This is a genomic window from Floricoccus penangensis (genome assembly GCF_001832885.1).
Lineage (GTDB): Bacteria > Bacillota > Bacilli > Lactobacillales > Streptococcaceae > Floricoccus > Floricoccus penangensis.
The window spans coordinates 173,014-230,277 of the sequence record NZ_MKIQ01000028.1 but is presented as its reverse complement, the minus strand read 5'-3'; the positions used below and the strand labels follow the sequence as shown (position 1 = coordinate 230,277).

66 protein-coding genes (2 of these 66 cut by a window edge) are annotated in these 57,264 nt (G+C 32.4%); 47 read left to right on the top strand and 19 right to left on the bottom strand.

Going from position 1 to position 57,264, the window contains the following annotated elements; translation table 11 throughout:
- The 4 genes from serB to BG262_RS07730 all read left to right on the top strand — a co-directional run.
- Positions 1-636, top strand: the 3' portion of a protein-coding gene (gene serB / locus BG262_RS07745) for a phosphoserine phosphatase SerB (protein WP_070788320.1). Its footprint begins 12 nt before the window's first position; only the last 636 of its 648 coding nucleotides appear in the window; its start codon lies beyond the left edge, outside the window; its stop codon occupies positions 634-636.
- A 92-nt stretch (positions 637-728) separates the two neighbouring features.
- Positions 729-1,991 (top strand): CinA family nicotinamide mononucleotide deamidase-related protein, encoded by a 1,263-nt coding sequence (locus tag BG262_RS07740; RefSeq protein ID WP_070788319.1) that lies wholly within the window; start codon positions 729-731, stop codon positions 1,989-1,991.
- A gap of 84 nt (positions 1,992-2,075) precedes the next feature.
- A complete protein-coding gene (locus tag BG262_RS07735; protein ID WP_070788318.1) occupies positions 2,076-2,540 on the top strand; it encodes a MarR family winged helix-turn-helix transcriptional regulator in 465 nt (154 codons plus the stop codon).
- A 110-nt stretch (positions 2,541-2,650) separates the two neighbouring features.
- Positions 2,651-3,862, top strand: coding sequence for an MFS transporter (locus BG262_RS07730; RefSeq protein ID WP_070788317.1), 1,212 nt, complete (start codon positions 2,651-2,653; stop codon positions 3,860-3,862).
- Between the two features lie 52 nt (positions 3,863-3,914).
- On the opposite strand, the gene BG262_RS07725 is transcribed toward BG262_RS07730, so the two are convergent.
- Positions 3,915-4,781, bottom strand: a complete 867-nt coding sequence (locus BG262_RS07725; protein WP_070788316.1) for a helix-turn-helix domain-containing protein — start codon at positions 4,779-4,781, stop codon at positions 3,915-3,917.
- A gap of 134 nt (positions 4,782-4,915) precedes the next feature.
- Between BG262_RS07725 and BG262_RS07720 the strand changes: the two genes are divergently transcribed.
- Positions 4,916-6,136 (top strand): MFS transporter, encoded by a 1,221-nt coding sequence (locus BG262_RS07720; RefSeq protein WP_070788315.1) that lies wholly within the window; start codon positions 4,916-4,918, stop codon positions 6,134-6,136.
- Between the two features lie 51 nt (positions 6,137-6,187).
- Here the strand turns inward: BG262_RS07720 and BG262_RS07715 are convergent, their stop codons facing one another.
- Positions 6,188-7,060 (bottom strand): helix-turn-helix domain-containing protein, encoded by an 873-nt coding sequence (locus BG262_RS07715; protein ID WP_070788314.1) that lies wholly within the window; start codon positions 7,058-7,060, stop codon positions 6,188-6,190.
- 94 nt (positions 7,061-7,154) lie between these two features.
- On the opposite strand from BG262_RS07715, the gene BG262_RS07710 reads away from it, so the two are divergent.
- The 4 genes from BG262_RS07710 (at position 7,155) to BG262_RS07695 (ending at position 12,774) form a co-directional block, all read left to right on the top strand.
- On the top strand, positions 7,155-7,889 hold the full coding sequence (locus tag BG262_RS07710; protein WP_070788313.1) for a class I SAM-dependent methyltransferase: 735 nt from the start codon (positions 7,155-7,157) through the stop codon (positions 7,887-7,889).
- Between the two features lie 99 nt (positions 7,890-7,988).
- Positions 7,989-9,197 (top strand): ATP-grasp domain-containing protein, encoded by a 1,209-nt coding sequence (locus tag BG262_RS07705; protein WP_070788312.1) that lies wholly within the window; start codon positions 7,989-7,991, stop codon positions 9,195-9,197.
- Positions 9,198-9,449: 252 nt separating this feature from the next.
- Entirely contained in the window at positions 9,450-11,057 is a 1,608-nt protein-coding gene (locus BG262_RS07700) for an ATP-binding cassette domain-containing protein (protein WP_158006660.1), read from the top strand.
- Position 11,058: 1 nt separating this feature from the next.
- A complete protein-coding gene (locus tag BG262_RS07695) occupies positions 11,059-12,774 on the top strand; it encodes an ATP-binding cassette domain-containing protein (RefSeq protein WP_158006659.1) in 1,716 nt (571 codons plus the stop codon).
- 69 nt (positions 12,775-12,843) lie between these two features.
- Here the strand turns inward: BG262_RS07695 and BG262_RS07690 are convergent, their stop codons facing one another.
- Positions 12,844-13,296 (bottom strand): hypothetical protein, encoded by a 453-nt coding sequence (locus BG262_RS07690; protein ID WP_070788309.1) that lies wholly within the window; start codon positions 13,294-13,296, stop codon positions 12,844-12,846.
- 366 nt (positions 13,297-13,662) lie between these two features.
- On the opposite strand from BG262_RS07690, the gene BG262_RS07685 reads away from it, so the two are divergent.
- The 5 genes from BG262_RS07685 (at position 13,663) to tpiA (ending at position 18,080) form a co-directional block, all read left to right on the top strand.
- Positions 13,663-13,902 carry a biotin/lipoyl-containing protein gene (locus BG262_RS07685; protein WP_070788308.1) on the top strand — a complete coding sequence of 80 codons (240 nt, stop codon included), beginning with the start codon at positions 13,663-13,665 and terminating at the stop codon, positions 13,900-13,902.
- Positions 13,902-14,768, top strand: coding sequence for a lipoyl synthase (lipA, locus tag BG262_RS07680; protein ID WP_070788307.1), 867 nt, complete (start codon positions 13,902-13,904; stop codon positions 14,766-14,768). Before BG262_RS07685 ends, lipA begins: the two co-directional genes overlap by 1 nt.
- Entirely contained in the window at positions 14,746-15,732 is a 987-nt protein-coding gene (gene lplA / locus BG262_RS07675; RefSeq protein ID WP_070788306.1) for a lipoate--protein ligase, read from the top strand. Before lipA ends, lplA begins: the two co-directional genes overlap by 23 nt.
- 128 nt (positions 15,733-15,860) lie before the next feature.
- On the top strand, positions 15,861-16,682 hold the full coding sequence (locus BG262_RS07670; protein WP_070788305.1) for a putative RNA methyltransferase: 822 nt from the start codon (positions 15,861-15,863) through the stop codon (positions 16,680-16,682).
- A gap of 639 nt (positions 16,683-17,321) precedes the next feature.
- A complete protein-coding gene (tpiA, locus tag BG262_RS07665; protein WP_070788304.1) occupies positions 17,322-18,080 on the top strand; it encodes a triose-phosphate isomerase in 759 nt (252 codons plus the stop codon).
- Between the two features lie 118 nt (positions 18,081-18,198).
- On the opposite strand, the gene BG262_RS07660 is transcribed toward tpiA, so the two are convergent.
- On the bottom strand, positions 18,199-18,489 hold the full coding sequence (locus tag BG262_RS07660; protein ID WP_070788303.1) for a DUF3270 family protein: 291 nt from the start codon (positions 18,487-18,489) through the stop codon (positions 18,199-18,201).
- Positions 18,490-18,759: 270 nt separating this feature from the next.
- On the opposite strand from BG262_RS07660, the gene BG262_RS07655 reads away from it, so the two are divergent.
- The 12 genes from BG262_RS07655 to BG262_RS07600 all read left to right on the top strand — a co-directional run bounded on the left by BG262_RS07655 (position 18,760) and on the right by BG262_RS07600 (position 28,835).
- Complete coding sequence (locus tag BG262_RS07655) at positions 18,760-19,680, top strand: peptidase U32 family protein (RefSeq protein ID WP_070788302.1); 921 nt, start codon at positions 18,760-18,762, stop codon at positions 19,678-19,680.
- A 295-nt stretch (positions 19,681-19,975) separates the two neighbouring features.
- Positions 19,976-21,268: a peptidase U32 family protein gene (locus tag BG262_RS07650; protein WP_070788301.1), complete on the top strand. Its 1,293-nt coding sequence runs from the start codon at positions 19,976-19,978 to the stop codon at positions 21,266-21,268.
- Positions 21,269-21,391: 123 nt separating this feature from the next.
- Entirely contained in the window at positions 21,392-21,739 is a 348-nt protein-coding gene (locus BG262_RS07645) for a GIY-YIG nuclease family protein (protein ID WP_070788300.1), read from the top strand.
- Between the two features lie 7 nt (positions 21,740-21,746).
- Positions 21,747-22,346, top strand: coding sequence for a helix-turn-helix domain-containing protein (locus BG262_RS07640; RefSeq protein ID WP_070788299.1), 600 nt, complete (start codon positions 21,747-21,749; stop codon positions 22,344-22,346).
- Positions 22,347-22,452: 106 nt separating this feature from the next.
- Positions 22,453-23,217: a class I SAM-dependent methyltransferase gene (locus tag BG262_RS07635; RefSeq protein ID WP_070788298.1), complete on the top strand. Its 765-nt coding sequence runs from the start codon at positions 22,453-22,455 to the stop codon at positions 23,215-23,217.
- Complete coding sequence (locus tag BG262_RS07630) at positions 23,218-23,829, top strand: HAD-IA family hydrolase (protein ID WP_070788297.1); 612 nt, start codon at positions 23,218-23,220, stop codon at positions 23,827-23,829.
- Between the two features lie 283 nt (positions 23,830-24,112).
- Positions 24,113-25,471, top strand: a complete 1,359-nt coding sequence (locus BG262_RS07625; protein WP_070788296.1) for an AMP-binding protein — start codon at positions 24,113-24,115, stop codon at positions 25,469-25,471.
- A gap of 27 nt (positions 25,472-25,498) precedes the next feature.
- Positions 25,499-26,653 carry a thiolase family protein gene (locus BG262_RS07620; protein ID WP_070788295.1) on the top strand — a complete coding sequence of 385 codons (1,155 nt, stop codon included), beginning with the start codon at positions 25,499-25,501 and terminating at the stop codon, positions 26,651-26,653.
- Positions 26,646-26,987, top strand: coding sequence for a hypothetical protein (locus BG262_RS07615; RefSeq protein ID WP_070788294.1), 342 nt, complete (start codon positions 26,646-26,648; stop codon positions 26,985-26,987). The genes BG262_RS07620 and BG262_RS07615 overlap by 8 nt, the downstream gene beginning before the upstream one ends.
- Complete coding sequence (locus tag BG262_RS07610; RefSeq protein ID WP_070788293.1) at positions 26,980-27,264, top strand: hotdog family protein; 285 nt, start codon at positions 26,980-26,982, stop codon at positions 27,262-27,264. Before BG262_RS07615 ends, BG262_RS07610 begins: the two co-directional genes overlap by 8 nt.
- Positions 27,257-28,033, top strand: a complete 777-nt coding sequence (locus BG262_RS07605) for an SDR family NAD(P)-dependent oxidoreductase (RefSeq protein ID WP_070788292.1) — start codon at positions 27,257-27,259, stop codon at positions 28,031-28,033. Before BG262_RS07610 ends, BG262_RS07605 begins: the two co-directional genes overlap by 8 nt.
- Positions 28,014-28,835 carry an NAD(P)H-dependent flavin oxidoreductase gene (locus BG262_RS07600; protein WP_070788291.1) on the top strand — a complete coding sequence of 274 codons (822 nt, stop codon included), beginning with the start codon at positions 28,014-28,016 and terminating at the stop codon, positions 28,833-28,835. The genes BG262_RS07605 and BG262_RS07600 overlap by 20 nt, the downstream gene beginning before the upstream one ends.
- Positions 28,836-29,098: 263 nt before the next feature.
- Here the strand turns inward: BG262_RS07600 and BG262_RS11005 are convergent, their stop codons facing one another.
- From BG262_RS11005 to BG262_RS07575, 6 genes are all read right to left on the bottom strand, one after another.
- Entirely contained in the window at positions 29,099-29,461 is a 363-nt protein-coding gene (locus BG262_RS11005; protein ID WP_338061287.1) for an RpiB/LacA/LacB family sugar-phosphate isomerase, read from the bottom strand.
- The gene (locus BG262_RS11000; RefSeq protein ID WP_338061286.1) at positions 29,428-29,685 is read right to left on the bottom strand and encodes an RpiB/LacA/LacB family sugar-phosphate isomerase; all 258 of its coding nucleotides are present in this window, start codon (positions 29,683-29,685) and stop codon (positions 29,428-29,430) included. Before BG262_RS11000 ends, BG262_RS11005 begins: the two co-directional genes overlap by 34 nt.
- The gene (locus BG262_RS07590) at positions 29,682-30,911 is read right to left on the bottom strand and encodes an SNIPE associated domain-containing protein (protein WP_070788290.1); all 1,230 of its coding nucleotides are present in this window, start codon (positions 30,909-30,911) and stop codon (positions 29,682-29,684) included. The genes BG262_RS11000 and BG262_RS07590 overlap by 4 nt, the downstream gene beginning before the upstream one ends.
- A 12-nt stretch (positions 30,912-30,923) precedes the next feature.
- Entirely contained in the window at positions 30,924-32,003 is a 1,080-nt protein-coding gene (locus BG262_RS07585; RefSeq protein WP_070788289.1) for a S66 family peptidase, read from the bottom strand.
- A 79-nt stretch (positions 32,004-32,082) separates the two neighbouring features.
- Positions 32,083-32,781 (bottom strand): LrgB family protein, encoded by a 699-nt coding sequence (locus tag BG262_RS07580; RefSeq protein ID WP_083312950.1) that lies wholly within the window; start codon positions 32,779-32,781, stop codon positions 32,083-32,085.
- Positions 32,777-33,169, bottom strand: coding sequence for a CidA/LrgA family protein (locus tag BG262_RS07575; RefSeq protein WP_070788287.1), 393 nt, complete (start codon positions 33,167-33,169; stop codon positions 32,777-32,779). The genes BG262_RS07580 and BG262_RS07575 overlap by 5 nt, the downstream gene beginning before the upstream one ends.
- A 257-nt stretch (positions 33,170-33,426) precedes the next feature.
- Here BG262_RS07575 and pgtP point away from each other — a divergent pair, with 257 nt between their 5' ends.
- Positions 33,427-34,776 (top strand): phosphoglycerate transporter protein PgtP, encoded by a 1,350-nt coding sequence (gene pgtP, locus BG262_RS07570; RefSeq protein ID WP_070788286.1) that lies wholly within the window; start codon positions 33,427-33,429, stop codon positions 34,774-34,776.
- A 65-nt stretch (positions 34,777-34,841) separates the two neighbouring features.
- Here pgtP and BG262_RS07565 read toward each other — a convergent pair whose 3' ends face one another.
- The 6 genes from BG262_RS07565 to pepA form a co-directional block, all read right to left on the bottom strand.
- A complete protein-coding gene (locus BG262_RS07565; RefSeq protein WP_070788285.1) occupies positions 34,842-35,783 on the bottom strand; it encodes a S41 family peptidase in 942 nt (313 codons plus the stop codon).
- Positions 35,784-35,951: 168 nt separating this feature from the next.
- Positions 35,952-36,671, bottom strand: a complete 720-nt coding sequence (locus BG262_RS07560; protein WP_070788284.1) for a LytR/AlgR family response regulator transcription factor — start codon at positions 36,669-36,671, stop codon at positions 35,952-35,954.
- A complete protein-coding gene (locus BG262_RS07555; RefSeq protein ID WP_070788283.1) occupies positions 36,664-37,986 on the bottom strand; it encodes a GHKL domain-containing protein in 1,323 nt (440 codons plus the stop codon). The genes BG262_RS07560 and BG262_RS07555 overlap by 8 nt, the downstream gene beginning before the upstream one ends.
- A 334-nt stretch (positions 37,987-38,320) precedes the next feature.
- A complete protein-coding gene (gene proC, locus BG262_RS07550; RefSeq protein ID WP_070788282.1) occupies positions 38,321-39,100 on the bottom strand; it encodes a pyrroline-5-carboxylate reductase in 780 nt (259 codons plus the stop codon).
- Positions 39,097-39,225: a hypothetical protein gene (locus BG262_RS10970; protein WP_267887000.1), complete on the bottom strand. Its 129-nt coding sequence runs from the start codon at positions 39,223-39,225 to the stop codon at positions 39,097-39,099. Before BG262_RS10970 ends, proC begins: the two co-directional genes overlap by 4 nt.
- Positions 39,226-39,468: 243 nt before the next feature.
- Positions 39,469-40,539, bottom strand: a complete 1,071-nt coding sequence (gene pepA / locus BG262_RS07545) for a glutamyl aminopeptidase (protein ID WP_070788281.1) — start codon at positions 40,537-40,539, stop codon at positions 39,469-39,471.
- Between the two features lie 212 nt (positions 40,540-40,751).
- On the opposite strand from pepA, the gene BG262_RS07540 reads away from it, so the two are divergent.
- The 8 genes from BG262_RS07540 to nrdH all read left to right on the top strand — a co-directional run bounded on the left by BG262_RS07540 (position 40,752) and on the right by nrdH (position 46,289).
- Positions 40,752-41,048: a hypothetical protein gene (locus BG262_RS07540; protein WP_070788280.1), complete on the top strand. Its 297-nt coding sequence runs from the start codon at positions 40,752-40,754 to the stop codon at positions 41,046-41,048.
- The gene (locus BG262_RS07535) at positions 41,045-41,359 is read left to right on the top strand and encodes a thioredoxin family protein (protein ID WP_070788279.1); all 315 of its coding nucleotides are present in this window, start codon (positions 41,045-41,047) and stop codon (positions 41,357-41,359) included. Before BG262_RS07540 ends, BG262_RS07535 begins: the two co-directional genes overlap by 4 nt.
- A gap of 39 nt (positions 41,360-41,398) precedes the next feature.
- A complete protein-coding gene (gene ytpR / locus BG262_RS07530; protein WP_371827965.1) occupies positions 41,399-41,983 on the top strand; it encodes a YtpR family tRNA-binding protein in 585 nt (194 codons plus the stop codon).
- A gap of 147 nt (positions 41,984-42,130) precedes the next feature.
- A complete protein-coding gene (locus BG262_RS07525; RefSeq protein ID WP_070788277.1) occupies positions 42,131-42,520 on the top strand; it encodes a single-stranded DNA-binding protein in 390 nt (129 codons plus the stop codon).
- Between the two features lie 98 nt (positions 42,521-42,618).
- Positions 42,619-43,287, top strand: a complete 669-nt coding sequence (locus BG262_RS07520; protein WP_070788276.1) for an HAD family hydrolase — start codon at positions 42,619-42,621, stop codon at positions 43,285-43,287.
- Positions 43,288-43,797: 510 nt separating this feature from the next.
- Positions 43,798-44,082, top strand: a complete 285-nt coding sequence (groES, locus tag BG262_RS07515) for a co-chaperone GroES (RefSeq protein ID WP_070788275.1) — start codon at positions 43,798-43,800, stop codon at positions 44,080-44,082.
- A 55-nt stretch (positions 44,083-44,137) separates the two neighbouring features.
- Positions 44,138-45,766: a chaperonin GroEL gene (gene groL / locus BG262_RS07510; protein ID WP_070788274.1), complete on the top strand. Its 1,629-nt coding sequence runs from the start codon at positions 44,138-44,140 to the stop codon at positions 45,764-45,766.
- A gap of 304 nt (positions 45,767-46,070) precedes the next feature.
- Positions 46,071-46,289: a glutaredoxin-like protein NrdH gene (gene nrdH / locus BG262_RS07505; protein ID WP_070788273.1), complete on the top strand. Its 219-nt coding sequence runs from the start codon at positions 46,071-46,073 to the stop codon at positions 46,287-46,289.
- 79 nt (positions 46,290-46,368) lie between these two features.
- Here nrdH and BG262_RS07500 read toward each other — a convergent pair whose 3' ends face one another.
- Positions 46,369-46,758 carry a M78 family metallopeptidase domain-containing protein gene (locus tag BG262_RS07500; protein WP_070788272.1) on the bottom strand — a complete coding sequence of 130 codons (390 nt, stop codon included), beginning with the start codon at positions 46,756-46,758 and terminating at the stop codon, positions 46,369-46,371.
- Positions 46,759-46,832: 74 nt separating this feature from the next.
- On the bottom strand, positions 46,833-47,177 hold the full coding sequence (locus tag BG262_RS07495) for a helix-turn-helix domain-containing protein (RefSeq protein ID WP_070788271.1): 345 nt from the start codon (positions 47,175-47,177) through the stop codon (positions 46,833-46,835).
- A 232-nt stretch (positions 47,178-47,409) separates the two neighbouring features.
- Here BG262_RS07495 and BG262_RS07490 point away from each other — a divergent pair, with 232 nt between their 5' ends.
- The 5 genes from BG262_RS07490 to BG262_RS07470 all read left to right on the top strand — a co-directional run bounded on the left by BG262_RS07490 (position 47,410) and on the right by BG262_RS07470 (position 49,856).
- Positions 47,410-47,715: a hypothetical protein gene (locus BG262_RS07490; protein ID WP_070788270.1), complete on the top strand. Its 306-nt coding sequence runs from the start codon at positions 47,410-47,412 to the stop codon at positions 47,713-47,715.
- A 46-nt stretch (positions 47,716-47,761) separates the two neighbouring features.
- Positions 47,762-48,001, top strand: coding sequence for a hypothetical protein (locus tag BG262_RS07485; protein WP_070788269.1), 240 nt, complete (start codon positions 47,762-47,764; stop codon positions 47,999-48,001).
- A gap of 24 nt (positions 48,002-48,025) precedes the next feature.
- Positions 48,026-48,463, top strand: coding sequence for an ArpU family phage packaging/lysis transcriptional regulator (locus tag BG262_RS07480; protein ID WP_070788268.1), 438 nt, complete (start codon positions 48,026-48,028; stop codon positions 48,461-48,463).
- Between the two features lie 176 nt (positions 48,464-48,639).
- On the top strand, positions 48,640-49,104 hold the full coding sequence (locus BG262_RS07475; protein WP_070788267.1) for a phage holin family protein: 465 nt from the start codon (positions 48,640-48,642) through the stop codon (positions 49,102-49,104).
- A gap of 11 nt (positions 49,105-49,115) precedes the next feature.
- The gene (locus tag BG262_RS07470) at positions 49,116-49,856 is read left to right on the top strand and encodes a peptidoglycan amidohydrolase family protein (protein WP_070788266.1); all 741 of its coding nucleotides are present in this window, start codon (positions 49,116-49,118) and stop codon (positions 49,854-49,856) included.
- A 59-nt stretch (positions 49,857-49,915) separates the two neighbouring features.
- Here the strand turns inward: BG262_RS07470 and BG262_RS07465 are convergent, their stop codons facing one another.
- Complete coding sequence (locus BG262_RS07465; RefSeq protein WP_070788265.1) at positions 49,916-50,497, bottom strand: TetR/AcrR family transcriptional regulator; 582 nt, start codon at positions 50,495-50,497, stop codon at positions 49,916-49,918.
- Between the two features lie 119 nt (positions 50,498-50,616).
- Between BG262_RS07465 and BG262_RS07460 the strand changes: the two genes are divergently transcribed.
- The 7 genes from BG262_RS07460 to BG262_RS07430 all read left to right on the top strand — a co-directional run.
- Positions 50,617-51,843 (top strand): aminopeptidase, encoded by a 1,227-nt coding sequence (locus BG262_RS07460; protein WP_371827964.1) that lies wholly within the window; start codon positions 50,617-50,619, stop codon positions 51,841-51,843.
- On the top strand, positions 51,840-52,727 hold the full coding sequence (locus tag BG262_RS07455) for an aldose 1-epimerase family protein (RefSeq protein ID WP_070788263.1): 888 nt from the start codon (positions 51,840-51,842) through the stop codon (positions 52,725-52,727). Before BG262_RS07460 ends, BG262_RS07455 begins: the two co-directional genes overlap by 4 nt.
- 158 nt (positions 52,728-52,885) lie before the next feature.
- Positions 52,886-54,124, top strand: a complete 1,239-nt coding sequence (locus tag BG262_RS07450; RefSeq protein WP_070788262.1) for an ammonium transporter — start codon at positions 52,886-52,888, stop codon at positions 54,122-54,124.
- 18 nt (positions 54,125-54,142) lie between these two features.
- Positions 54,143-54,526 (top strand): P-II family nitrogen regulator, encoded by a 384-nt coding sequence (locus BG262_RS07445; RefSeq protein ID WP_070788261.1) that lies wholly within the window; start codon positions 54,143-54,145, stop codon positions 54,524-54,526.
- 143 nt (positions 54,527-54,669) lie between these two features.
- Positions 54,670-56,028 (top strand): UDP-N-acetylmuramoyl-L-alanine--D-glutamate ligase, encoded by a 1,359-nt coding sequence (gene murD / locus BG262_RS07440; protein ID WP_070788260.1) that lies wholly within the window; start codon positions 54,670-54,672, stop codon positions 56,026-56,028.
- The gene (gene murG, locus BG262_RS07435; RefSeq protein WP_070788259.1) at positions 56,025-57,116 is read left to right on the top strand and encodes an undecaprenyldiphospho-muramoylpentapeptide beta-N-acetylglucosaminyltransferase; all 1,092 of its coding nucleotides are present in this window, start codon (positions 56,025-56,027) and stop codon (positions 57,114-57,116) included. Before murD ends, murG begins: the two co-directional genes overlap by 4 nt.
- Before the next feature lie 5 nt (positions 57,117-57,121).
- Positions 57,122-57,264, top strand: partial view of a cell division protein FtsQ/DivIB gene (locus BG262_RS07430; RefSeq protein WP_070788258.1) — the 5' end (the start) only. The gene runs 859 nt beyond the window's last position; the window shows 143 of its 1,002 coding nt (coding positions 1-143); the start codon lies at positions 57,122-57,124; the stop codon falls past the right edge of the window.

Genomic DNA, 57,264 nt, shown 5'->3' with positions numbered 1-57,264 from the left:
GTAACAGGATTGTTAGTAATGGATGTTGATTCAACCCTCATTCAGGAAGAAGTAATTGATCTTTTGGGTGAAGAAGCTGGAATCGGGGAACAGGTTGCTCAAATCACTGAAAAAGCCATGCGAGGAGAAATCGACTTTGAAGGTGCTTTGCGTGAAAGGGTTTCTCTATTAAATGGACTTCCAACAACAGTATTTGATAAGGTACTTGCTCGTGTTCATTTCACACCTGGGGCTGAGAAGCTTATTCATGACCTTAAAGAAAAAGGTTTTAAGATAGGAGTTGTTTCAGGCGGATTTCATGAAATTGTTGATATTTTAGCTGAACAAGTTGGCTTAGATTATGTTCAAGCTAATCGTCTGGAAGTTGAAAATGGTATTTTAACCGGACAAGTAGTAGGTGAAATCGTCACAAAAGACGTCAAAAAAAATAACCTTCTTAAATGGGCTAAGGAAAATGGTTTAGGTATTGAAAATACGGTGGCTATGGGGGATGGTGCAAACGACCTGCCTATGATTGAAGCTGCTGGTGTTGGTATTGCTTTTAACGCTAAGCCAATTGTTCGTGAGCAGGCTTCATATCAGATTAACGAACCTGACTTATATAAGGCTATGGATATTATTGAAGATAAGATGTAGGCGCGGAGAAATCTGCGCTTTTTCCTTTAAACCTTACAAATCATATCTTAAATGGTAGAATGAAATTAAGAAACTGATAGGGGGGATTGAAAATGATTGCTGAAATCATATCTGTGGGGACAGAACTACTTTTAGGTCAAATTGTGGATACTAACAGAACTTTTGTAGCTAAAAAAATAACCGAAAAAGGAATTGAAACATACTATCAATCAATCGTTGGAGATAATCTTGAGCGTTTGGAGGAAGCTTTGACTCTTGCTGATACTAGAGCAGATTTAATCATATTGATTGGTGGACTTGGACCGACTAAAGATGATTTAACCAAACAAGCAACTGCCCAACATCTAGGAGTAGGACTAGCTACTGATGATGAGGCGCTAGATAAAGTAGTTAAATGGCATCAAAATTCGGGCGTTCCTATGGCAAAAAATAATAGGCTTCAAGCTCAATACCTTGAAGGAGGGCATCCTATTGAAAATGACGTTGGATTTGCGGTAGGGTCTTTTTATGAAGATGATGATGAGACACATGCCGATTATCTACTTTTACCTGGTCCTCCTTGGGAGCTTGAGCCAATGTTTGATAAGTATGTTCAGCCTTTTTTAAATAAGTCATATTTTGAAAATCAGATAATAACATCAAGAGTTTTGCGTTATTACGGTATCGGTGAGTCCCGTCTTTCAACGATACTTGATGATTTAATTGAAAATCAAACAAACCCAACTATTGCTACGTATATTAAGAGGCTAGAACCGACAATTCGTATAACAGCAAACGGAACTGATCAGGAAGAAGTTGATAGTCTTCTTGATGAGGGGGAAGAAAAAATCAACGCTTTGGTTGGAGATTATTTTTATGGTTATGGTGATAACTATAGTCTTGAAGAAGCAGTCTATGATTTACTAAGAGATAGAGGTTTGACACTTTGTTCAGTCGAACTTGGAACTAATGAACTTTTTAAGAAAAAAATTTCAAATGTAGATAGGTACAATAAAATTTATCTAGAACTCTTTGAAGGATTTATGGCTGATGTGGCAGTTTACGAGTCAGTTGATAAGGTTAGTGATGAAAATAAAAAAAGAGAAGTTGCTGAGACTCTAGCAGACCTAACAAGAAAATTAAGTGGTGCAGATATTTGTGTATTTGTATTCGGAAGCGATGGAGACGTTGAGGATATTCATAAATATCAAAAAGAGCCATTTCAACTTGCATTTTCAAGAAAAGGTCAAGAAACAGTGGTTTACTCAAGAATATATGCAAAAGATCATCTAGATAATCAGGAAAGAGCAGTTTATGACATGTTTGACATAATAAGACGGCAAGTCACAGGGCTTGGAGAATTAGAGAGAAGATAAAAAGCGGAAATATCCGTTTTTTTATTGAAAAGGAAACAAAAAGGCTATACAATATATATAAAGAATAAAAGGTGGTGAGTCATTTTGGACAAAAAAGAAGAAGCATCGAGAAAAATTCGTCAAGTTTTTAATAAAATGGCAATGTTAAATGCATCAATAATGGCTTCAGAGCTCAGCGAGTATACCCCTTCTGAAGTGCATGTGATTGAGTTTATTGGAGAAAATAATCAAGCAAATGTTACTAAACTAGCTCAAGGATTGTACATGACCAAAGGTGCTATTAGTAAAATATCTAAAAAACTGATTGCCAAAGGTGCAATTGAAACTGTAAAGAAGGCTGATAACAAAAAAGAAGTATACTTTCTACTAACCGATAAGGGACAAAAAGTTTTTGATACTCATAAATCACTACATGACTCCTTTGAAAAAAGAGATGAAAAAGTATATGAAGATGTAACTGATCAAGAGTATGAAAGAATTATTGAATTTATGGATAAATATAGTGAGCATCTAGATAAAGAAATCGAGAAGTCAGGGTTTGAAATGTAGTTAATTCTGCATTTTTCTTTTATAGTCATTATTGTTGACAAGGAAACTAAAAAAGAATATTATATAGTTGTTTCTTAGGAAACAATAATGATAAAGGACTTATAATAATCATGAATACAAATAACAATTCACAAATCAACAAACACTCACTGGCCTTTGGACTCATATCAGTTTTTCTAATTGGTATCAGTTTCAGTATTGTCATGCCAGTTATTCCCTTTTTAGTAGCCCCTTATGTTTCGTCAGCATCAAGTCAAGCTCTAATAGTTACACTTCTTACCTCAATTTATGCGGTATGCACATTCTTTTCAGGTCCTATTCTTGGGGCTATGAGTGATAGATATGGTAGAAGACCAATTCTACTCATCAGTTTACTTGGAGCTTCACTTGGCTTCTTTATCTTTGGACTTGGTGGAGCTTTGTGGGTTCTGTTTCTAGGGCGAATTATCGAAGGAATTACAGGTGGTAGTATAGGTACAATATTTGCCTATTTTGCTGATATAACTCCCGCTGAAGAACGTACAAAATACTTTGGCTGGGTAAGTGCAATCGTGGGCGTTGGGACAATATTAGGTCCAACTCTCGGTGGTCTAATCTCAGCTCAATTCGGTAACTCAGCACCGATGTTCTTCGGTTCTCTACTAGCACTTCTGAATGCTATATATGGATATTTCTATATGCCAGAAAGTCTTAAACCTGAAAATAGAAGTGGACAAATATCTATTAGTCAATTCAATCCAATCAGCCAATTAAAATATATATTCTCAATCTCTACAATTCAAAGATTACTGTTAGCAGCAACATTACTTTGGATTTCAAGTGCTTCAATTCAAGCCGTATTCTCACAATTTTCTATTGATACATTTAACTGGAATCCAGCGCTTATCGGACTAATGTTTTCAATTATGGGCTTGCAAGATATTATCTCACAAAGTATTATTATGCCTCAGATGTTAAAATTTATGTCAGACAAACAAATTGCAAGTACTGGTATTATTGCTGAAGTCATTGGATATACATTAATGGCAATTTCCATTATTACAGCAATTCCTGCAATACTTGTAGTTGGAGTCTTTATATATGGCTTTGGTGACTCAGTATTTGGTCCATCATTTAATGGTCTACTTTCCAAATCAGTTGGAGCAAATGAGCAAGGACGAGTACAGGGTGGAGTTCAATCTATTCAGTCTCTAACAAGAATTTTTGGACCACTAATCGCAGGACAAATCTATATCCTACTAGGTCACTCTGCACCAGCAATCATGGGAGCAGTGCTACTTTTCATCGCTTTTATTGTAATCTTACTTGGAAGAAATGAATAATATATATTTAAAAGCTTCCAATTTCGATATTGGAAGCTTTTTATGTTAATTTTCAACTATTTGTTTTTTCTTTATAATAATTTATTTCATCCTTCATTTCTTTTAAAAAGTCATCTTCACCTGCAATTTCAAGTAATGTTAATCCATCAATAATAAGTTTTTGTTCATTTTTACAAATTCCCAATCGGATGTAGGCATATGACAAGAAATAGTAATTTTTAATTTGTTTTGCCACCTCAGCAGCTAATTCAGCAAAGTGAATGGCTTGCTCAACAAAATTATTCTGCATATAAATTGTTGAAAGATTAATGAAGATACACATTTTTAAAAAATGAATAGCACCTTTATTATATTTCTCATATTTTTTGATACTTTCCAATATAGGCTTATCAATTTCTTTTAGGGTTTCAATCGGAAGTTTAAATATCAATATATTAATAAACATCAAGTCAGTATAATACCATGTGTCCATAGCCTTAAGCTTGTCCCATAGTTCTGAAATTGAGTCTCTGAAATCATCAGTAACTTCAAATTTTCCTTTAGCTATTTCCATCAAAGATATGAGGACTTGCCTTGATTCTTTGATTGCAATATCGTCTTCATTTTTCAAGTATTCATCACACTGCTCAATCAGTGGAACTATCCTTTTAGTTTCGGCACTACTTAGAACAGCTTTATATTTTAAAAGAATATCCATTCTTTTATTTTCGCCATTCTTATTACATAGGAATTCGAATTCTTCAAAAGTCATACTTATTTGTCTTAGTAAAAATTCCATAGTTGGATAAGATGGTACAAGTTTATTATTCTCAAATTTTGAAATGGTAGTTCGTGAGAGTGTTTTACCGCAAATATCTTTTTGTGATAAGTTTTTAGATTTTCTTATTTCCTTGTATACTGACCCAATATCCCAACGCATAGAATCTCCTTTTTATGTAGTTTTGTAAATAGTTTATTAGACCTGTTCGATGCAGAAAGGTGACTAGTGTGTACAAAATTCTCAAATTAATTTTTTCTATTGTACCATATAAACAATCGAAAGGAGAATGTTTTATGAATAAAATAGAAAAAAAGAATACTCTAGCAATTTCGGCAGGCAAGGTCATTTCAAGATTTGGAAATATTGTTTTTGATTATTCAAATGTCACTTATCTGGCAAGTAAGAGTAATGGTAGCCTTGCATTTGTTGGAATTTATCAGGCATCAGAAAGTGTTATAAGCATTATTTTTAACTTATTTGGCGGTGTTATTGCAGATAGGTTTAACAGGAAGAAAATAATAATTATTACTGACTTTTTAAGTGGAATACTTTGTTTATTACTTTCCTTTTTTGTAAGTCAAGCTAAGTACTTATTATATTTGATTGTTTTAGCTAATGTTGTTTTAGCAATATTTGATTGTCTATCTGGACCCTCATATAAATCAATTGTCAAAGAAGTTATCGAAAAAGATAATATTCAAAAATTTAATTCTGTACTTGAAACTTCATCAAGGATAACCCAGGTATTAGGACCACTTATCGCTGTTTTTATTTATAAACAAGCTGGGATGAGAGGGGCTCTTCTTGTTGATGGTGCAAGCTTTATTTTATCGGGGTTGATTACAACTGCAGTAATTCCAATTGTTGAAGTTACTATTGTTGAAAAGAAAAAATTTTCTCTATCCAATCTTGTAAGTGATATCAAGGAAGGATTCATCTATGTATATTCGAAGAAAAAAATCTTTTATTTAATTGCTCTATCCTCTCTTTGCAACTTCCTCTTTGCAGGCTATAATTTGATTATTCCTTTCACTAACAAAATGTTTAGTGCATCAAATGTTAACGTATATGGAACTATCCTAACAGCAGAAGCCGTGGGTGGAATTGCTGGTGCCTTATTAAGCAGTTTCTTTAATAAAAAGCTTAGTGAGAAAAAGATAATCGGTTTTATTACTGCAAATGGTTTGTTACTAGCTTTATTAGGAATAGTGTTTAAATATTTTCAGAGCATCCCAGTTATTTTTATCATAGTTGCAATATTCTCCTTCTGTTTATCAAATTTTAATATTCAATTTTTCTCAAAAATACAATCAGAGGTTGATACAGAATATTTAGGAAGAGTTTTTTCAATAATATTTACAGTTGCAGTTTTATTTATGCCCATTGGAAGCTTAGTTTTCTCAGCATTCTTGAAGGCTAACAATCCAAATAATTTTATTTTTCTTGGGATTGTAATGATAATTATAAGCATAATCTTTATCTTTTTAATTGATAGATTATCATCTGAAAAGTAAATAAATTCCTATATAAAAAAACTCTCACTTTGTGGTGGGAGTTTTAATATATTATGAAATTGGAGTAATTTTATCACTATAGTATTCAACTTCATCAAGCATTTCCTTCAATAAGTCGGGTTCTTCTGTAAGCTCAGCAAGATTAATTCCTTTTTCTATCATCTTTTTATTTCCTTGACATAGACCCAATCTAACCCAAGAGTATGATAAGTAATAATAATTTTTAAGTTTTTTTGCGTAATCTAAGCCAAGATTAGTAATTTCAATACATTCTTTAATCATATTGTTTTGTAAATAAAGAGTAGACATATTTAGAAAAAGGCAGACTCGCAAAATGTTTAAACTATTATTATTATAATTTTTGTATTTATCTGCGCTCTCTAATATCGGCTTAATGATTTCGGGAAGAGTAGATATAGGAATGCGATGAATTATTGAGTTGATAATAAATAAATCATTATAATACCATGTATCCATTGATTTTAAATCATCCCATATCTCTGAAACGAATTCTTTAGATTGGTCAGAGATACTATTATTGTTCAAGGAAATATTTAGGTATGATGTAAGGATGCGATGATAGTTTTTAATTACTAAATCATCCTCCGTCTTTAGTAATTCTTCACATTTAAACATTAATGTCTTTAACTTATCAATTTCACAACTACTATTTATCGTTTTAAACTCATTAAAAATCTCTTGCCGTTTATCTTTTCCATCCTTATTACATAGAAAATTAAACTCCTGGAAACTGACATTCACCTGCCTTAGTAGAAACTCCATTGTTTGATATGATGGTACAAGCTTATTATTTTCAAATTTTGATAAAGTGGTTCTTGAAATTGTCTTTCCGCAAATCTCTTCTTGAGATAGATTTTTGGATTTTCTTATATCTTTATAAACTGAACCAATATCCCAGCGCATATTTTCTCCTTGAAGTGTGATTAGTGTGTACAAAAAAAATTAATTTTTTTTTTTTATTGTATCATAAAAAAAGAAAGAAAAGAGGAGTGAATAAATGACAATTAATGTGGAAGCGTACTATAAAAATATGACAGAAATGCCTTGGGGAAAATTGTTTTATCAACTTTTATTTGAACAAATTGATAAGAATATACCTTCAGGAGCAAAAGTCTTAGACTTTGGGAGTGGACTTGGATTTACAGCTAAGCATCTTGCTAAAAATCATGAAGTTACTGCATATGAACCAAACTCTCAGATGATATCTTATTCAGTTAATGAAGGAAATTTTCGCCAACTAACAGGTGACTTAGATGGATTTATTGATGTCATGAAAGAAGAAAAGCAAAAGTTTGATTTTATTGTAATCCACAATGTACTTGAATATGTAAGCGACAAAAAAGGAATTCTTTCATTATTAGTGAATCTTTTGAATACTGGTGGAAAGATTTCTATTGTTAAACATAATCCCACAGGAGCAATCTTATCTCAAGCAGTCTTACAGGATAATCCCAAAGAAGCACTGAATCTACTTAATGGTGAAGAAAAGAAATCAGAAAATTTTGGCACCATTAATGAATACGAAAATCATTTTCTGGAAGATATTCTAGGTGGAGCAGGCCTTAAACAAAAAGAACTTTATGGAATTAGGATTTTTTACGGACTGTCAGCGAATACAGAAGTTAAATTTACAGATGAATGGTATGATAACATGTTAGAATTAGAAAGAAAAACATATGAAAACTCAGATTTTGTAAATATCGCATTTTTCCATCATTTAATTTTTAAGTAATAAATTATGTGACTAAAGTGTACAAAAAACTTTCAAATCTCTCCATCAATGTATGATAAATATGAAAATAAAAATATATTGTTTTAAGAGGAGAGAAATATGAAGGTTTTGATTTTATCACAGATGAGTGCAGACTATATTAAGATAGATGAATGGGGCTTAGATAAAATGGAACATGAGTTTCAAATAATTGTTCCAGAACGTGTAGAAGAATCTTATAAAGATTTAGGGGAGAATATTTCAATTCATGTCATAGATTCATGGTCTGAAAATAGTATTATGTTAAAGTCAATGCTTATAATGGAGAATACTCCCTGTCAGAGAATGTTTGCTATTGATGAGTTTGATATTGACGTAGCTGCAAATCTTCGCAAATACTTTTCAATTGAAGGTCAAAATATAGATAGTGCCACATTTTTCAGAAATAAATTAGTAATGAATAAAATTGTAAGAGAAAATGGATTTAAAGCACCTATCACAAAATCACTTGGAAGTATATTAGATATTTTTAGCTTTGGAAAGAAGAATGGATATCCATTAATCATTAAACCAATTGATGGAGCAGGAACCATGGAAACATACAAAATCGATAGAGAAGATGAAATTAGAAAGTATGGTCATATTGATTTCCACGCTGGAAAATTTATAATTCAGAATTTTATTCAAGGCGATTTGTATCATATTGATGGCTTTATTGCTAACAATGAATTACGCTATGTTAAACCATCGAGATATCTATATCCAACCTTGGCTCATTTGGATAATAAATCTACAGCAAGTATCCAACTTGATGGGGAAGATGAAGTGATATTTAGTGACTATATGAAGGAACTAATAGAGAAGATTCCAGTACCAAAAGATTGTTTACTTCATTTAGAAGTCTTCTTTGATGGAGAAGATATTTATTTCTTAGAAATAGCTTCTCGCTTAGGCGGTGGAGGAGTACATGATATAGTCAGAGATGAGTATGGTATTGACCCTGTTAGAGCAAGTCTTTTAGCAGAGATAGGTGACTATGATGAAATTCCAGTCTTTGAAAAGAATAATAGCTCTCATTATGGTTTCATTCTTGTAAATTCTGGAATCGGTAAACTTGTTAGCCTACCTGATAATATGGAACTTATAAGTCAAAAGTTTGATGTCATTGATACAAAGATGTTTGCAAAAATTGGTCGTGAATATAAAAAACACGAAAGTAGTGTTCAAGCAATCTGTAGAATAACTTTAAAAGGTGAGACCGAAGAAGAGATACTGTCAGGCCTTGATTACGTGGATAGGTTTGTAAGACATAATACTTTGATTGTTTAATTGCTTTAATATATTTAAAAACTTTACTATTTGAGTGAAGTTTTTATTAATTTTAATATTTATTTTTAAAATAATAATCTTTAATGATATAATATATATAACATTCCGGAGGATATTATGAAAAAGAGAATCAAAGATTTTTTTAAGCAGAATATTTGTATCCTGCTTATTTTTTATCTGGCATTCATTTTGGCTTATTTTCTCGATAGTTACTCTTTTGGGTATATACTATCGCTTTTAGAAGAAAAAAATATGAATTTCACTAAATTTGCAGGCATTATTTTATTATTCTATGCAATCATTTTTATTTGTAAATTTATGTCAGATATTTTGGGGCAGAAAATAGTCTATCTTGCCTTTAAAAGTCGTATGGAACAAGTACAGTCACTAGTCGATAAAACTTATAAAAGTAAATATCAATATTTTGAAGACAATAACTTCATGTCAACAATTAATAGAGCTATAGATTTCTTTGGTGGCGACAACATTGGTTATCAAGGCGTAATTATTGATATGGTCTATCTCTTTCCTTATTTATTTTTAATCATAATAGGTGGGGTTGCAATCGGGAAAAATAATATTTTTATTGTACTTTTGACATTGATACTTACAGGCTTGAGCTTTCCCATCAAGCAAAAATTGAATGATTTTGATATTGATACTGATCTTGATAGTGGTCAAATCGGTGAGAAATTAGAATACTTTCAGGAAATAACAACAGATAACTCATATGGAAAAGATATTAGAACATTTGGACTTAAACCAATAATTTTAGAGAGATATGAAGAGTTAACAAAAGCAGCAAAAGATATTATTAATCGTCGTACAAATTTAGCGACAGTCCTTGCAATTTTATCTCTTCTAATTGAAGTATTAAATGATGGATTAGTTCTTTATATTCTTTATCCAAGTCGAAATGAGCTATCTCTTGCTTTAATTTTCCTGATTTTTAGTATGTATATTTTACTTAAAACAATGTTTAAAAAAGTTCTGGAAACACTAGCTGATCTCAATAAAAATGCAAAACTTTTTACAGATTATGATGCTACGCTTGATAATAGTGGTCAAGAATACAATGATAGCCAAATGGTTAATAATTTAGAGGATTTTGATATTGAGTTTAAAAATGTTTCATTCGTATATCCTGGAAGCGAAGATATTGTTCTGGATAATCTGAATTTCAATATAAATTCTCAGGATAAACTTGGTATTATCGGGGAAAATGGGGCAGGGAAGACTACCTTAATAAAACTTTTAATTGGGCTTTTTGACCCTAGCGAAGGCAAAATTTTGATTAATAATAAGCCGACTACTGCAGATCAAAGACTGGAATATTTTTCATCAGTTTTCCAAAATTCTTTACTCTTTGCAGGAAGTATTGGAGATAATCTATTTTTTAATGAAGATAATCTTGCTTCAGATAAAGTGGAGTATGCTAGAAGTTATTTTGCAGAAAATACTCTTAAGAAAGATGGTCAGCTAATTGATTTAGCAACTAATATTGGGCAGGATTTCTACGATGATGCCTTTAAACCATCAGGTGGTCAGGAGCAATTGCTTTTAATTCTACGCGCTCTGGTTCAAGATGTGAGAATGCTTGTTTTGGATGAACCGACATCTGCACTTGATCCTTCAAAGGAGATAGAGTTTTATGAGAGAATTGAGAAGGAGAGTAAAGAACGTGGATTCATTGTAATCTCGCATCGACTTGCCGTTTCAAATATTGTTGATAAGGTGATTGTCATAAAGGACCATAAGATTGAAGATATTGGCGGTCATAATGAACTTATTAAAAGGTCTGACTACTACCGTCATTTACGAGATTTAGCAAGTAGTATGTATGAAAGTGAGGCTAAATAAATTGAAAAATATTAAAACAAGTTTGAAACTTTTGGCCCATTCATATAAGGCAGATAAGACTTTTCTATTTGCACTCCTACTTGAAATAATTTTGAGTATTTTTGAAACCTTAGTCATTCTAGATTTAGTAGGAAAGATGACACTTGTCTTACAAAATAAACTAGAGATTAATAAGCTTATAATTTTATTGGTTGTTCTAGTTTTGATTAAATTAGTAAAAACCTTGATAAATTCAAAAATGCAGCAATTTCGCCATGCTTATATCATGAATTTAGAAAAGATGCTTCTTGATAAATCAATGTCAGTAAGTTTCAGTCAACTAGAGAGTCCAAGTTTTTATATCTTGCAAGAACAAGCAGAATTTTCTCTCAGAAATCAATATTGCCTTGAAAATTTACTTGAAGCCATAACAAATGGTATTGAAAATCTTGTAGTAATTATTACAACAATTGCTGTAATTACCAGTATGTCTCCGCTTCTTGGTATCGTACTTCTAGTTTGCTCATTTTTAAATTTTTATATTAAAATAAAATTTGCTCAAAAAGATGATAAATTTTATGAAGAACTAGCCCCAATAAATAGACGTTTTTGGTACTATGAGATGTTTCCTTTTGATAAAAATAAAATGTTGGATATAAAAGTAAACCATATAGAAGAATTTATGTCAGCTTCATTTAAAAAAATTCGTAAGCAGTTTAACATTAAATTTAAGGACTTTTATCAAAGGCAAGGAGTAGGAATTGCAATCTCTGATTTCATTGCTAATTTTTCAGTTATGCTTATTGTCTTATTTTCTGCAAGGAACTTCTTTGCAGGGAAAATAGACCTTGCTATTTTTAATATATCAATTGCAAGTATCATAAAATTTTCGTCAGCCATCAATGGGATTACAGAGAGTATTGTTGACTTTTGGCGTTACTCACAATATGCAAGCCCAATACTTGAATTTTTAGATATTGAAGCAGTCGAGGAGGAAGCAAGTTCAGTTTCAGAAGAATCTTTAATCGCTAAAGATTTGTCCTTTGGTTACAAAAATCATAAGATTTTAAAGGGGATTAATTTCGAAGTTGATGATAAGAAGTTAATTGTTGTCATTGGAGAAAATGGAGCAGGAAAATCAACACTTATTAAACTGATATCAGGATTGTACCAGCCTGAAATAGGTCAATTATCCTATAAGAAATTAAAAATGTATGGATCCAAATTTAAAAATATTTCGAGTGTCTATCAAGATTTTACTCTTATTAATGATTTATCAATAAAGCAAAATATAGCTTGCAGTTTGAATGAAATTGATGACGAGCGTATTGAATCTGACATTAATAAGTTGAATTGGAATACAACTTTTGATATTAATGATAGTCTGGGAAAAGAGCTTGATGATGATTATGTTGAATTATCAGGAGGACAGGCTCAACAAGTAGCAGTACTTAGAGCATTGTATCAAGACCGTGATATTCTAATTTTAGATGAACCAGCAGCAGCTCTTGATATAGAAAAAGAAAAAGGACTTTATGATTCCATTGCAAGACTAAGAGGTCAAAAAATCATTTTTTTAATTTCACATCGATTAAGTGCGGCTACTAAAGCTGATGAAGTTTGGTTTATGAAAGATGGGCGAATACAAGCACGTGGAACTCATGAACAGGTCATGAAAGAATCAGAGGATTACAATCATTTATATTCAATTCAGGCTTCACGTTATCAAAATATTTAAAAGAAAAGAAAAGAACATGACTGAAAATCATGTTCTTTTTACATCTCTTTCCTGTTATAAGAGATTTTATTAATTTTTTTCTAAAGATTTAACTGCATTTCCAGCCACTTGTGGTGGGATAGAAGCAGTCATTGGTGCCAATCCTTTAATTACAAATTTAACTTTTTGGCCATCCTTATAGTCTTCAATTTTAAAGTCATCAGGTAGTTGGCTCTTCTCAAGATTGAGGACAACTCCATTATTCTTCATCACTGGTAGAATATCGTTTGGATCGTCAGTAGAATCAACATCTTTTAGCAAGAAGCGGTATGATTTATCAACAGTTTCATTTTGGCTCACATCCCCGTCAATAACTGCAGTGAAAGTACCTTCTGACTCGTTAGTTGACTCTTGAGTAGTCGTACTAGTATTAGTATTTGTTTCAATTGGTTTGTCATTACTCTTCTTACTTGTACAAGCAGCTAGGCTAATGCCAGCTAGAGTTGTTAGTAGAAGAATCGGAATAATTTTCTTTACTTTCATTTTGTTACCCTCCGTGAGTATTTTGTTAACTTTATTTTAATTGAAAATTTATTAGGGGGCAATAGGTACAAAGCCCTATATGATTAAATATTTTTACGTCAATAAATAATTAGTACAGTAGAATTTGTTATTATAGTTTGTATAAAAAAGTATTTTTCTTTTAAAGACTGTAACTCTATGCACCACAATAATGACAAAGATGTTTTACATTTCAAAGGAAACATTAATTTGTTACTGAATAGTAAAAATTATATAGAACAGATAGAGGCAAATCTCTAGACTTTTTTATTTGAAAACGCTTAAATAGAATTATATTTAGAATTAAACTAATATTGATTTATTATATATTGAGAAAGAGGTCAGTAAATGATTAAAGAAGTTCTTTTCCCTAAGCTTAGTGCAAAAACTAATGATGGTGTAATCGTTAAATGGAATAAAAAAGTTGGTCAAGAAGTTGAACTTGACGAAGTATTATACGAAGTTGAAACAGAGAAAACTATTATTGAAGTTGAATCACCTCTTGCTGGAGTTTTGAAAGAAATCAAAGCTGAAGAAGGCGATACTGTAAAGGTTGACCAAGTAATTGCTGAAATGGAGGTTGATTAATGGTTGAAAAACCTCGTGTAAGGTTTAATTACGAAAAAACAACTAAAATGAACGACCTTATGCAAGGTCTACAGTTAAATACAGTATGTGAGGAAGCAACTTGTCCTAACCTGGGCGAATGTTTCTCGAGTGGAACTGCAACTTTTATGATTCTTGGTAAAAACTGTTCTCGTAACTGTCGTTTTTGTGATGTAAACTTTGGTGGTATGGAACTTGTTAATCCACATGAACCAATGAATGTTGCTGTAGCAAGTAGTCAATTACAGTTAAATCATGTGGTAGTTACAAGTGTAGCGCGTGATGATTTACCTGATGGAGGGGCATTCCAATTTGCTCAAACAATTAAGGCTATCAAAGAAGTTAGTCCAAATACAACAGTAGAAGTTTTGATTCCTGACTTTATGGGTAACAAGGAAAGTCTTGATGCGGTAATTGCTGCAGGTCCTGAAATTATCAATCATAATTTAGAAACTGTGGAAAGACTAAGTCCAAAAATTCGTCATCGTGCAACTTATAAACGCTCTCTTGAAGTATTGACTTATATCAAGGAACAAGCACCTGAAATCTTTACAAAAACTGGTATCATGCTAGGTATCGGGGAACAAGATGATGAAGTTGAACAAATGATGGAAGATGCATTGGCTGCAGGTGTTGATTTCTTAACAATCGGTCAATATCTACAACCATCCGAAAAACATTATCCTATTGAAGAATACGTATCAATGAGAAAATTTGGTATCTATCGTAGACTAGGAATGAAAAAAGGATTTAAGTTTGTTGCAAGTTCACCAGCTGTAAGAAGTTCATATAAGGCACTTGAAGCTTATCAAAGAGGAGTTTTAAATGATATTCATACAGTCGGATGAGCAAAGTGCAGCATATTACTTCGCTTTAGAAGAATATTTGATGCAGGAAAAATGTTTCGATGAAACAGTATTTATGTTATGGCGTACAAAACCTACAACAATGCTTGGCAATTACCAAAATGTATACCAAGAAATAAATTTACCAGCGGTAAAAGAAGATGGTGTAGCAGTAGTTCGTCGTAATACTGGTGGTGGAACAATCTATACCGACTTAGATGGTTTCCAATTTTCATTTATTAAACGTGTACCTAAGAGAGAAATTGACTTTGCTGGCTACATGGATCCAATTATCGAAGTACTTGGTAAAATGGGTGTAGAAGTAAAGTATAGTAGTAGAAATGATTTAACTATTGATGGCTTAAAGGTTTCTGGAAATGCTCAAACCTATAAGAATGGCTACACATTACATCACGGTTCACTTCTTTATGATATGGATTTCTCAAAAATGGCACGTTATTTGAATCCGCCAAAATATAAATTAGAGTCAAAAGGTATTACTTCAGTTCGTGAAAGGACAACAAATATCATTGAAAAGTTGCCTGAAAGACTAACAATTGAAGAATTTTATGACAAGTTTGTAGATATTCTTCTTCAAGGAAGTGCTAATTTATATACATTAACTGAAGAAGACGAAAAGAAAATTCAATTAATAATTGATAATAAGTTTTCTACATGGGAATGGAACTTTGGCGAAAATCCCCCATATTCAATTTCTAAAACAATGCGTTTCAAGGGTGGATTTATTACAATCAACTTAAACGTTGAAAATGAAACAATTAAAGACTGTAAAATAAATGGTGATTTTTTCTCTGCTAATGATGTTGACCAGTTAGAAAATGCTTTAGTTGGTCAACCACTAATTCCAGAGATTATCAAAGAAAAATTAGATCAAGTTTATATGTCACAAGATGAAGCCATCCATGATATTAGTGCTCAGGACATTGTAGATTGTATTTTTTCTTAGAAAAAGATTTTGTAAGCAATGCTAGCATTTACAAAAAATATTATATAGTATAAAATTCATATAGGGAGTCGGGTTTTGGCCTGATTTCCTATTTATTTTGAATGTATGCAGTAGATTGAGGAAATATAATGCTGAAAAAAATCGATAAATCCTATAATTTTTTAGAAAAAAACGTAGATAAGTTAGCCTGTCCCCTTTGTCAGTCATCGTTTGACCTATCAAGATACTCACTTAGGTGTCAAAAAGGTCATCAGTTTGATATCAATAAAAAGGGATTTGTTAACTTTTTAAATCATAAAGTTGTGGAAAACTATACCAAGGAAATGTTTGAACCTCGGGGTCGAATGATTAGAGCTAGGATGTACGAAGGAGTCCTTGAATATATTAAGAAAAATCTTCTAGGAAAAACCTTGCTTGATGTTGGATGTGGGGAAGGATCACACCTTTCATTACTTAATTTTGATGGTGAAAATTTTGCCTTTGATATTGCGCGTGATGGAATAAATTTGGCAACAAATCAAGATATTGAAGCTTTTTGGGCAGTTGCTGATTTGACAAAACTTCCATATGCAAATTCATCTATGGATAATATCCTCAACATTTTTACTCCAAGTAATTATGATGAATTCAGACGTGTTCTATCAGAAAATGGTCAAGTTATAAAAGTTGTTCCTGACAAATATTACTTACAAGAATTACGTAAGGCTTATAATCTTCCTCTAGATTATGATAATTCAAAAGTAATAGCTAAGTTCAAGGAAGAATTTCCTAAAGCTACAGAAGAAGAAATTTACTATGAATTTCAAATTCCTGAAGAACTGAGAAATGACTTTTTAAAAATGAGCCCTTTAGAGTGGCAAGTAGATGATGAGTTGTTAGCTGAGGTTAAAAATAATCCGCCGAAAACCGCAACTGTAAATGTGAAGATTTTAATAGGTAGTTATAAATGATAAAAAACATCTTTGAAAGGTGTTTTTTAATTTTGGCGAAGTTTGTGTCACAAATATCTGTGTCACGATTTTTATTGTCTATTTTTTATTGTCTATTTAATGTAAGGGTTACAATTAAAGCAAAGAAATTATTTAAAAATTAATTTATATGAGTATCCTTTTCATGAAAAAAGAACAGATTTCATTCAGTCTCTAGCGACTAATGTTATAAGTGCATTGATGGAAATATCGTAACAGATAAAAAAGAAGGCAAGGAAAGTGATTGCAAATTGCTTTATAAAAAAACATTCAGTTCCAGAAATGAAAATAGCTCTCCTCCATGCTGTAAGGGATATATTACGTACAGATTTTGAAATATTTAATCTAGAAACAAGAGTTGAGCTTTTGGGCATGGAGAAAATCATACTTTATAACCTTTTATGAACTTTTAAAATAATAAATTAGTATTTAAAATTTCAATGCGAATTAATAGATTTATTTCGTTTAATAAATAACACAAATTATCAATGTTTTGTAAGCGGTATATTGTAATTTATGTTAGTCTAATCAAATTATTTGTGATAAAATGTTCATGTAGAGATTCTTAGTTAAAATTTTTACTTTAACTAAGAGCTTAAAAAAATAAAAAGAGGTATAAACATGTCACGTAAACCAATTATTGCTGGTAACTGGAAGATGAATAAAACTTTATTAGAAGCTCAAGAATTTGTTGATGCTGTTAAAGATAATATTCCTTCAAGTGAATTAGTAGACACTGTTATTGGTGCTCCAGCACTATTTTTAGCTCCTATGGCTTACTCTAGTCGTGGAACTGATCTTAAACTTTCTGCTCAAAATTCATTCTGGGAAAATTCTGGTGCTTTCACTGGTGAAAATTCTCCAGCTGCAATTGCTGATCTTGGAGTTCAATACATTATTATCGGTCACAGCGAACGTCGTGAATACTTCCACGAAACTGACGAAGATATTAATAAAAAAGCAAAAGCAATCATTGCTAATGGATTAACACCAATCTTATGTTGTGGTGAAACTCTTGAAACTTTTGAAGCTGGTAAAACTGCTGAATGGGTTGAAGGACAAATTACTGCTGGACTTAAAGATCTTACTCCAGAACAAGTTTCTAACTTAGTAATTGCATACGAACCAATCTGGGCAATCGGAACTGGTAAATCAGCAACTTCTGAAATTGCTGATGAAACTTGTGGCGTTGTTCGTGCTACAGTTGAAAAACTTTATGGCTCAGAAGTAGCTGATAAAGTGCGTATTCAATATGGTGGTTCAGTTAAACCTGAAAACGTTGATGAATACATGAGCAAAGAAAACATTGATGGAGCTTTAGTTGGTGGAGCATCACTAGAAGCAGAATCATTCCTAGCACTGTTGAACTTTGTAAAATAATCTCATAAATATATACGAAAAAACTGGTAGAGTCTATCTATCAGTTTTTTATTCTAGTATTTTGAACGTTATTGAAGGCAAATAAAAAAGTTTCACCTATAAACGGAAAAACTTTTTGTCATTCATTGTCATGTTTATTGTAGTTAAATAACCTACGCCCTATTTCAAAAACAGAGTAAGTAATAATGAAAGATACTAACACCGATGCAAAAGTCGGCAAAATCATCATGAAAAGATAATTTAAAATAACTAAAGTAATAGAAAAAAATGACATTTTAGCGAAAAAAATGACTTCCTTCAATCTTGCATCCATGTATTTAGCGTGATCCTCTTTAGGAATAAATTCTCTTGTTAGAGGACGTTCTTCTTCTTGATTGTAATAATAGTTGTCGTCCTTGTGTGCTTGCATTACTAATAGTGCCCTTCTTTTAGTGATTTAAGCATAACATAAAAAAAAAGAATTGGATATTAAAAACTAATTTACAATTATTACAATAATGTTTCCCAGGGAATAAAGTACAGTGTAGAGCACAGATATAATGCTTGAAATGTAGTTTCAGAAAGTTTTCGCAAATGTAACATTTGTAATATTAGATGTGAAAAAATACACTATATTTTTAAAAAAACTTTTTTATATAATCTTGATTCATGATATAATTAAGGTTTGGGAGACTATATAATGATAAAAATAACGGCAACTGCTGAGAGCATCGAGCAGGCAAAAAAATTATTAGATGCAGGGGTAGATACCCTCTACATTGGGGAAGGTACTTATGGCCTTCGTCTGCCTCACAATTTTACATGGGAAGAGATTAGAGAAATTACTAATCTTGCGCATGAGGCTGGAAAGACTGTTACAGTTGCAGTCAACGCCTTAATGCATCCTGAGAAAATGAAAAACATTAAAGAATATCTTGATTTTTTACAAGATATTCAAGTTGACAAGTTAACTGTGGGTGACACTGGTGTGATATTTGTATTGAAGAGAGATGGATATAATCTTCCATACATCTATGATGCATCAACTATGGTTACAAGTGCACGTCAAGTTAACTTCTGGGCTGAGCATGATGCAAAAGCTGCAGTATTAGCTCGTGAACTACCAAAAGATGAATTGGTTTCAATGTCTCAAAAGCTAAATATTCCTGGAGAAATTTTAGTTTATGGAGCAACAATTATTCATCAAACTAAACGTCCTCTTTTACAGAACTATTATAATTTCATCAAAACTGATGAAGATTATTCCTACGAACGTGGACTATTCCTTTCTGAACCAAAAGATGAAACGACTCATTATTCAGTTTTTGAAGATGATCACGGAACTCATATCTTTGCAAGTGATGATGTTGATATGATGCCTGTACTTAAAGAATTGACTGATATGGATTTTGTAAACTGGAAATTAGAAGGAATTTATTGCCCAGGTGATGATTTTGTTGAAATAGCAAAATTATTTGTTGAGGCAAGAACTTTGATCGAAGCTGGAAAATTTACAGCAGATAAAGCATATCAACTTGATGAAGAAGTTAGAAAACTACATCCAAAAGGAAGAACACTTGGACGTGGATTCTATGACTTCGCCCCAGATGATATTAAATAGAAAAGCTTTAGCGACTGGTCATATTTTTGACTTAACTAAAGCATACAGTTCATTAACTCCAATCGAAAGATTGGAGCTGTGTGCTGAGTTATGGAAGGAATATAGGAGCTGAAAGCTAGACAAATAGAAAAGCTTTAGCGACTGGTCATATTTCTGACTTAATCGAAGTTTATGCTTAATAACAACTATCATCTAATCGCTAAAGGTTTGGTCATACTTATTTTGAATGACCTTTTCAAATAGCTAAGTATTTTATTAAAAAGAACACTTTAATCTTGAAAATTGGAGTAAAAAAATGTCAAACACAAGAAAATTAAAACGTCCTGAAGTTTTAGCACCTGCTGGAACTTTAGAAAAACTAAAAGTAGCCATTCAATATGGAGCAGATGCTGTCTATATTGGTGGTGACGCATATGGTTTACGTAGCCGTGCAGGAAACTTTAGCTTTGAAGAAATGGCTGAGGGAGTAGAATTCGCTAAGAAATATGGTGCACAAGTCTATGTAGCGGCAAATATGGTAACTCATGAAGGAAATGAAGAGGGTGCAGGAGATTTCTTCCGTACACTTAGAGATATCGGTATCCGTGCAGTAATCGTCAGTGACCCTGCACTTATCTCAATCTGTGCTCAAGAAGCACCAGGACTTCCAATCCATCTTTCTACACAAGCTAGTGCAACCAATTTTGAGACACTAGAATTCTGGAAGGACTTGGGACTTGAACGTGTTGTATTAGCTCGTGAAGTATCAATGGAAGAATTAGCTGAAATCCGTAAAAATACAGATATTGAAATTGAAGCATTCGTTCACGGAGCAATGTGTATTTCTTATTCTGGTCGCTGCGTACTTTCAAATTATATGAGTCATCGTGATGCCAACCGTGGTGGTTGCTCGCAATCATGTCGCTGGAAATACGATCTTTTCGATATGCCTTATGGTGAAGAAAGACGTAGTATCACAGGAGAAATTCCAGAGGAATTCTCAATGTCTGCCGTTGACATGAGCATGATTGAACACCTGCCAGATATTATCGAAAATGGAGTTGATAGCCTTAAGATTGAAGGTCGTATGAAATCAATTCACTACGTTTCAACTGTCGCTAATGTCTATAAAAAGGGTGTCGATGCTTATCTGGAAAGTCCAGAAGCCTTTGAAGAAATTAAACCAGCCTTAGTTGATGAACTTTGGAAGGTAGCGCAACGTGAACTTGCTACAGGTTTCTATTACGGAGCACCAACTGAAGAACAACAATTATTTGGAGCCCGTCGTAAAATACCACAGTATAAATTCGTGGGAGAAGTAGTTGACTTTGATCAAGCTACAATGACAGCAACTGTACGTCAAAGAAATGTAATTAAAGTTGGAGACCAAATTGAATTTTATGGTCCAGGATTTAGACACTTTACAACTTTTGTTGAAAATCTTCGTAACGAAGATGGTGAACTAATTGATCGTGCACCTAATCCAATGGAATTACTAACAATGACAGTTCCACAAGCAGTTGAACCAGGAGATATGATACGTCGCCATGGTGAAGGCCTTATTAATCTTTACCAAAAAGATGGAACAAGCAAAACTGTCAGAGCATAAAAAAGAAGCCTTTGAGCTTTTTTTTTATTCATTAAATACCAATTTCTGACTTTTAAGAAAGTCTACGATTAGTAGATTGTATAAAAAATATTTTTCTTCTAGAATATACTATGAGGTGATAATATGAATGGAGATAGAAGAAAAAAATTAAAGGAAGACTATAAGAACAGAATGCCAGAGATGGGAATTGTTTCCTTTAGCGGTAGGCACTCAAATGACGTTTTTGTTGGAATAAGCCGTGATACTCAGTCGGTTTATAACAGTAATCTATTTAAGCTGAAAATGGGTAATCATTCTAATAAAAAAATGTTAGAATTATGGAAGCAATATGGTGAAGATGCCTTTGATTATAAGTTGGAAGTCAAGCTGAAATACGATAACCCTCAAGATGATCAGACCCGTGATTTGGAGGATTTACTAGAGCTTTATTTAGAGGAGAACCCTAACGCTTTGAAAATAGATAATAGGTAGGAAGCTTATGGATGTCGAAAAAGTTGGAACTTTAATTTTCCAGTTAAGGAAGGAAAGAAATCTGACTCAAAAAGAACTGGCAGACAAATTGAATATTTCCAATAAAACTATTTCTAAGTGGGAATGTGGAAAAGGAGCTCCAGACTCATCAATGTGGCAACCCTTGTCAAACATTCTTGGAGCTGACTTACTTAATCTGCTTCAAGGTAAACTTGAAGCCAATCCAAAAGATATTGGAAAAATAGACAGAATAAAGTTTTATGTTTGTAAATCTTGTAAAAATATATTAATAAGCACAGGAGATGCAAGCATATCTTGTTGTGGTAGAAATTTAAAACCGTTAAGTATAAATGGTAAAAGTGAAGAGCTTGGAATAAATATAGCAGAGTATGATCAAGCAAATTATATTAGCATTGAACATTCTATGACTAAAGAAGATTATCTATTATTTGCGTGTTATGTATATGAAGACCGATTCTTTCTTAATCGATTTTATCCTGAACAAATGCCAGCATTTTATCTACCAGATTTAAAATTGAATGCTTCTTTATATGTATATTCAGTTAATGGCGGATTGAGTAAGTATTTAATTAAAGATTTACTTTGAAAAGTGAAAATAAACCATCTATTTTACATGCATAGGTGGTTTTCGTTTGAGAACGTTTGTATTCTGTAAATTAAACAGTTAAAATTATCAATAAATGGAGGATTTTATGCAAGATAAAAAGGCTGATTTTTCACATGTTTCGGAGCTTTATAAGACTGCAAGACCAACCTATTCTGAAAAATATCTGGACTCTATTCCAAAAGGTTTGAAAATAGCTGAATTTGGAGCGGGTACTGGTAAATTAACTTCGCAAATATTGGAAGAAAGTGAACCACAACTTTTAATTGCTATTGAACCAAACATTGATATGAGCAAGAATTTGCACGATCTTGCTAGAACTTTTCAAAGTTTAGAAGTTATTAATGATAGTGCAGAGAATGCAAAGCTTGAAGAAGAATCTGTTAATAGAATTATTGTTGCCCAAGCCTTTCATTGGTTTGATTGGCAAAAATTTTTAGATAAGACTCGCTACATCCTTAAAGATGATGGAAAAGTTAATTTGGTATGGAATAGAAGGGGAGATAGCATTGTAAATAATGAATGTAGATTACTCTTTGAAAAATACTGCCCGAATTTCAAAGGATTTGGAGGGGGAATTTGGAATAATCTCCAACCTCTGGAAAATTTCTTTCAAGAAACAGGCTACAAGATGACCGAGTACGAGAATCCTCTTATTTATAGAAAAAATGACTTCATCAATAGAAATTTAACTGGTAGTTATATACCTTTTAAGGATAAAGAAGAGTATTTGTTAATAAGAGAAGGACTTGAAGAAATTTTTAATGAGTACTCTGATGAAGATGGACAGATTATAATGGACAACACGACAGTTGTTTACGAAAATATAAAAAATTTTAAGGAAGTAAAGTAGTTGAATAATAAAAATTTTATCTGGGATTTAGATGGTACACTTCTTGATTCTTATCCTACAATAATTGAATCTCTTTTTGAGACCTACCAGCATTTTGACTTAGATTTTGATAAGGAATATGTTTCTAAATTTATTATTGATACATCAGTTAAGGACTTATTTAATAAGTTGTCTAGTGAGAATAATATATCTTTTGATGAATTGAAAAAATATTTCACCAACACCAATAACCAAAAAAACGATATGATTGTTCTAATGCCAGGTGCGTTAGAGGTTCTGGATTATCTATCTGACAATGGATCTAAGCACTTTGTTTATACTCATAAGGGTAGAAATGCTTATGATGTTCTGGATAGCTTGGGAATTGGGCAATTTTTCAAAGAAGTCATAACAAGTGATAATGGTTTTATCCGAAAACCTCACCCAGAAGGTATTGATTATTTAGTGGAAAAATATAATTTGGATAGAGCTGACACCTACTATGTAGGTGATAGGACACTTGACTATGAAGTTGCCATAAATTCAGGAATCAAAAGTATTAACTTTATTGTTCCTAATAACGATATTAATAAACAAATTTCTAGTTTGAAAGATATTGAGGAAATGTTTTAAATAGTCCTAAAGTATGATGTACTCTTATGAAAAAAAGTTTATTATTAACACATAGATAAGTGATAAGCCTATCTAAAAACTTTTTTTCATAAATACAAAACTCCTTAATAAAAAATTCCTACAAAATACGATTAAGTCAGGCGAAGTCCTGGCTTTTTTGCTGTGTAAAATTTTCTATGAACTTTAAAAGATCTTTTAAATAAGTTATACTAAAAATAAAAAAGTTAACCTTAAATAATTTTATGGGTTACAAAAGTTTTTGGAAATAGAGAAGGTTTTTATAGTGAATACAATATACAGAAGAATTGATGAATGGAAGTGTAGAGATAGAGATATTGCGTTAATATTTAAGAATGGTGAAAATATCACTTATAGTCAATTAAAAAAAGAAATAGATATTCAAATTCAACTAATCAAAGATTTTGAAAAGGACAATAAAATAAACAAACAAGTTATTGCGCTACCTATGACTCGTACACTATCCGCGGTAGCAAAGCTTTTTGCAATTATTAAGTTAAACAAAGTTTTTGTTCCCTTGGCAAGTGATATTGAAATTCAAAAATATTCAACCATTGGTAATCAATTTCATTCTAGTTTGTTTTGGGATGAAGAAGGAAAATTACATCAAGTAAATGGGGATGCTGGGAAATATGAATTTCCAGAGAAAACTCTTTTTATAGGCTTTACATCAGGTACAACAGGTCAGCAAAAAGGTTTTGTGCGCAACCATGAAAGTTGGGTGGAAACCTTTAGAGCTTTTGAAGAGCAAAATTTTCCCTTCAGAGCCAAATATGTAGCTTGTTTGTCCCCCTTAAATTATTCACTAGGACTTTATGTCCTTTGCCAAAGTCTATATCTAGGGCAGAGTTTTCTAATGGATAATGACAGTTTTAAGGATATTTTAGAATTAAATCTTGATAAGACTGAAATGTACGGCGTGCCAAGTATTTTAAGAATAAATTTCCTCAAAAGCTCTAATATATCCCAACAAAACTTCAGACTTTTCCTATCAGGTGAACCAGTCAGTCAAGATCTTCGTGATGATTTTTATCTGCGTTTTCCTAAAGCTGAGTTAATTGATTTTTATGGTACATCAGAAGCTAGTTTTATTGCCATGAATCGTAAGAAAATGCCGGAAATTAATGAGTCAGGAATAATTTTTCCAAATGTTACTGTAGATATTGAAAATACCATAGATGGAATCGGAGAAATTTTTATAAAAAGTCCAATGAGTTTCATGGGATACTATAATAATGGTAACTTCAATCAAGCCAAACAGCCGATTTTCACAGGTGATCTTGGTTTTGTTAAAAATAATTCGATATATAACATTGGTAGAATAGACAGTAGGATAAATCGAGGTGGCGAGAAAATTTTTCCCAAGTACCTCGAAGCTCTACTCATAGATCACCCATCAATCAAAGATATCTTAATAGTAGGTCAAGAGGACTCAATTCTAGGTCAAAAAGTTAAGGCCTATATTATCTTTTCTAAGGATAATAGGTTAAGTATTGACCAAATAAATAAGTATTTGAAGCAAAATGCTAAAAGAAAATCTGTCATTGATTCGATTAGTGAAGTAGAAGAATTTTCTATTAATCGTAGTGGAAAAAGAAGTTTGAAGATTGAACAAGTGGATTAAAAGACAGGTGTCAGAAAGTGAGTAGCGATGAGTGAAAAAGTTTTTATAATTGATAGTGCAAGACTTGCAGTTGGAAGATATGGTGGTATTTTCAAGGATAATTTACCAGAGGAGTTGGGAGCTCACCTTTTAGATGCAATGCTTGAAAGAAATGACATTGATGCTAAAGAAATTGATCAAATTGTATTGGGAAATGTTGTGGCTGGTGGTGGAAATGTAGCGAGAAAAGTAGGTTTATTAAGTAAACTACCTGTCACGGCACCTGCGGTAACTGTTGATATGCAATGTTCATCAGGACTTGAAGCAATAAATATTGCTAGAGCAAAAATTTTAGCGGGTGATGCTGATTTGATAGTTTGTGGTGGTGTCGAAAGTACAAGTCGTGCACCATGGCAAATGGAAAAACCTCATAATTTATATGGTAGAAACCCTCGTGTTATGGCTCGACAACAGTTATCTACTGGAGAGTATGGTGATCCTGATATGGGATATGCCTGTGAAAGATTGGCCGAAAAATATGAGATTTCTCGTTTAAGACAAGATGAGTTTGCATGTAACAGCCAAAATAAATATGAGCTAGCAAAAGACTTAGGGATTTTTGATAAAGAAATCATTGAATTTGATGGAATTAATCAAGATGAGTGCCCACGCGCTGGAACGACAATTGAAAAATTAGCTAAGTTAAGACCAGCATTTGAAAAGGATGGCACGATTACAGCTGGAAATTGCTGTCCTTTAAATGATGGTGCAGGATTAACGTTTTTGGCCAGTCAATCATTTTGTCAGGAAAATAAAGTAATTCCTGAATTCGAAGTTATAGCCTCAGCATCTGTTGGTATTGATCCTATTGATTTTGGACTTGGTCCTGCAGTGGCAATTGAAGCGTTGCTTAAGAAGACCAATATCAGTATTAATGATATTGATCGTTTTGAAATTAATGAATCATTTGCGGCTCAAGTTTTAGCTTCCATGGATGTATCAAATATTCCCTCTGAAAAAGTGAATGTTTCTGGAGGTGCAATTGCCTTTGGGCATCCATTTGGAGCAAGTGGAGCCATTTTAATTAGAAGACTGATGACTGAGCTAGAGCGAGAAGAATCTTTGAGATTAGGTATTGTTGCCATGTGTGTTGGAGGTGGACAAGGTTCAGCTATCATGATTAAGAAAGTATCAAATGTATAAGAAAAGTGTAAGATTAAGTTCAAACAAGATTAGCCAATATAAAGATGTTGTTTCTTATAAGGGTAATGATTATCCAAAGTCGTACTTTTTAACACTCTGGCAGGAGTTTGATCTAGAAGAATTGAATGAAAATGAGCATTTTCTCTTGGAACAAAACATTGGTGAATATTCAAAAGTAATTTTTGATAGAGAATACTTACTTGAACTTGAAAGAGTAGATGTAGTTAAAAAAGCTAATGGACAGATATGGCAATATAAATTGTCTTTAAAAGAAGGTGAAAGACTTTATATTGAAGCCTTTACTAAACTATATGTGAGGGTGAAAAATGATTGAAGAAATTATTTTTTCAAGGAAAGATTTAGAAAAATTTCGCCTAGTTTCGGGTGATAATAATTCTGTTCATGATACTGGATTGGTTTTCGGTATGCTAATTATGGCAAGAATTGAAGGGATATTATCTAATAAAGGAATAAAGTTCAGAGAGATTGAATATAGGTTCTTGAAACCCCTATATACTGAACAGACAGCTACTTTAAAAATTTATGATAGTAAGAGTTTTTCTTTGTTTTTAGATGCGGAGCTTATTGGAGAGGGAAAATATAATGAATAGTCAGGTAGTTTTAATTTCAGGAGGAACTCGAGGTATAGGGAAATCATTAGTTGATTTATATCTTGCTCAAGGTCACAAGGTTGCGACTTTTGGACAAAGTGTAGATAATGTAAATTCTTTGAGGGAACTACATTCAAATGATGATAATTTGCTTCTTGAAAAAGTGGATATTAATAATCCCAAAGATGTTGAAGATTTTGTTGATCAAGTAGTTGAGAAATTTTCGTATATAGATGTACTTTATCTCAACGCTGGAATTTATGCCGACTCAACTTTCTTGAAAATGAAAAAAGAACAGTGGGATAAAGTTATTGAGACTAATCTAAAAAGTATTTTCACCCTATCTCAAAAGGTATTCAAGAAAATGGCTGAAACTGATGGGGAGAAGAGAATCTATCTGATGACCTCTCTTGCTGGGATTAGTGGTAGTTTCGGTCAAGTTAATTATAGTGCTTCAAAAGCTGGTATGATTGGTTTTGCCAAAGCTTTGGCACTTGAAGGTAAGAAATTTAATGTTTCTGTCAATGCAATTTCACCAGCTGCCCTCACTGATATGACACGACCAATTATTGAAAAGATTGAAGCCAAATGTGAGCTTGAAAATAAACCATTTCCCGATTACTGGAAAATTGGAACTAGCGATGATCTTGCCAAAACTTTGATTAAACTAGATGGCAATTTACAGGGAATGACTGGTCGTATTTTTGGGATAAATGGAAAAAACGTAGTCTTATATGAGGAGCCTAAATGTGAAAAATTCGATATTTGATAAAAAGGAACTAACTCAGCTACTAGGTGTAAAATATCCTATAATACAAGGGTCTATGGCATGTATTTCAAACAGTAGTTTTGTCCTTGAAGTTATGAAAACAGGTGCTCTTGCTACTCTTTCAAGCTATGGATTAAGTGCCGATGAGCTTAGGGAAGAGATACTTTTTATAAAGAGCAAGACAAAGGAAAACTTTGCCTGTAATTTGATGTTGCAAAATCCAAATATTGAAGAATTACTTGAAGTGTTTATTGAGCTTGAAGTTCCGATTGTGACAGTAAGTGCGGGCTACAATCCGCAGGTAATTTCAAAATTAAAGGATCATAAGATAAAAATTTTAGCTGTTGTGTCTAATCTTAAGCAAGCTTTGAAAATGCAGAGTTTAGGTGTGGATGGAATAATTTCAGAAGGAATGGAGTCAGGTGGGCATATTGGACAGCTAACCACTTTAACTTTAATGCAAGAACTAAGTGAAAAAATCCAAATTCCATTGATTGCTGCTGGAGGCATCTCTTCAAGGAAAGCTATTGATTCTCTAGAAAAGTTTGGTATATCTGGAATTCAAGTTGGAACCTTGTTCTTAGTTAGTAAGGAATCTCCTCTGACTGATAAAGAAAAACTCACCTTATTAGAGGCAAGTTCTCTTGATGTACAAATTGTAGTTTCGTCAAATGGACTTGCCATGCGCGGAGTCAGGGAAGAAAGTGGTAAGATAATTCCATGTGGACAAGCAATAGGTCAGATAAGTGAATTGCTGACTTTAAAAGAAATAGTCGAAAATTTAATAAAGATTAATAAATAGTCCTAAAGTATGATGTGCTGATGTTAAAAAAAGTTTATTATTAACACATAGATAAGTGATAAGCCTATCTAAAAACTTTTTTCATAAATACAAAACTCCTTAATAAAAAAATTCCTACAAAATACAATCGAGTCAGGCGAAGGCCTGGCTTTTTTGTATACTTATATCTTTGAATATTATGAATGAAATTATAAAATAAAAAATTTGACTTAAGAAAGGGTCAAATTTTTCTTTTTATATAGTCGTTTATATTTTAAGATTTTTCATTTTTCTAGGATATAGTTCATCAAAAACTCATCCTCAAAAATTACTTTTGTAGTACTATCACCTATTTCTTTAAAGATATCAATAATGTCTTTTTGTGCAATTTCTTTAATTTTTAAAAATAGATTTGCATCTGCTTTTTTTCTTGTAGCAGACTCACTGGGGTATCCAGTATTAAAGTCTCCTTCAAAAAGTTTTTCCAAAATAAAACGAATATTTAATTCTCCTGCCCATCCATAGTTGAGTCCTAGAGGAAGTGATGCACAGTTGCCATTATTTATTCTTCCAAAAAGGAAAGCGTCAGTAAAAGTGGGGAGATAACCACATATCACATTTGGTAGAGCGTTACAAGCAATAGCCATACCGTTTCCACTACTGCACCAGTAATGACAAAGTCAACAGCCTGAGAATTTAATAAAAGTGCCACAGCAAGCGAGACTTGAATATAAGACATATTCGGACTATCTTCACAAAGACCGAAGTTAATAACTTCGTGTCCTAGATTTAAAGCTACTTTCTGTGTCTCCTCAAAGATAATCTGATTTTTAGAAACTTGAGTTGATGCTTGAATTACAGCAACCTTCATAATTTATCTTCTCCGTCATTAAGAATTTTTTCATTGGAATCAGTATGTTCTTTTTCAGATTTAGTAATCTCAGCATCATTTAAATATTTCTTTAATCCATTTTCTAAAACAGAAAGAGGAATGTTGAAGAAATCTTTACGCTTATTTTCTTGATTCATTTTATAATTTTCAAAATTTGTATGAATTCTATTCTTTAGATCATAAACATCATAAGAAAAAATTAAGCAGTAAGTTTCATAGTCAAAAGGAATAGAAGGGGTATTAAGTTCTTTTACTCGATCCATAGGATCAATTCTTCGAGTAGCTCCAATTTTATAGATATCTGGACCAAAAGATTTCGGATTTTTAACGATATATACGTAACCAGCATCTGGATGTATTCGCCTGTGAGTTAGCTCTGATAACTCTCTTTTTTTATCTTCAATATTCTCCTTCTTTTGATCTAAAACTTCTAAAAAGTCATACATTTCAATTGTATCTTCAACTTTTGGAAGATTTTCTAATTCTTTCAGATATTTTTTTTCTAATAAATCTAATTCTTTTCTTAATATATTTTTCCGTTTTTTTACATCCTGAATTAAAACATTTTTCTCACGTTCACGTTCTTTTTGAAGTCTTAGTTCTTCTTTCTCTTCCTCTCGTCTTTTGATTTTTTCATACAAAAGATGCAATTCTTTTCGTTTTAAATCAAGATATTTGGAGTTAATAGAGATATAATTTTCTTTATTTAAGTCATTAAGATGATGATATGAGCTTTGAATACGACTATCTATATTCAAAATATTACCGTTTATAAGTTTTGAAAATGCAAATTCACATTCCAGATTGAAAGAGCGTATTAGTTGAGTTGCTAGAGTTCCATGTTCTTTTCTTTTTTTACCGATGACAGCATTCTTTTTTTCAATCATCGAGTACTCTTTTTGTCTAACTTTATTGATTTCATTTTCTAAATCAAAGGGCAATGACTTATCTTCTGAAAAATCATCAAATACTGCTAATTCTATATTCAATTTGTCCTCTGTCTGCTCCAACAACTGGGAAACTTCGATATTCTTATTTTCTAACAGACTTATTTTATGTTGAAGCTCACGAATCTCTTCTTTTAATTGAATATTTTCACTTTGTTCAACAGTAAGGTGAATGGCTTCTAAGTCTTTATATTTTTTCTCTAATTCGTAAAGTTTTGTTTTATAAAAACTTCCCCTAAATGTATCTAATATACTCAAACCAGCTCCTTATTATTCACCAAAAGCATTTTCAGTAAATCTTATTTCATTATTTTCGGTGTCAACTTGACATTCTATCCCGTAAGGTAATACGCAACGTGGATTTGCATGACCAAAATTAACATTGTAGACAATTGGAATATCTGGATTATCAATGACTTTGATAAGTTCATCTCTATATTCTTGATAATAAACTTCATCTTGTGGTTTACCAACAATAATTCCATTAATTTCCTCAAAAACTCCCTTTTCTTTCAAATAGTTTAGGTTTTGAGCGAACTCCTTTGGAGAAATTCTCTCTTCGCAGGTTTCAATGAAAAGTATTTTGCCCTCCCATGAGTCCTTTTGTGGAAAAAGATTGTATTTAGCACAGACTTTAACTTCATCAGAATATCTTTGTCCACCTAAAACGTCCCCTAAACTTTCAAGACATCCACCAAGAAGTTTTCCTGAAAAGACAGCATCTCCTTGTAAAAGTTCAAATCCTTTTGTATCTGGATGGCTAGCTCTATCAGTTCCCAATGCACTTTCAGAAAAATCTGTTCTTTCTTCATACCAAATTGGACTTGATTTTATTGTATCTAAAGTGCCATTTCCCTCAATATATTTGAGAAAATACTCTTTATTGTAGGGAAGCATGTCCGATGCCATTTCGCCTAGGTCAGTTATGAATGATGGACCATAATAGGTTGTTAATCCTAGGTTGTGGAACATGAGGTGGTTGACTGTCGTATCAGAGTATCCAGTGAAAAGTTTGGGGTGATTTTTGACATTTTCAATGAAAGTTTTGTCCTCTAATAAGTAAGGTAGAAGACGATAGGTATCATCACCGCCGATAGCGCAGATTATACCTTTGATTGAATTATCAGCGAAAGCATCTTTCAAGTCTTGTGCACGCGCTTCAGGATGTTCTTTCAGATACTTGATTCCTTTCAGGCTATTGGGCATAAAAACAGGTTCTAGACCGAAATCTTTGAGTCGCTTTGTCCCAAGCTCCAAATTGTGCTTGACGAAGTCCTCTCCCAGTAGTCCACTAGATAGGCTAACAATAGCAACCTTATCGCCTTGTTTTAATCTTTTTGCTTTAATCATCTTTTAACCTCCTTATAAATTTTAATAATTATAACACAAAAGTAAGATTATAAAATAAAAAAACCTAGGTTTTCCTAGATTAATATCCTAATATCAAATGTGCAGCTAGGGGGACGAATATTACATACATAATACCAGTTATCCCAATGGCTAAAGCTCCCATAGCACCTTGAACTTTACCGAGTTCGATTGCAGTTCCTGTTCCGACAGCGTGACCAGTTCCACCAAGAGCTATTCCTTGAGCAACTGGGTCTGTAATCTTAAAAAGTTTGAGAAGAGGCAGACCAATGGCGCTGGTCAATATACCAGTTGCTACAACCACCACAATCGTAATTGTAGTAATACCATGAATCTTTTCAGTAATTCCCATGGCCATAGCAGTAGTTACAGATTTTGGGAAAAGAGATAAACTGGCAAGCTTGGGTAGTCCAAACAATTTAAGAAGAATGGCAGTTAGACTGGTATTTACAATAGCCGCAACACCAATACTTATAAGAATTGATCTAATATGATGTTTTAGTAGATGAAAGGTTTTATATAAAGGAATTCCAAGTGCCACGGTAGATGGACCAATAAGATCAGTTAGGATTGAGCCACCTTTATAGTAATTTTTGTAAGGTATCTTAAAAATTAAAAGAATAGCGATAATAATTATTGTTGAGACCAAAAGAGGACTGGTCCAAGCCCTAGGCTTAAACTCATTTATCCTCACAGCTACAATAAAGACAAAAATAGTTAGAGAAATTCCAAAAAGTGGAGTAGAAGTAATAGTATCAATCATTGATTTCACCTCCCTGATCATTCTTAGGCACATAATCTCCTTCATATTTGTTCTTTATAAACTGTACAATACGTCCGAGGAGAAAAATATTAATTATCAAAGCTAAGATAACTATGAAGGATATTTGAATCCAGTATTTTGAAATTAAACCCCATTTAGCCATAATTCCAACACCAGCTGGTAAAAATAAAATGGTCATATTATTGATTAAAAAGTCTCCGACTACATCAATGTGCTCAGTCTTGATAATCTTAAATTGAAGAGCTAGAAAAAGAAAAATCATACCAATAATGCTACCAGGAATTGGTAAGTTAAAAACATTTGAAATGCTATCGCCAATAAATGAAAAAGCAAAAATTATAAGTATTTGAAAGTATATTTTCATAAAATCTCCCTTGTTTAAAAAATAAACTATTTTTATCATAGACCTTTGTAAATATATTTTCAATCATATATAGGTTTTTTAATTATTCTAATTAAAAATATGTAAATAAAACATGCAAGGTTTTGTGAAAATTTCACAAATATAAGTGTTTGTAAAATTGGAATATACCAATAAATAATATATAAAATTCACAAATCCTATTTAAAAGTAAGCGTTTTCGGAGTATAATGTGATTATAGAAAAAGGAGGAGTTTATTATGAGTTTTTTAAAACCACCAAAGGCAAAGACATTGGTTTCTGCAGAAAAGGTTGATCCTACTTATAAAAAATTACGCTTACAAGTATTTATAGGTATATTTATTGGTTATGCAGGATATTATCTTGTTAGAAATAATTTTTCAATCGCTATCCCAAAGCTTATTGAACAGGGATTTACAAAAGCCCAGCTTGGTTGGGCATTCTCAGCTGTATCAATTGCATATGGCTTTAGTAAGTTTTTCATGGCTATTCTGTCTGACAGGAGTAATGCAAGAATCTTTTTACCCTTAGGACTGGTCTTGACGGCAATTGTTAATTTAATTTTTGGATTTGTTCCTGCCGCGACTGAATCAGTTACAGCTATGTTTGTACTTCTCTTTTTAGTTGGATGGTTTGGTGGAATGGGATGGCCACCATGTGGAAGGGTTTTGACACATTGGTATTCTATTTCAGAGCGTGGTATGTGGACATCCGTTTGGAACACAGCTCATAATGTGGGTGGAGCAATAATGGCACCACTTGCTGCAGCGGGGATTACCTTTATTGGTGTTCATTTCACAGGAATGAAAGACTATACTGGAGCTTTTATTTTTCCAGCTCTCGCAGCTCTTGTAGTAGCTTTGATTTCTTATTTACTAATTCGAGATACACCGGAGTCACAAGGACTTCCAGCAATCGAAGAGTATAAAGATGATTTTGCAAATAGTGATCATGTGACTTACGAAGAAGAATTTACTGTAAAAGAAATTTTATTTACATATGTATTAAAAAACAAATGGATTTGGATAATTTCATTTGCAAATATTTTTGTTTATTTTGTTAGATATGGAATAGGTAACTGGTCACCAACATATTTATTTGAGGTTAAAAATCTTCCTCTAACAGCAACATCTCATTCATATGCACTTTATGAACTTGCAGGAATTCCAGGAACAATTTTTGCTGGATGGTTTTCTGATAAGGTGTTTAAAGGTCGTCGTGGACCAGCTGGTTTCTGTCTCATGCTTCTAGTTAGTGTCTTTGTATTTATGTATTGGAAGGCACCAAGTATGACGTTTGTAAATATTGGTTTATTTATGACAGGTTTCTTAATTTATGGGCCTGTAATGTTAATCGGACTACAAGCTTTAGACTCAGTACCTAAAAAAGCTGCCGGAACAGCAGCAGGATTGACAGGACTATTTGGATACTTATTTGGATCAGTAGCTGCCAACGCAGCAATGGGAGTAATAGTAGATAACATGGGATGGGATGCAGGTTTTACAGCAATCATAGCGTCATGTATAATCGCAGCAGCTTTGTTCTCATTAACATGGAACTTACGTGGACAAGAAGTAATTAAAAAATAATAAAAAAAATTCGAACTTCTAAAATAATTAAGAGTTCGAATTTATTTTTTTTAAAAGTTACTTATCTATATTTTATTTAACTCTTTCAAGGCTTCATTTAAAGCATCATTAGTTCTTACATCAGGTTCTATTGGAGTATTTTCATAAATATGACCAGTGTCATCTTTAATTTTTTGAGTGGTTAAGAACATAAATCTACCGCCATACAAACAATATTGCATATTAGAGGTAGTATATGCTGCGGAATCTCCCCCGTAGTATTTAACATTTTTTAATGACTTAAAACACAGGCTCACAATCTCGCCAGAGCTAGCAGTATGGTCATTAATCAGTATTGCAATTGGTTTATCAACTATTTTTTTACTTTCTGATATCTTTTGGACTTCTTTGCCATTAATTATAGAGTTTTTAGATAATGTAAGATTTTCCTCAGCCCCTTTACGTGATATAAATGAAAGTAATTTTTTGTTTGGTAGTAAAGGGCTTAGTCCATCAATCATCGGCCACATATTTCCACCGGTATTATTTCGAAAATCCAAAATTACTGAGTTATATTCATTATTTTCAATTGCTTCTCTAATAATATTCGAATATTTCGCCTGTTCTTTTTTGTCAGGTGATATGAACTCTGGAATAGTAATAATTAAAGTGTTATTTTCTGTTTTGCTTGTAGGAAGTGTTACTTTTGAACTCTCGAGTCCAGTAGTAGTATCGAAAAATGAATGTTTACCACCTGCTACCTTAATTGCTTTTTCTAAAATTGGTTGAGTGTCATCATATGATTTTACTCCTTTTAATTCTTTCTTTGCAATTTCTTTTGCTTCTTTCCATCTATTGCCTTCCGCAAATAGACCGTCGTCCATATTGTTAAGAGCAATTTTTCCGTATTTTTCCGGAGAAGGAGGTGATAAGTATAGATTGAATTTAGGACCGAATAGATATAATATGCCGAATAATGCAGTCATAGAAACCGTCAATGTAATTAAAAGTTTTTTTAGTTTTTTCATATGTTCCCTCTCTTAAAATAATTATAAATTAAATAGGAAGAAACTAACTTACAGTTTTGTAAGAAAGATATTTTATGAAAAATTAATTTTGAGAAAAACTCTATATGTATTTAATATATTTACAAATTAATAAAACACTGCAGCATAAATTACTACAATGTTTTAAATCTATATTTGCTTTAAATTTTTAATAAATCTTCTTGAGGCGAAACATTTTTGGCCATTAATGAAGTTGATTTCAAAATTTTTATAATCAATACTTGAAATACTATTTTTATTAACTACAAAAGAAGAGTGAACTTTTATGAAATCATCCGACAAGTTGATTATATTTTTGAGCTTCCCGTAAAACTCAATTTTATCATTAGTTAAATTTAAAATTAGCTTGTGAGATATGGGTGAAGTTTCAAAGAACATAATTTGTTTAAGTGGAATAAATTTAATCTCAGCACCAATTTTTATATCAATCATTTTGTCTTCAACTGAATTTAACCTTTTGAAAATACAAGATAAAACCTTTTGAATCCGATTACGTATATTTTCCGGAGTAGACTTTTCAATGAAGTCAGTCGCTTCTAGCATATATTCAAACGTTAATGGGAGCATTTGTCCTTCAGTAGTGATGAAGATGATTTTACCAGTAGTATCAAGATCCCTAATTTTGGTAGCTAATTCAATTCCATTGATATCTTGATTTAGATTAATATCTAAAAAGTATATTTTAGGGTAATTATTATTATTTTTAACAAATTGGAAGACTTCATCTGGATCATCAGTAGAAACTTTTATGTAAGCATTGACATCTTGATCAATCAAATAATTTTCAATGCTGTTCTGAATGAATTTTCTTTGAACAGGATTATCTTCACAAATAATAATATCAATCATTAATTGTACCTCCTTTCACAGATAATTTCTGCCTAAATTTATAGTTTTCAGTGCTAGTTGCTAAATCAATATTATATGAGGATTTAACAATACTTTGAATATTGTATAGCCCAAGTCCTCTATTTTCTCCTTTCGATGAAATACCCTTCTCATTTATATGCGAAATGTCTTTTCTTTCTTCAGCCATAGAGTTTTCAATAACAATTACGGCTCGTTTTTCTAGAGGGAAAATAGCAATGTTTAATTGTCCAGGTTTTCCATTTTCAATAAGAGAACTTAATTCCTCTAGAGCATTATCAAGTATAATACCGATGATTCTAACTAGATTTACAGAATTATTAATATTTTGAGGAAGAACATTTTCAGGTATATCTATATGAATTTTTATTTTATCATTAACATTTCTTAATTTGTTAATAAAGATTCCCCTAATTTCCATTGATTGAATATTATTAAGACTTTGAAAGCCAATTCTATTTATATCAGTAATCTCTTTAGTTGGTGCAATTTCTTTATAAAAATACTCCTTAAGATTATCCATATTTCCTTCGTCCATATAAAGTTCCATTGAAAGAAGAATATTTACATAGTCATGCTTAAAATTCCTAACATCTTGATATTGTCTTTGAATTTGTTCAACATAAATTGTAGATATTTCATTTTCAATATCTTTTCTTTTATTTTCAGACATGAGTTCTTGATTTCGTTTATAGGCATAAAAGGCAATTACCAAAACAAGTGCTAAACTCAATATAATTGTAAATAGTATTTCAACAAAAAAAGTGCCTTGTGTATTGAAAAATCTTGCGTAAAGGTGAAAGTACTCAACTAAATCTCTGATGTAAATACATGCACCGATTAGAAATCCAATACATCCAATGCTAGCAAGAATTCTACTACTTGGATATTTATATATAAGTCTCCTTGCAAGAAAAGTTATAAGGAAAATTATTACAAAAATACCTGAAATAATGAGAAGAATTCTGACATTTTCTTGCATAGAATCATCAAAGATCCAAAAATCTAACTTTGGGGTACAATTGATAATTGTCTGCGATGTGACGACGGGAATAGATATGGTGAAAAAGATTTGCGATATTCTCTCATAAATTGAAATAAAAAAGAGAAATAAAACGACTAAAAAAGTAGCAACTGATGGATGGATGCCAGCTATATAAATTAAAATGAATAATGCAAGTAAGATTGAAACATTAGCAAGATTAAGTTTCCAATTATTTTTCTTGTATATTAAGAAAATAAAAGCGAAAATTATAATGAGAATCTCAAGATAGCTCATCCATAGGTTGATTAACATAATTATTCCTGACTTCAGATGAAATTTTTTATTTTTCTGTATAATTAATATTTAAACTTTCTAAATCTAGGAATGTTGAATGTTTAAATATTCTTCTACACAAAATATTACTATTTATTGCGTATTGTGTCAATAATATTACAAAAACATTTCGTAAGCGTTAAAGAAAAATTGAAATTTAGACGAATATATTTGTAAAAATATAATAAAAATCTCTGAAAAATTATAAAGTATACATGAAATTTGCGGTAGGAATTAGATAATGGAGATTTAAATTTAAGAAAAAACGAACCTATGACAACCAAAATTGGATGTGTGTTAGATTCGCATTATTTTATAATCTTTTATCTTTTTCAATTGTTTTTGTTACTGCATCAATTACTGAAGCAACAAATCTATTCTCTTCCAAGCTAACAACACCTTCAACAGTTGTTCCACCAGGGCTTGATACCTTATCAACAAGTGACCAAGGATTTTCTCCTGATTGAGCAAGCATATTTGCAGATGCACTTACTGTTGAAGCAACAATTTCAGTTGCCAAGTCTTTAGGCATACCGTGAAGAACACCTGCGCGGCTAAGGGCATCAATAAAGATGTAAATGAAGGCAGGACTTGATCCAGCAATAGCAGAGAATGTAGAGAAGTCTTTTTCTTCAATCTGGAAGATTTGTCCAATAGAAGAAAAAATCTCTTTAGCAATCTCAAGATTAGTATCTGCTACTAATTCATTTGGACAAATAGCAGTAGTAGATTCTTTAATAGTAGCATTGATATTTGGCATAATACGAACAATTTCTAGTTGCTTACTTGTTAAGCCAGCCAGGTTTTCTAAAGTTAAACCAGCAGCAATTGAAAGCATTAGTTTTCCTTTAAGGTAGTCTTTAACTTCTGTTAAAACTTTAGGCATGACTTGTGGTTTAACACTCATAATTACAACATCAACAGATTTAGCTAATTCAATATTATCTTTAGCTTGGTTAACACCAAGATTTTTAGCAATTATACTTGTTTTTTCAAAATCACGGCTTGAAATATATACTTCAAACTTTTCCTTATCAAGTCCTGATATGATTGCTTGTGCCATTTTTCCGGCACCAATAAAACCTATTTTCATATATTTTTTACTTCTCTTTCTATAGAAAGTTGAATTGTTATTTTTCCTATATTTGGAATTAATGTACAGTGCGCTTTGGTTTTGTCAGAAATATGAACAGTCGTAACGCTTTTTTGTTTTGTCATGCTTTCGTTCCTAGACTTTCTTCCACAAAAAATTATACAGCTTCGATTTTTCAATCGAAGTTAATAAACTGTATAATTTTCTTGTGCTTAAAGTCTAAACAGTCACTCTAGCACTTCTTTTGTCCAGTTTTTACTCCTATATTTCTTCCATAATGCAGCACACAGCTCCAAACTTTCGTTTGGAGTTAATGAACTGTGCGCTTTGGTTATGTCAGAATTATAAACAGTCGTAACACTTTTATATTAATACCCTTTGATTGTATCTACTGTTGCTCGGTCAAGGTTTTTAATGATTGCTTGAAGATAGGCTTGGGCTTGTGCAAAATCATCCAGATTGAAGATTGTTTGATGGCTATGGATATAGCGTGCACATACCCCGATAGTAGTTGATGGGACACCATCATTTTTCAAATGAGCAGCCCCAGCGTCAGTTCCGCCTTTTGCAGTATAGTATTGAGTTTTAATTCCAGCGTCACTTGCAGTATCAAGAAGGAACTCTTTCATGTTTTTAAGCATGATATGTCCTGGATCGTAGATACGAAGAAGAGTACCTTCGCCGATTTTCCCATCAGCATTTTTATCAAATGTATCTTGAGCAGGAGAACAATCTACAGCGAAGAAAAGTTCAGGATCAAATTTAGTAGTTGACACATGGGCACCACGAAGGCCAACTTCTTCTTGAATATTAGCACCAGCAATTAGAGTATTTGGCAAGCTTTCACCTTTAAGATTGTTTAAAAGTTCTGTGACCATTAGGCAACCGTAACGGTTATCCCATGCTTTTGAAATAACATTTTTCTTGTTAGCAGTTAATATTGTTTCGGTTTGTGGAATAATAACATTTCCTGGACGGATACCAAAAGATTCAGCCTCAGCTTTATCAGTAAATCCAGCATCAAAAACAATATCTTCAATTGCTGGAACCTTAGCTTGACCATTTGCTCCTCTTAAAAGATGCGGTGGAACTCCGCCAGTTACGACAGGAATTTGCGAACCATCTCGAGTATACAAAGTAAAACGTTGACCGCTTACAACAAGGGGATTCCAACCACCAAGACCAACAACACGGAAAGTGCCGTCTTCCTCAATACGAGATAGCATAAATGCAACTTCATCCATATGAGCAGCAACCATAATACGTGGTGCATTGGCATCTGAATTTTCTTTAATTCCAAATATCCCGCCAAGACCATCAAATTCAACACGGTCAACGAGTGGGCTTATTTCCCTCTTCAAATAATCACGAACTGGACCTTCAAAACCAGGTGCAGCTTGTAGTTCAGTCAAAGTTTTTATTTTATCAAATAGTTCCATTTCTTAAACTTCCTCCAATTTCTTACTACTAATAATAACAAAAAAACATCTAAATTTCTTCTATTCAATATAGGAGTTAGGAGCTTACATCTGAGAAAAAAAATACATTGACTTCTGTTCATAAGCATTCTTTTTTCTATAAGGAAAGCTAAAAATATGTTAAAATATTTATTATCTGATAGTATGGAAGGAAATTAATTAGGAGGTAAGGCATGAAAACTTCTCACAAATTAGGACTCGGATTAACTGCGACACTAGCAATAGGTGCTGGACTTTATGCGCTCTATCAAAGTCAAGAGGCTAAAAGACAGAGAACTTTGCTTAGTTATGTCAAGGAAGAACTAGGCAATGATAATATTAAAACTTCTTGGTTAATGGAAGAACCTGTAAGGGACAACGTCTTTGAAGGTGGTTTGGTTGTGGAAGAGGATGGTCAACTTGAAAGTATTGAGTTTGAAGTTGATGATGATACTCTTGAAATAGTAGAAACAGGAAGGAAACCTTTATGATAATTCCAAATTCCTATGAAGAAATCGCCGAATATGTTGAAAAAGGGAAGAATGTCTTCTTTTTTACTGCTGATTGGTGTGGCGATTGTCGTTTTATAAAACCATCTATGCCTGAAATTGAAGCGGAAAACCCAGAATTTACCTTTGTTGAGATCGATCGAGATAAATTTATGGATCTTGCTATTGAGTGGGGTATTATGGGTATACCTAGTTTTGTAGTTACCGAAGATGGTAAGGAAACTGGTCGTTTAGTAAATAAATTAAGAAAAACAAAAAATGAAATAAATGAATTTTTAGCAGGGGTAAAATAAGTGATTGCAATTTATAACCAAAATTTAAATGATGTATTAATGTTTATCGTAGCTGACAATAAAGGTGCTGACCTTGATTTTGAACGCAAAGGTAATGTAGCTAAGGTTTTCCGTCAAGATAATGGAGAAACAGTAGCATGGAATATCTTTGAAGCTTCTAAATTATTTGAGATTGTTGGAAATGGACAAGTTGAGATTTCAAGTGAAGAACTTAGTCAAGTTAACTCTTTGATTTCTGAATCAGGATTTGATCAAGTTATTCCAGAAGATAATGATCCTAAATTTGTTGTTGGAGAAATTGTTGAACTTGTTCCCCATGCTGATAGTGATCATTTGAATATTGCTCAAGTTAAGATTTCTGAAGATGAAACTGTTCAAATCGTAGCAGGAGCACCTAATGCGCGTGTTGGTTTAAAAACAATTGTAGCTCTTCCAGGAGCTATTATGCCAAATGGTTCATTAATCTTTGATGGTGAACTTCGTGGTGTTCCGTCATCAGGTATGATGTCAAGCCCACGCGAATTAGCACTGCCAAATGCTCCTCAAAAACGTGGAATTATTGAACTATCTTCTGATGCAGTCGTTGGAGAAAAATTTGATCCTGCTAAACATTGGCAAGGATAAGAAAAGCATATTATTTAATTTAGGTGAGAGAAATCTCACCTTTTTTCGTATAGAAAAGTAGGAGGAAGGGAAGACTACTAAAAATATGGATAAATTATAAGATAGATGAATCCATAAATAAAAAATAAGTTTTCTCAAAAATTTTTCATGAATAAAACAATGCTAATTGGACGTTTAACTGATACACCAAAATTAAAGAAAACCCCAACTGATAAAAATTTCACTCGTTTCATTGTCGCTGTTAACCGAAAGTTTAAAAATTCGGAAGGGGAAAAAGAAGCGGACTTCATTTCTGTTATTGCTTGGGGAAAACTTGCTGAACTTCTATCTTCATATGGTAAAAAGGGTGCCTTGTTATCTCTTGAAGGTGAAGTAAGAACAAGTTCATATACTGATAAACAGGATCAAAAACGTTATCAAACAGAAATTCTCTGCACAGCATTTGAATTACTCGAAAGTCGTGCAGCTCAGGCTTTAAGAGAAAATAATTATGATACAACCGATTTGATTCTTGAAGAAGAGGAAATGCCTTTTTAAATTTTAAAGCCTGATTATTTGGAACTTTATTTTTAGATTGAAGGCCCTGACTAAAAATGTTTTAATAGGTAAGTAATAACAATAAGAAAGGGGTTAACATGAAAAATATAAAAGCTGTCATTTTTGATATGGATGGTTTAATTTTTGATACTGAAAGTATCTACTACCGAGGAAGTCAAGAAGTCGCGGATGAATTAGGGATTCCTTACGATGCTGAGGTCTATAATCGATTCTTAGGTGTTGGAGATAGTGAAATCTGGGCAACTTATCATCAAATGTATGATGAAGAGTTTGGATCTGATTTAGTAAATGATTTTATTAAGCTTTCTTATGAACGAGTGGTAGATTATCTTAAAAGTGGAGTTGCTGAAATGAAACCAGGATTATTAGAACTGCTTTCATATTTAGAAGAAAATAATATTCCTAAAATTGTTGCTTCAAGTAATAATAAAGATATAATTGAAGATCTCTTGAAGAAGAATAATTTATTTGATCGTTTTTCAAACATTGTTTCAGTTGAAGATGTGAAAAATGCTAAGCCCGATCCAGAAATTTTCAATAAGGCACATGAAGTATTAGGAATTGATATGGATAATTTACTTATTCTTGAAGACTCTAACAATGGTGTAATTGCAGGACATGCTGCTGGTATTCCGGTAATAATGATTCCTGATCTTATCCAACCTGACGAAGAATTACGTTCTAAAACAATTGCTATTCTAGATAGTCTCGCTGATGTTCCAGCTTTTATTGAAGATAAAAAATAAAATACTATTTTTGATTAAAATAGAAATACCTTTGTTTTACTATGCTATCGATTACACTTAAATAAGCAGCTTATAGTGTAAGTCACAAAACAAGGCACTTCGCTACGATGCCCATAGAACTTAAAAATTGCTAAAGCAAATAGTTCTTATGGTGATGAATTGACGAATAAATGATAGAACTAGCATTCATCAAGATATGTCACTGCGCCTTGCTTCGATGTCGATTATACTTTAATAAGCTAGCTTATTAGTATAACTCGCAACGATGTATTAATCTATTTTTAAGCGACTATAATTGAATTATAATAAGCCACTGTACTTCAAAATGGTGGCTTTTTTAGTGAAAAGATATAATTTTTTTGATTGGTATTTGAAATAATTTACAGCTATTTTTTGATAAATTTTAAGCATTTTTTCTTGACTATTTTTGACTAAAGCATTAGAATAATAGAGTAGTTAGCACTCGTAAATGATGAGTGCTAAAAAATAAAAATTGGAGGTCTATCTATAATGTTAAAACCATTAGGTGATCGTATTGTTTTACGTGTAAAAAAAGAAGAAGAAAAAAATATAGGTGGAATTGTGCTTGCTAGCTCAGCACAAGAAAAACCACAAGTAGCAGAAGTTGTAGCCGTTGGTGTAGGAAGTCGCACGTTGAATGGTGATTTGGTTGAACCGTCAGTAAAAGTTGGTGATAAAGTATTCTTTGAAAAGTTTGCAGGAACTGAAGTAAAAGTTGATGATGAACTACTATTGATAGTACGTGAAGCAGAAATTTTAGCTATTGTTGAGTAAATGATATTAAATAATCAATAAAAATATTTAGTTAAAATAAAGGAGCATATATAAAATGGCAAAAGATATTAAATTTTCATCAGATGCACGTAGCGCAATGGTACGTGGAGTAGATATATTAGCAGATACAGTAAAAGTAACATTAGGTCCAAAAGGTCGTAATGTTGTTCTCGAAAAAAGTTTTGGATCACCTTTAATTACAAATGATGGTGTGACTATTGCTAAAGAAATTGAACTTGAAGATCATTTTGAAAATATGGGTGCAAAACTTGTTTCAGAAGTAGCATCAAAAACAAATGATATTGCAGGAGATGGTACAACTACAGCGACTGTTTTAACTCAAGCGATTGTCCGTGAAGGTCTTAAAAACGTTACTGCAGGAGCAAATCCAATTGGTATTCGTCGTGGTATTGAAAAAGCAACAGCCAAGGCAGTTGAAACAATCAAAGAAATTGCAAAACCAGTAAATGGTAAAGAAGAAATTGCTCAAGTAGCTAGTGTTTCAAGCCGTTCTGAACAAGTTGGTGAGTACATTTCTGAAGCCATGGAACGTGTTGGAAAAGATGGTGTAATTACTATTGAAGAATCTCGTGGAATGGATACTGAACTTGAAGTAGTTGAAGGTATGCAGTTTGATCGTGGTTACCTTTCTCAATATATGGTAACTGATAACGAAAAAATGGTTGCTGATCTTGATAATCCATATATTTTAATTACTGACAAAAAGATTTCAAACATCCAAGATATCCTTCCTTTACTGGAACAAATTCTTCAACAAAACCGTCCATTACTAATAATTGCTGATGATGTTGATGGAGAAGCACTTCCAACATTAGTATTAAATAAAATTCGTGGTACTTTCAATGTAGTTGCAGTTAAAGCGCCTGGATTTGGTGACCGTCGTAAAGCAATGCTTGAAGATATTGCAATTCTTACAGGTGGTACAGTAATTACTGAGGATTTAGGTCTTGAACTTAAAGATGCAACAGTTGATTCTCTTGGTTCAGCTTCAAAGGTAACAGTAGATAAAGATTCTACAGTTATTGTTGAAGGAGCTGGTTCTAAAGATGCAATTGCAAACCGTGTAGCAGTTATTCGTTCGCAAATGGAACAAACAACAAGCGAATTTGATCGTGAAAAATTACAAGAACGTCTTGCTAAATTATCAGGTGGAGTTGCTGTAATCAAAGTTGGTGCAGCTACAGAAACTGAACTTAAAGAAATGAAACTTCGTATTGAAGATGCACTCAATGCAACTCGTGCTGCAGTTGAGGAAGGTATTGTTTCAGGTGGTGGAACTGCCCTTGTTAACGTAATTGGAGAAGTTGCAAAACTTGAACTTGAAGGTGATGAAGCTACAGGACGTAATATTGTTGTACGTGCGCTTGAAGAACCAGTTCGTCAAATTGCTACAAATGCTGGTTACGAAGGTAGTGTAGTAATTGAAAAACTTAAAAACAGTGATGCAAATGAAGGATTTAATGCAGCAACAGGTGAATGGGTTAACATGCTTGAAGCTGGTATTGTTGATCCAGCAAAAGTTACTCGTTCAGCACTTCAAAATGCTGCATCAGTTGCAAGCCTAATCTTAACAACAGAAGCAGTTGTTGCTAATAAACCTGAACCAGAAACTCCAATGCCAGGAATGGGAATGGATCCATCTATGATGGGTGGAATGATGTAATTTATAAAAATAAACCCTTTGGATTTCAATCCAAAGGGTTTTCTTTTATACAATATACGGTGTTTACGAAGTGTTTGTTTCTATATTTAGCACTACATATTGTGTTTTTTGTCTTTTTTATAAAAAAATACACTGAAATACACGGCTGAAAAGACTCTATTTATAAGGGATTACACCATATATAGTTTTTATTTTCGTAATAAGCACTACATATGGTATGTTTTCGCTTGATAATTAACTGGGAAAAGTTTAAAATAACTTCATATTCAAAAAAAGAAAAGAAAAATATTAGGAGTTTTTTATTATGGTAACTGTATTCTCTAAAGATAATTGCATGCAATGTAAGATGGTGAAAAAATGGTTAAATGACAAGGTTATTCAATATAAAGAAATCAATGTTGATGAAAATCCTGAATTTATAGATCAAATTAAATCTATGGGATTTATGGCTTTACCAGTTATCACTAAAGATGATAGCATTGCTTTCTCTGGTTTTAGACCAGCTGAATTGGCGAAATTATAAAATAATATAAATCATAAATTTAAATAAATAAATACCTTATAAAAGCTAGAGTTATTCTAACTTTTATGAGGTATTTTTGTTAAATGGTTAAATATTCTTTGAATAATTCCTCAGCTACATCGTAGTAACAGTTTTTTATATGGTAGACATTCAAAAAACGATATATATCTACATATTCGGGCGGATTCTCGTAGAGGGAAAGAAATTCTTTGACCCTTTCATTTATCCAATATTTATCAGCCTCTGCCTCTTGTTTGAAGTGGAGATGACTTGATGATAGAGATGTTAAATCGTGCTGATTTAAATAGTGACCGAGCTCATGGAGGATAGCATTTTCAATTTCAACTCCAATAAGGTTGTTATTAATGTATATTGTGCTATTTTCGGGTAAATATAGCCCTGGTGCATCAATACCATAGGTATAAACAATTGTAATTCCTAATTCTTTTAGTTTTTCTTTAATATCCATATGAAACATCCTTAGTTTTGTGTGTTGACCGGGTGTTGTATTGAGATAGCTAAGAATATCTCTAAACAGTGTTATTAATTGTTTTCTTTAGATTCTAAATGCAAACGCAGCATTTTTTTTACAAATTCACGATCGTTGTCAGATAGGGGTTTTCCACCGAAGCTCATTGCACTATTGACCATTACTTCGAGATCGTTTTCTACATTTTCTGAAGTACTACTATCAGTTCTCCCAAGAAGGTAATCAACGGAAATATGAAAGTAATCAGCAATTTTTTCTAATTTATCTTGCGAAGGTCTAGAATTTTGCCTTTTCATAATATAAAAATAATTTTCGCTAAATCCAAGATTAAGGGCGAGAGTCTTTAAACTCACATGCTCTTTTTTAGCGAGTGACTGTATTTTATCGTACAGGGTCATAAGACTTCTCCTAAAAGTATATAATATTATAGATTTTTTCGTTGACTGGAATATAATTATATTCTATAATCTGTTTTGTTAAGTAAATATTGGGTGAAAAATACTTATTGATAAGTTTATAAAACACATAACATTGCCTTTTTGTTAATTCAATTGTATATAATTATATTCTTTTGTCAAGAGAAACATATAATTAATTCGTTTCTTAGTGAATATATGTTAGGAGATAAATATGACTTTTAGAACAATTAAAATAAAAAATAAATCAAAAGTAAGGTGGGAAATTTTTGAAAATCTTTGTAATACATTTGGCTATTCATATGAAATTGTAATTGATAATAGTTTAAATTTAATACCACAAATTTTTGATAATGATGGGAAAATGATAACTAGTCCGGGTAGTGATAGGATTGAAGTAGGAGATGAAAGTCGCATTTTAACAAAAAGTGATAGAGCAAAATATAGAAGTGCTCAAAGAAACTTACAGCAAGACAGGGTATTTGAATTGACTCTATCTTGCGTTGAAGAAGAAAGTTAAATTAATGAATCAAGACTAGTATATTTAGATAATAAGGGGATGGAAAATGAAAAATAAGAAAAAAGCTGTGTATTTATTAGTGTTACTCATAATATTAAACATGATTATGTTTTTATTAATGATCCATAAAAGTAATAGGAGGGAAGTACTTATTGAAAATGAATTTGAAATTGAGAAAGTAGTCCCTTTGGGTGATAGTAACCGATTTATAGAAATAGTAAGGGATAATAAAAATAAAGTAGAATACATTGTTGATGGTGAAAATTGGATAAGAAGAGACAAGTGATAACAGAATAGATTGAGGTTAAAGATGATTGAAATAAATGAAAAAGAAATTGCGAAATCTGCTAAAAAGTTATTGAAAACATACCATGATAAAAAGAGAAGATACATTCAAATGAAACCCTCTTCAATAAATTCAAAATTAGTCACTGATATTCCGAGGGTAAAAGGTAAAGCCGATAATGAATTATGGGAATCTTGGATTGATTGCGGTGTAGAAATTGAAGAAATTGAAAGAGCTGTAGAAAGTGTAAAGACTTTTGAACCAACCTTCTATTATATGTTGAAATTACGCTATATAGAAACAAAAGATGACAAGGGAAGGTGTTTTTACGAAACTGAAATTGGCTACTCATCAAGTCATTATGATAGAAAGATGCGTAAAGCGCTTATGATGTTTGCTGAATCATATCGTAAAGGTCAACTAATTAAAGAATACTATGAATTAATGACTTCTAGTATTTGATAGGGTTTTTTTGGGATACAATATGGGGATAAAAGTTTATAGAAAGAGATATTATGATAGTGTAGTAATTTTGATAAATGACAGGCCTGTTATTCTATTATTATATTAAATAAAATAAATTTTAAAAAATTCTGGTAAATAAATTTACTGGGATTTTTATTTGAAAAGGAGAAGAAATGGATTTAGTATTCAATAAAACAATGTTAGTATTACTAACGATTTTTGCTGTTATCCTAACTGTAGATTATATATTAGGTAGTTTTGTAGCAAACAAACATAATCTTTACTCTTCTGAAAAAGGAAATGAAGGGTTGATGAAAAAATTTATCGCTTTTATCTTATTTACAGTTGTAGTATTAGTTGCTGATTTTGCAGATTTATTTAATTTACCATCAATGGAAGAATATATAAGATTAATAAAAATTGCGTTACCAGTAACAATAACAGCTTATGGAAGAAAAGAATTATCGAGCATAGTAGCCAATCTGAGTATTATTTATGAATTTGATATTGGAGATTTTTTGAGTAAATCTTTATCAGCTGATCAGGAATTACAGTCGAAACAAAGACGTATGGATAATGCAAAATTTGTAGATAAGGTCAATGAAACGCAATTAAATGAAAATGAAAAAAATAAGTAAGGAGAATATTTATGGTGGTAGACAATGAAAAAGTAATTTCGTGGTTCATTAATAATATTGGGAAACTCACATATTCTATGTATGGAAGTAGAAATGGGGATGATGGAACAGCAGACTGCTCAGGATCTATGGTTCAGGCTGTTTATGAAGCCGGTGGTTCGAAACCTTCTTGGTTGTACAATACAGATAGCTTACATGATTATTTGCTAGCAAATGGATATAATCTTATTAGCGAGAATCAAGAGTGGGATGCTAAAGTCGGAGATATTTATATTTTTGGTATGAAAGGTATTTCTGGAGGTAGTGAAGGGCATACAGGTATTTTTATAAATGATGATCCAAATGCAATAGAAATTTCTTGTGATTACTCCACTGGTGGAGTTGTCAACACAGCAATTCAAGAATACGGATTTGACGGATATTGGGCTAATGCTGGTTATCCATATTTCTATATATATAGAAATTTATCTTCAAATAATGGTATAAATCAATCCACAATAGAAGGAGAGTGGATAGCTGAAAAAGGATTTTTTAAATTGAATACTGCAATCTTTTTAAGCTTTAATTATCCTCTAAGTGGTAAAAAGATTCTGCTTAATAAAGATGATAAGATTAAGTATGATCAATATAAAATAGATTACAATGGTTATGTTTGGATTAGACAATCTCGAGAAAATGGTAAGTTTGCATATTTACCTACCGGTGAATCGTTAAATGGAAAGAGAATAAGTATTTGGGGATGTTTTGAATAACAAAAAAAGACCTCGTTGAATCAATTGGTTCAACGAGGTTTGTTTAAATTGTTTTTAAATTATAATTTTAGCTTATCTAAATTTATTTCTTGCATATTTTTAACGACACCGTTAAAGTAAGTACCTAATTCATCATCTGTTAATGCAGCAGTTCCACTTCTCATGAAATTTGATATACCTGTTGCTGAAATCCATAGGCAATATGCAAGTGTTTTAATTTCTTTTTCGTTCAAATCGTCTGACTCTGAGCTTTCAGATAAAAATTTGAAAAATAATTCATAAGAAAAATTTGCAGTTTTCTTTGCTGTATCTTTTTTTGTACTAAATAAATCTTTTAGCAGGTCTTCAGTAGCTATAGGATGGCCATTAGGAAATTTTGAAAATCCAATCATAAGATTAACAATTGGTGTATATTCCGAAATATTGTTATCATAATCATTTTTCAGTTTTTCGTAAAAATATTCTAAAAGTTCATCTCGAAGGTTTTGCATATTTTTGAATTGTTGGTAAAGTGGTTGAGTCGAAATCCCCATATATTCGGCTAGTTGTCGTGCTTTAAATTTTGCTGGTCCGTATAATACTATAAACTTAGAAGCGGCTTCTAGAATATCTTGTTTACTAGTTTCTTGAGTTCTTGCCATATTAATATTATTCCCCCTGAATTGTTATTAACATTATAACTTATGTTTTATTATTTTGCAGTATGCTTAATGTTTATCTGTGTACATTATGATATAATTATCTCATAAAATTGGAGGAAATCATGGCAACATTTGAAGAAAATTTAAAAAAATATGCAGAATTAATTGTTAAAATTGGAGTAAACGTTCAAAATAATCATACTGTAGTGTTAAATATTGCAGTTGATCAAGCACCATTAGCTCGCCTAATCGTAAAAGAGGCATACAAGCAAGGTGCACGAGATGTGATTGTGAGATGGTCTGATGAGGCTGTTAATCGAGAAAGATTGATTTCGGCAAAAAATTTAGATGAGATAAAGGAATCAACAACGAAAATATTTGATGAATGGATTGAAGACGGAGCCAGTCGTATCAGCGTAGTGTCAGATAATCCTGCAGCATACGAAGGTGTCGATCCTGAAAGAATTGCTCTTGCTCAAGCAACAAATGGTAAAGCAAGTCGTAAGTTAGGTGCATGTTTACAAGCTAATAAGTTTTCTTGGTTGGTCGTTGCAGCAGCGAGTCCCGAATGGGCTAAAGAAGTATTTCCTGAATTACCAGAAGACGAGGCAACTGATAAACTTTGGAATGAAATATTTAAAGCTACACGCACTAATTTAGAGAATCCAGTTGAAGCATGGAATGAGCATGATAAGCTATTAACTTCGAAGGCTAAATGGTTAAGTGAGCAAAAATTTGACAAATTCCATTACACTGCACCAGGTACTGACCTAGTTGTTGGTTTACCTAAAAATTATGTTTTTGAAGGACCAAGTTCATATAATTCACGTAATGAAAGATTTATTGCTAACATGCCAACTGAAGAAGTTTTTTCAGCACCAGATAAAAAAAGAGTGGACGGTGTTGTATCAAGTACAAAACCTTTAAGTTATGCTGGTACAATAATTGATGGAATTAAATTGACACTTGAAGATGGGCGAATTGTAGATGTTTATGCAGACAAAGGACAAGAAACATTAGAGAAATTAGTTGCTACAGACGAAGGAAGTCATTATTTTGGTGAGATTGCTCTAGTTCCTAATTCTAGCCCTATTTCTGCAAGTGGTATTATTTTCTTTGAAACATTATTTGATGAAAATGCCTCTAATCATATAGCTATCGGTCAAGCATATGCTTTTAGTGTTGAAGGTGGGACTGAAATGAGTCAAGAACAGCTTGATGAAGCAGGACTTAATAGAAGTGACGTTCATGTTGACTTCATGATAGGAAGCGATAAGATGGATGTTGATGGAGTTAAAGAAGACGGTACTATAGTTCCAATCTTTAGAAATGGAGAATGGGCATGAGTCAAAAAACTTTAAAAAATCAAAAATTGACCGTTATTGTCGATAGCTTAGGTGCAGAGTTACAAAGTATAAAAACAGCAGATGGGACAGAATATTTATGGCAAGGTGATAAAGAATTTTGGTCACGACGTGCCCCTATTCTATTCCCTATTGTTGGAAAGTTGAAAAAGGGCTCTTACATTTATGATGATCAAAAATATAATATGTCGGGACATGGGTTTGCACGAGACAATGAGTTTAAGGTTAAACAAGGATTGTTGAGTGAGTTAGAACATGAACTAGAATATGAGCTTAGAGAAAATGAAGAAACCCTCAATAATTATCCTTTTAAATTTTCTTTAAAAGTTCAATACAAACTAAAAGAAAATACAATTGAAGTGAGATATATTGTAAAAAATCTTGATGAAAAAGTAATGTTTTTTGGAATCGGTGCCCACCCAGCTTTTAATGCACCAAATGAAGAAGGAAATTTTGAGGATTATAAAATTTCTATCCTTCCAGATAAAGGACGAAAAACAATTCCGCTAAATACTGCAGAGGGAACTTTGTTTTTAGATCGTGCTGTTGTGACGGATGAAAGTGAATTTCCTTTAACAAGAGAGCTTTTTTCAGAGGATGCTCTAGTTTTTGAAACACCAGGAAAAACTGATGTGATAATTTCTAACAATAAAGATGATAGAACTGTAAAAATCTCTTACGAAAATATGCCATTTTTGGGAATTTGGAGTCCTTATCCAGCAGAAGCGCCATTTGTTTGTATCGAGCCATGGTGTGGAATAGCCGATGATGATCAAACTGATGGTAATATTGCTACAAAATTTGGAATTAATGAGCTACTTCCTGATGAAAAATTTGAATGCGGATACACAATTGAAATAAATTAATTCCTTAAAAGCATTGCTATGGCAGTGCTTTTTGATTTGGTCTATACAAAATAATTGAATTTTTTGAAAATTTATACTTTACATTCACAAATACTTATGTTATATTTTCTAACATAGAAAATATAACATATTTTTGAAGAAGAATGGAGAGTTTGTTTATGAGTGGAGCAAGTATTGCATTTATTATTGTATGCGCGGCTTTGGTGTTTTTAATGACACCGGCATTAGCCTTCTTTTATGGAGGGTTAGAGAGAAGAAAAAATGTTTTAAACACGATGATGATGGCTATAATTCCTATTGCATTAGCTTCACTTTTATGGCTTGCAGTCGGTTATACATTATCTTTCAGTGGAGATGGTTCATTTATAGGAAATTTCAAACATGTTTTTTTTGAAGGAGTGGACATGGCAAATAATACTCTTCATGGACTTGAGATTCCGGATGGTTTGTTTGCAGGCTTTCAAATGATGTTTTCAATTATCACTGTAGCGATTCTTACGGGTTCGGTTACAGGTAGAATCAGGATTCTTCCGCTAATGTTTTTTATTCCTTTGTGGCTAGTTTTAGTATATTATCCGTTAGCACATATGGTTTGGGGTGGAGGTTTCCTTGATAAAATACATTCCATTGACTTTGCTGGTGGGAATGTAGTTCACATCTCTAGTGGTGTTTCAGGGCTTGTCTTGGCATTGGTTTTAGGTAGACGTAGAGAATATAATCAGTTAGTTTATCGTCCTCATAATGTACCTTTTGTTTTGCTTGGTGCTGGATTACTTTGGTTTGGCTGGTTTGGTTTTAATGCAGGAAGTGCTCTCGCTGCAGATGGACTTGCAGTGCATGCATTTATGACTACTCATATTGCAGCAGCAGCAGCAATGTTTAGTTGGATGCTGATTGAAATGATTCATATTGGAAAGCCAACAGTCGTAGGAGCATCAACAGGCTTAGTGGTTGGTCTTGTAGGTATTACACCTGGAGCAGGATTTGTACCTTTATGGGCTTCGTTAGTAATTGGATTGTTAGTAAGTCCTGTATGTTATTTTGCAGTATCGAATATAAAAGAAAAGTTAGGATATGATGATTCCTTAGATGCATTTGGATGCCATGGAATCGGAGGGATTTTTGGAGGGATAGCAACTGGATTGTTTACAAGCAAAACTTTAGCACCTGACAAAGATTATGTTGGTTTAGTGTTTGGAGATCCTAAGTTATTAATTGCTCAGGTAGAAGCTATCGTTTTTACAATCATCTTTTCTGCAATAGTGACCTTCGCTATAGCAAAAGCTATCAGTTTGTTTACCAAATTACGTGTCGAAGATAAGGCTGAGGCAATTGGCTTGGATGATAGCGAACTAGATGAAACAGCATATCCAACGTTTATGGGATTAGATAGTTAATTAGGAGACGAAGATATTATGAAAAAAATTGAAGCTGTGATCAGAACTGAGAAACTTGAAGATTTGAAAATGAAATTTGCTGATGAAACATTAATTACAGGAATGACAGTATCTCAAGTGTTAGGTTTTGGAGAACAAAAAGGATTTAAAGAGTATGTACGTGGTAAGGCAGTTCAGCCAATGCTGCTTGCTAAGGTAAAGATAGAAGTAGTATGCCAAGATGCCAACGTTGATGCTATTGTTGAAGAGATTCGACAAGCTGTAACTACTGGTGAGGCAGGGGATGGAAAAATATTTATTTATCCGATTGAAAAAGTAATTAAGATTCGTACAGCTGCTGAGGAAAAAGACAATATTAACGGTTTGGATCTAACAGGAATTCAAATTGAAAAAAACAAATAATTGAAAGATGGTCGTTGACCGTCTTTTTTATATTGATATAAAAATATCGTATTTTTAAATCATTTTATTTCTTCAAAAACTTGAAAAAAATATTTAAAACAAGTAAACTCATATATAATGAGAGAAAGTGACGGGATTTTGACGTGAAGAAAATATCAACATTTGAAAATAAAAAAGTTTTAGTCTTAGGACTTGCTAAGAGTGGAGCAAGTGCGGCTCGTGTTCTCAACGATCTGGGAGCGATAGTAACTGTCAATGATGGAAAAGAACTTGGTGAGAATAAAGAAGCGCAGAATCTTTTGGAAAACGGTATTCGTGTTATCAGTGGAGGTCATCCAGTAGAGTTGCTTGATGAAGATTTTTCGCTTATGGTTAAAAATCCTGGTATCCCATACGAAAACCCTATGGTTGTTAAAGCGTTGGAAAAAGGCATACCTGTAATTACTGAAGTAGAATTAGCTTATTTAATTAGCGAGGCTGATATAATTGGTATTACAGGTACGAATGGTAAGACAACAACAACAACATTGATTGCTGATATTTTAAATGAGGGCGGGCTTTCGGCGAAATTAGCAGGTAATATTGGATTTCCTGCAAGTGAAGTTGCTGAAAAAGCTACCGAAAATGATACCCTAGTTATGGAGTTATCAAGTTTCCAACTTATGGGAATTGAAAAGTTTCGACCTGAAATTGCAGTGATTACTAACATTTTCTCTGCCCACTTAGACTATCATGGTAACCAAAAAAACTATGAGGCAGCTAAATGGCGTATACAGGAAAATATGGAAGACTCTGATTTCTTGGTGATTAATTTTAATCAGGAAAAGTTAAGAAAGCTTAGTGAAGAAACTAAGGCTCAGGTTATTCCTTTTTCAACTCTTGAAAAAGTTGATGGAGCATACGTGCTCAATGGTGAAATATATTTCCGTGATGAGTACATATTGGATGTGGATAATTTATCTCTTCCTGGGGAGCATAATGTTGAGAATGCTTTAGCAGCAGTTGCAGTGGCGAAATTAAAAGGTGTATCTAACCAGTCAATTATTAATATCTTGACTACTTTTTCAGGTGTTAAACATCGTCTTCAATACTTAGGAAATATTGAGGGTGTAAAATTTTATAATGACAGTAAAGCGACAAATATCTTAGCTACGCAAAAGGCGTTAAGTGGTTTTGAAAACAATAAACTTTGGCTGCTAGCAGGAGGTCTTGATAGAGGTAATGGTTTCGAGGAGCTTGCATCTGATATTGAAAATCTAAAAGGAATGATTGTTTTTGGTGAGACTGCTCCGAAGCTAAGAGAACTTGCGGAAGAATTAAATATAACTGTTTTAGAGAGTGAAAATGTAGGGACTGCTGCAAGACTTGCATTTGAAAAAGCCGAGCCAGGCGAAGTAGTTCTTTTGAGTCCAGCAAATGCAAGTTGGGATCAATATCCGAATTTTGAAATTCGTGGAGATGTTTTTGTTCAAGAATTTGATAAGTTGAAAGAAGAAATATGAGAATTATTGTGACAGGTGGAGGAACAGGAGGGCATGTTTATCCTGCCCTTGCCTTTATTAGTTACTTAAAAAAAGTTACACCGAGTACTGAGGTTTTATATATTGGTACAGAGAAAGGTTTGGAGAGTAAAATAGTCCCTCAAGCTGGATTGTCATTTGAAACAATTGATGTTCAAGGTTTGAAAAGAAGTATAAGCCTTCAAAATGTAAAGACTATTTTTAAATTTGTTAAATCAACAAATCAAGCAAAAAAAATTATAAAGGATTTCAAACCTGATATCGTTTTAGGTACAGGAGGTTATGTTGCTGCACCAGTTATTTATGGTGCTAGTCGTCTCAATATCCCAACAGTAATACACGAACAAAATAGCATTCCTGGAATGACCAATAAATTTTTAAGCAGATTTGCAACAAAAATTGCAGTTGGTTTTCAAGAAGCAGCTAATTATTTTCCTGAAGAGAAAACATATTTTACTGGTAATCCAAGATCACAAGAAATTGCAGATATTGATGCAGAAGAAGCAATAAGTGAATTTGGAATGTCATTAGATAAGAAGACAGTCTTGATTTTTGGTGGCTCTCGTGGAGCATTAAAAATTAATCAGGCGATTGTAGAAGCACTTCCTAAATTTGTTGGTAAAAATTATCAGGTTATATATGCATCTGGTGAAATATACTATGATGAATTTAAAGAAGTGTTTGAAAAATATAATATCGAGCCTAATATTGCTATTAGGCCTTATGTAGAAAATATGTCTGAAGTAATGTCGAATGCAGATATATTAGTAAGTCGCGCTGGAGCTACTACTCTTGCAGAGGTAACATCACTAGGTATTCCTTCAATTCTTATTCCAAGCCCATATGTTACAGCAGATCACCAGACCAAGAATGCAGAAGCCCTTAAGAAATTAGGTGCTGCAATTATAATAACTGATGCTGAGCTAACAGGTGATAAGATTGTAAAACAAATTGAAAGAATTTTAGATGATGGAATGATGTATCGCAATATGTCAGATGCTTCAATGAGAGAAGGAGTTTTAGATTCAAGTGTTCGCTTGTTAAAAGTGATCAATAGGTGTTTAGAATAAATTATATGTCAGATAAAAAAGAAAATAACGAAAATAAAGAACTAAGTCCTTGGCAACAAAAGCACTTGGAATATCAAAAAGAAAAAAACAAACAAACTGAAGAAGTTCAATCATCAGAGGATGTAAAGGATAAAAAATCTAAATCCCC

Excerpts from the sequence above, each read along its gene's own strand:
- BG262_RS07740 (WP_070788319.1), top strand. The coding sequence starts at position 729 with ATGATTGCTGAAATCATATCTGTGGGGACAGAACTACTTTTAGGTCAA.
- BG262_RS07730 (WP_070788317.1), top strand. The coding sequence starts at position 2,651 with ATGAATACAAATAACAATTCACAAATCAACAAACACTCACTGGCCTTT.
- BG262_RS07725 (WP_070788316.1), bottom strand. The coding sequence starts at position 4,781 with ATGCGTTGGGATATTGGGTCAGTATACAAGGAAATAAGAAAATCTAAA.
- BG262_RS07720 (WP_070788315.1), top strand. The coding sequence starts at position 4,916 with ATGAATAAAATAGAAAAAAAGAATACTCTAGCAATTTCGGCAGGCAAG.
- BG262_RS07715 (WP_070788314.1), bottom strand. The coding sequence starts at position 7,060 with ATGCGCTGGGATATTGGTTCAGTTTATAAAGATATAAGAAAATCCAAA.
- BG262_RS07710 (WP_070788313.1), top strand. The coding sequence starts at position 7,155 with ATGACAATTAATGTGGAAGCGTACTATAAAAATATGACAGAAATGCCT.
- BG262_RS07705 (WP_070788312.1), top strand. The coding sequence starts at position 7,989 with ATGAAGGTTTTGATTTTATCACAGATGAGTGCAGACTATATTAAGATA.
- BG262_RS07700 (WP_158006660.1), top strand. The coding sequence starts at position 9,450 with ATGAATTTCACTAAATTTGCAGGCATTATTTTATTATTCTATGCAATC.
- BG262_RS07690 (WP_070788309.1), bottom strand. The coding sequence starts at position 13,296 with ATGAAAGTAAAGAAAATTATTCCGATTCTTCTACTAACAACTCTAGCT.
- BG262_RS07685 (WP_070788308.1), top strand. The coding sequence starts at position 13,663 with ATGATTAAAGAAGTTCTTTTCCCTAAGCTTAGTGCAAAAACTAATGAT.
- lipA (WP_070788307.1), top strand. The coding sequence starts at position 13,902 with ATGGTTGAAAAACCTCGTGTAAGGTTTAATTACGAAAAAACAACTAAA.
- lplA (WP_070788306.1), top strand. The coding sequence starts at position 14,746 with ATGATATTCATACAGTCGGATGAGCAAAGTGCAGCATATTACTTCGCT.
- BG262_RS07670 (WP_070788305.1), top strand. The coding sequence starts at position 15,861 with ATGCTGAAAAAAATCGATAAATCCTATAATTTTTTAGAAAAAAACGTA.
- tpiA (WP_070788304.1), top strand. The coding sequence starts at position 17,322 with ATGTCACGTAAACCAATTATTGCTGGTAACTGGAAGATGAATAAAACT.
- BG262_RS07660 (WP_070788303.1), bottom strand. The coding sequence starts at position 18,489 with ATGCAAGCACACAAGGACGACAACTATTATTACAATCAAGAAGAAGAA.
- BG262_RS07655 (WP_070788302.1), top strand. The coding sequence starts at position 18,760 with ATGATAAAAATAACGGCAACTGCTGAGAGCATCGAGCAGGCAAAAAAA.
- BG262_RS07650 (WP_070788301.1), top strand. The coding sequence starts at position 19,976 with ATGTCAAACACAAGAAAATTAAAACGTCCTGAAGTTTTAGCACCTGCT.
- BG262_RS07645 (WP_070788300.1), top strand. The coding sequence starts at position 21,392 with ATGAATGGAGATAGAAGAAAAAAATTAAAGGAAGACTATAAGAACAGA.
- BG262_RS07640 (WP_070788299.1), top strand. The coding sequence starts at position 21,747 with ATGGATGTCGAAAAAGTTGGAACTTTAATTTTCCAGTTAAGGAAGGAA.
- BG262_RS07635 (WP_070788298.1), top strand. The coding sequence starts at position 22,453 with ATGCAAGATAAAAAGGCTGATTTTTCACATGTTTCGGAGCTTTATAAG.
- BG262_RS07620 (WP_070788295.1), top strand. The coding sequence starts at position 25,499 with ATGAGTGAAAAAGTTTTTATAATTGATAGTGCAAGACTTGCAGTTGGA.
- BG262_RS07615 (WP_070788294.1), top strand. The coding sequence starts at position 26,646 with ATGTATAAGAAAAGTGTAAGATTAAGTTCAAACAAGATTAGCCAATAT.
- BG262_RS07610 (WP_070788293.1), top strand. The coding sequence starts at position 26,980 with ATGATTGAAGAAATTATTTTTTCAAGGAAAGATTTAGAAAAATTTCGC.
- BG262_RS07605 (WP_070788292.1), top strand. The coding sequence starts at position 27,257 with ATGAATAGTCAGGTAGTTTTAATTTCAGGAGGAACTCGAGGTATAGGG.
- BG262_RS11005 (WP_338061287.1), bottom strand. The coding sequence starts at position 29,461 with ATGGCTATTGCTTGTAACGCTCTACCAAATGTGATATGTGGTTATCTC.
- BG262_RS11000 (WP_338061286.1), bottom strand. The coding sequence starts at position 29,685 with ATGAAGGTTGCTGTAATTCAAGCATCAACTCAAGTTTCTAAAAATCAG.
- BG262_RS07585 (WP_070788289.1), bottom strand. The coding sequence starts at position 32,003 with ATGATTAAAGCAAAAAGATTAAAACAAGGCGATAAGGTTGCTATTGTT.
- BG262_RS07575 (WP_070788287.1), bottom strand. The coding sequence starts at position 33,169 with ATGAAAATATACTTTCAAATACTTATAATTTTTGCTTTTTCATTTATT.
- pgtP (WP_070788286.1), top strand. The coding sequence starts at position 33,427 with ATGAGTTTTTTAAAACCACCAAAGGCAAAGACATTGGTTTCTGCAGAA.
- BG262_RS07565 (WP_070788285.1), bottom strand. The coding sequence starts at position 35,783 with ATGAAAAAACTAAAAAAACTTTTAATTACATTGACGGTTTCTATGACT.
- BG262_RS07560 (WP_070788284.1), bottom strand. The coding sequence starts at position 36,671 with ATGATTGATATTATTATTTGTGAAGATAATCCTGTTCAAAGAAAATTC.
- BG262_RS07555 (WP_070788283.1), bottom strand. The coding sequence starts at position 37,986 with ATGTTAATCAACCTATGGATGAGCTATCTTGAGATTCTCATTATAATT.
- proC (WP_070788282.1), bottom strand. The coding sequence starts at position 39,100 with ATGAAAATAGGTTTTATTGGTGCCGGAAAAATGGCACAAGCAATCATA.
- BG262_RS10970 (WP_267887000.1), bottom strand. The coding sequence starts at position 39,225 with ATGACAAAACAAAAAAGCGTTACGACTGTTCATATTTCTGACAAAACC.
- pepA (WP_070788281.1), bottom strand. The coding sequence starts at position 40,539 with ATGGAACTATTTGATAAAATAAAAACTTTGACTGAACTACAAGCTGCA.
- BG262_RS07540 (WP_070788280.1), top strand. The coding sequence starts at position 40,752 with ATGAAAACTTCTCACAAATTAGGACTCGGATTAACTGCGACACTAGCA.
- BG262_RS07535 (WP_070788279.1), top strand. The coding sequence starts at position 41,045 with ATGATAATTCCAAATTCCTATGAAGAAATCGCCGAATATGTTGAAAAA.
- ytpR (WP_371827965.1), top strand. The coding sequence starts at position 41,399 with ATGTTTATCGTAGCTGACAATAAAGGTGCTGACCTTGATTTTGAACGC.
- BG262_RS07525 (WP_070788277.1), top strand. The coding sequence starts at position 42,131 with ATGAATAAAACAATGCTAATTGGACGTTTAACTGATACACCAAAATTA.
- BG262_RS07520 (WP_070788276.1), top strand. The coding sequence starts at position 42,619 with ATGAAAAATATAAAAGCTGTCATTTTTGATATGGATGGTTTAATTTTT.
- groES (WP_070788275.1), top strand. The coding sequence starts at position 43,798 with ATGTTAAAACCATTAGGTGATCGTATTGTTTTACGTGTAAAAAAAGAA.
- groL (WP_070788274.1), top strand. The coding sequence starts at position 44,138 with ATGGCAAAAGATATTAAATTTTCATCAGATGCACGTAGCGCAATGGTA.
- nrdH (WP_070788273.1), top strand. The coding sequence starts at position 46,071 with ATGGTAACTGTATTCTCTAAAGATAATTGCATGCAATGTAAGATGGTG.
- BG262_RS07500 (WP_070788272.1), bottom strand. The coding sequence starts at position 46,758 with ATGGATATTAAAGAAAAACTAAAAGAATTAGGAATTACAATTGTTTAT.
- BG262_RS07495 (WP_070788271.1), bottom strand. The coding sequence starts at position 47,177 with ATGACCCTGTACGATAAAATACAGTCACTCGCTAAAAAAGAGCATGTG.
- BG262_RS07490 (WP_070788270.1), top strand. The coding sequence starts at position 47,410 with ATGACTTTTAGAACAATTAAAATAAAAAATAAATCAAAAGTAAGGTGG.
- BG262_RS07485 (WP_070788269.1), top strand. The coding sequence starts at position 47,762 with ATGAAAAATAAGAAAAAAGCTGTGTATTTATTAGTGTTACTCATAATA.
- BG262_RS07480 (WP_070788268.1), top strand. The coding sequence starts at position 48,026 with ATGATTGAAATAAATGAAAAAGAAATTGCGAAATCTGCTAAAAAGTTA.
- BG262_RS07475 (WP_070788267.1), top strand. The coding sequence starts at position 48,640 with ATGGATTTAGTATTCAATAAAACAATGTTAGTATTACTAACGATTTTT.
- BG262_RS07470 (WP_070788266.1), top strand. The coding sequence starts at position 49,116 with ATGGTGGTAGACAATGAAAAAGTAATTTCGTGGTTCATTAATAATATT.
- BG262_RS07465 (WP_070788265.1), bottom strand. The coding sequence starts at position 50,497 with ATGGCAAGAACTCAAGAAACTAGTAAACAAGATATTCTAGAAGCCGCT.
- BG262_RS07455 (WP_070788263.1), top strand. The coding sequence starts at position 51,840 with ATGAGTCAAAAAACTTTAAAAAATCAAAAATTGACCGTTATTGTCGAT.
- BG262_RS07450 (WP_070788262.1), top strand. The coding sequence starts at position 52,886 with ATGAGTGGAGCAAGTATTGCATTTATTATTGTATGCGCGGCTTTGGTG.
- BG262_RS07445 (WP_070788261.1), top strand. The coding sequence starts at position 54,143 with ATGAAAAAAATTGAAGCTGTGATCAGAACTGAGAAACTTGAAGATTTG.
- murG (WP_070788259.1), top strand. The coding sequence starts at position 56,025 with ATGAGAATTATTGTGACAGGTGGAGGAACAGGAGGGCATGTTTATCCT.